Source organism: Erythrobacter donghaensis (assembly GCF_002155425.1).
Lineage (GTDB): Bacteria > Pseudomonadota > Alphaproteobacteria > Sphingomonadales > Sphingomonadaceae > Erythrobacter > Erythrobacter donghaensis.
Genome location: NZ_MUYG01000011.1, coordinates 342070 through 399154, shown reverse-complemented (window position 1 = coordinate 399154; position 57085 = coordinate 342070). Strand labels below are relative to the sequence as shown.

At 65.7% G+C, this 57085-nt stretch carries 52 protein-coding genes (2 of these 52 running past the window's edge); 32 read left to right on the top strand and 20 right to left on the bottom strand.

Annotated elements, in window-relative coordinates; translation table 11 throughout:
* The 12 genes from bchB to hemA form a co-directional block, all read left to right on the top strand.
* Positions 1–1533: the 3' portion of a ferredoxin:protochlorophyllide reductase (ATP-dependent) subunit B gene (gene bchB, locus BZF59_RS13470; RefSeq protein WP_086608763.1), read on the top strand. Its footprint begins 39 nt before the window's first position; the window shows 1533 of its 1572 coding nt (coding positions 40–1572); its start codon lies beyond the left edge, outside the window; the stop codon is at positions 1531–1533.
* A complete protein-coding gene (locus BZF59_RS13465) occupies positions 1523–5161 on the top strand; it encodes a magnesium chelatase subunit H (RefSeq protein ID WP_086608762.1) in 3639 nt (1212 codons plus the stop codon). Before bchB ends, BZF59_RS13465 begins: the two co-directional genes overlap by 11 nt.
* 17 nt (positions 5162–5178) lie before the next feature.
* Positions 5179–6075, top strand: a complete 897-nt coding sequence (gene bchL / locus BZF59_RS13460) for a ferredoxin:protochlorophyllide reductase (ATP-dependent) iron-sulfur ATP-binding protein (RefSeq protein ID WP_086608761.1) — start codon at positions 5179–5181, stop codon at positions 6073–6075.
* A complete protein-coding gene (bchM, locus tag BZF59_RS13455) occupies positions 6075–6779 on the top strand; it encodes a magnesium protoporphyrin IX methyltransferase (protein WP_086608760.1) in 705 nt (234 codons plus the stop codon). The genes bchL and bchM overlap by 1 nt, the downstream gene beginning before the upstream one ends.
* Positions 6776–8218, top strand: a complete 1443-nt coding sequence (locus BZF59_RS13450; protein WP_086608759.1) for a BCD family MFS transporter — start codon at positions 6776–6778, stop codon at positions 8216–8218. Before bchM ends, BZF59_RS13450 begins: the two co-directional genes overlap by 4 nt.
* 76 nt (positions 8219–8294) lie before the next feature.
* Positions 8295–9104 (top strand): photosynthetic reaction center subunit H, encoded by an 810-nt coding sequence (puhA, locus tag BZF59_RS13445; RefSeq protein ID WP_086608758.1) that lies wholly within the window; start codon positions 8295–8297, stop codon positions 9102–9104.
* Positions 9095–9889 carry a photosynthetic complex putative assembly protein PuhB gene (gene puhB / locus BZF59_RS13440; protein ID WP_086608757.1) on the top strand — a complete coding sequence of 265 codons (795 nt, stop codon included), beginning with the start codon at positions 9095–9097 and terminating at the stop codon, positions 9887–9889. Before puhA ends, puhB begins: the two co-directional genes overlap by 10 nt.
* Complete coding sequence (gene puhC, locus BZF59_RS13435; protein WP_086608756.1) at positions 9886–10374, top strand: photosynthetic complex assembly protein PuhC; 489 nt, start codon at positions 9886–9888, stop codon at positions 10372–10374. Before puhB ends, puhC begins: the two co-directional genes overlap by 4 nt.
* Entirely contained in the window at positions 10374–10676 is a 303-nt protein-coding gene (locus BZF59_RS13430) for a hypothetical protein (protein ID WP_086608755.1), read from the top strand. The genes puhC and BZF59_RS13430 overlap by 1 nt, the downstream gene beginning before the upstream one ends.
* Positions 10673–11734 carry a magnesium-protoporphyrin IX monomethyl ester (oxidative) cyclase gene (acsF, locus tag BZF59_RS13425; RefSeq protein WP_086608754.1) on the top strand — a complete coding sequence of 354 codons (1062 nt, stop codon included), beginning with the start codon at positions 10673–10675 and terminating at the stop codon, positions 11732–11734. The genes BZF59_RS13430 and acsF overlap by 4 nt, the downstream gene beginning before the upstream one ends.
* Positions 11728–12522, top strand: a complete 795-nt coding sequence (gene puhE, locus BZF59_RS13420) for a putative photosynthetic complex assembly protein PuhE (protein WP_086608753.1) — start codon at positions 11728–11730, stop codon at positions 12520–12522. The genes acsF and puhE overlap by 7 nt, the downstream gene beginning before the upstream one ends.
* A 28-nt stretch (positions 12523–12550) precedes the next feature.
* Positions 12551–13771, top strand: coding sequence for a 5-aminolevulinate synthase (gene hemA, locus BZF59_RS13415; protein WP_086608752.1), 1221 nt, complete (start codon positions 12551–12553; stop codon positions 13769–13771).
* Positions 13772–14271: 500 nt separating this feature from the next.
* Here the strand turns inward: hemA and BZF59_RS13410 are convergent, their stop codons facing one another.
* From BZF59_RS13410 to BZF59_RS13395, 4 genes are all read right to left on the bottom strand, one after another.
* Positions 14272–15210, bottom strand: a complete 939-nt coding sequence (locus tag BZF59_RS13410) for a TolB-like translocation protein (protein WP_086608751.1) — start codon at positions 15208–15210, stop codon at positions 14272–14274.
* Between the two features lie 597 nt (positions 15211–15807).
* Positions 15808–17880: a glycoside hydrolase family 97 protein gene (locus BZF59_RS13405; RefSeq protein WP_086608750.1), complete on the bottom strand. Its 2073-nt coding sequence runs from the start codon at positions 17878–17880 to the stop codon at positions 15808–15810.
* 29 nt (positions 17881–17909) lie between these two features.
* On the bottom strand, positions 17910–19274 hold the full coding sequence (locus BZF59_RS13400) for an alpha-amylase family glycosyl hydrolase (protein WP_086608749.1): 1365 nt from the start codon (positions 19272–19274) through the stop codon (positions 17910–17912).
* A complete protein-coding gene (locus BZF59_RS13395) occupies positions 19274–20854 on the bottom strand; it encodes an MFS transporter (RefSeq protein ID WP_086608748.1) in 1581 nt (526 codons plus the stop codon). Before BZF59_RS13395 ends, BZF59_RS13400 begins: the two co-directional genes overlap by 1 nt.
* A 277-nt stretch (positions 20855–21131) precedes the next feature.
* Between BZF59_RS13395 and BZF59_RS13390 the strand changes: the two genes are divergently transcribed.
* The 4 genes from BZF59_RS13390 to BZF59_RS13375 are packed head-to-tail and all read left to right on the top strand — an operon-like array spanning position 21132 to position 27192.
* Complete coding sequence (locus BZF59_RS13390) at positions 21132–22985, top strand: alpha-amylase family glycosyl hydrolase (protein WP_086608747.1); 1854 nt, start codon at positions 21132–21134, stop codon at positions 22983–22985.
* Positions 22985–24637: an alpha-amylase family glycosyl hydrolase gene (locus tag BZF59_RS13385; protein ID WP_086608746.1), complete on the top strand. Its 1653-nt coding sequence runs from the start codon at positions 22985–22987 to the stop codon at positions 24635–24637. The genes BZF59_RS13390 and BZF59_RS13385 overlap by 1 nt, the downstream gene beginning before the upstream one ends.
* 6 nt (positions 24638–24643) lie before the next feature.
* Positions 24644–25675 (top strand): LacI family DNA-binding transcriptional regulator, encoded by a 1032-nt coding sequence (locus BZF59_RS13380; RefSeq protein WP_086608745.1) that lies wholly within the window; start codon positions 24644–24646, stop codon positions 25673–25675.
* Positions 25672–27192 (top strand): tryptophan halogenase family protein, encoded by a 1521-nt coding sequence (locus BZF59_RS13375; RefSeq protein WP_086608744.1) that lies wholly within the window; start codon positions 25672–25674, stop codon positions 27190–27192. The genes BZF59_RS13380 and BZF59_RS13375 overlap by 4 nt, the downstream gene beginning before the upstream one ends.
* 212 nt (positions 27193–27404) lie before the next feature.
* Here BZF59_RS13375 and BZF59_RS13370 read toward each other — a convergent pair whose 3' ends face one another.
* A complete protein-coding gene (locus tag BZF59_RS13370; protein WP_245806157.1) occupies positions 27405–30215 on the bottom strand; it encodes a TonB-dependent receptor in 2811 nt (936 codons plus the stop codon).
* A 383-nt stretch (positions 30216–30598) separates the two neighbouring features.
* Between BZF59_RS13370 and BZF59_RS13365 the strand changes: the two genes are divergently transcribed.
* Together BZF59_RS13365 and BZF59_RS13360 are read left to right on the top strand one after the other, a co-directional pair.
* Positions 30599–31348, top strand: coding sequence for a DUF6445 family protein (locus BZF59_RS13365; protein ID WP_245806156.1), 750 nt, complete (start codon positions 30599–30601; stop codon positions 31346–31348).
* Positions 31349–31367: 19 nt separating this feature from the next.
* Positions 31368–32891: a tryptophan halogenase family protein gene (locus tag BZF59_RS13360; protein WP_086608743.1), complete on the top strand. Its 1524-nt coding sequence runs from the start codon at positions 31368–31370 to the stop codon at positions 32889–32891.
* Between the two features lie 84 nt (positions 32892–32975).
* Here the strand turns inward: BZF59_RS13360 and BZF59_RS13355 are convergent, their stop codons facing one another.
* Positions 32976–33473: a c-type cytochrome gene (locus BZF59_RS13355; protein ID WP_245806155.1), complete on the bottom strand. Its 498-nt coding sequence runs from the start codon at positions 33471–33473 to the stop codon at positions 32976–32978.
* 204 nt (positions 33474–33677) lie between these two features.
* Here BZF59_RS13355 and BZF59_RS13350 point away from each other — a divergent pair, with 204 nt between their 5' ends.
* Positions 33678–34484 carry a DUF1499 domain-containing protein gene (locus BZF59_RS13350; protein WP_245806154.1) on the top strand — a complete coding sequence of 269 codons (807 nt, stop codon included), beginning with the start codon at positions 33678–33680 and terminating at the stop codon, positions 34482–34484.
* Positions 34485–34488: 4 nt separating this feature from the next.
* Here the strand turns inward: BZF59_RS13350 and BZF59_RS13345 are convergent, their stop codons facing one another.
* The 4 genes from BZF59_RS13345 to BZF59_RS13330 form a co-directional block, all read right to left on the bottom strand.
* Positions 34489–35094 (bottom strand): CDP-alcohol phosphatidyltransferase family protein, encoded by a 606-nt coding sequence (locus tag BZF59_RS13345; protein WP_086608741.1) that lies wholly within the window; start codon positions 35092–35094, stop codon positions 34489–34491.
* A 121-nt stretch (positions 35095–35215) separates the two neighbouring features.
* A complete protein-coding gene (locus tag BZF59_RS13340) occupies positions 35216–36487 on the bottom strand; it encodes a NupC/NupG family nucleoside CNT transporter (protein WP_086608740.1) in 1272 nt (423 codons plus the stop codon).
* Complete coding sequence (locus BZF59_RS13335; protein ID WP_086608739.1) at positions 36487–38628, bottom strand: FAD-dependent oxidoreductase; 2142 nt, start codon at positions 38626–38628, stop codon at positions 36487–36489. Before BZF59_RS13335 ends, BZF59_RS13340 begins: the two co-directional genes overlap by 1 nt.
* A gap of 42 nt (positions 38629–38670) precedes the next feature.
* The gene (locus BZF59_RS13330; RefSeq protein ID WP_086608738.1) at positions 38671–39804 is read right to left on the bottom strand and encodes an FAD-dependent oxidoreductase; all 1134 of its coding nucleotides are present in this window, start codon (positions 39802–39804) and stop codon (positions 38671–38673) included.
* 264 nt (positions 39805–40068) lie between these two features.
* On the opposite strand from BZF59_RS13330, the gene BZF59_RS13325 reads away from it, so the two are divergent.
* The 7 genes from BZF59_RS13325 to BZF59_RS13295 all read left to right on the top strand — a co-directional run bounded on the left by BZF59_RS13325 (position 40069) and on the right by BZF59_RS13295 (position 47031).
* Positions 40069–41817, top strand: a complete 1749-nt coding sequence (locus BZF59_RS13325) for an ABC transporter transmembrane domain-containing protein (RefSeq protein WP_086608737.1) — start codon at positions 40069–40071, stop codon at positions 41815–41817.
* 2 nt (positions 41818–41819) lie between these two features.
* Entirely contained in the window at positions 41820–42863 is a 1044-nt protein-coding gene (locus BZF59_RS13320) for an HlyD family secretion protein (RefSeq protein ID WP_169712073.1), read from the top strand.
* A gap of 2 nt (positions 42864–42865) precedes the next feature.
* Positions 42866–44353, top strand: coding sequence for a TolC family protein (locus tag BZF59_RS13315; RefSeq protein ID WP_086608735.1), 1488 nt, complete (start codon positions 42866–42868; stop codon positions 44351–44353).
* 136 nt (positions 44354–44489) lie between these two features.
* Positions 44490–45275, top strand: a complete 786-nt coding sequence (locus BZF59_RS13310) for a hypothetical protein (protein ID WP_086608734.1) — start codon at positions 44490–44492, stop codon at positions 45273–45275.
* 13 nt (positions 45276–45288) lie between these two features.
* The gene (locus BZF59_RS13305; protein WP_143738175.1) at positions 45289–45909 is read left to right on the top strand and encodes a hypothetical protein; all 621 of its coding nucleotides are present in this window, start codon (positions 45289–45291) and stop codon (positions 45907–45909) included.
* A 35-nt stretch (positions 45910–45944) separates the two neighbouring features.
* Entirely contained in the window at positions 45945–46400 is a 456-nt protein-coding gene (locus BZF59_RS13300) for a hypothetical protein (protein ID WP_211277400.1), read from the top strand.
* Positions 46401–46608: 208 nt separating this feature from the next.
* Complete coding sequence (locus BZF59_RS13295; RefSeq protein ID WP_086608732.1) at positions 46609–47031, top strand: hypothetical protein; 423 nt, start codon at positions 46609–46611, stop codon at positions 47029–47031.
* 16 nt (positions 47032–47047) lie between these two features.
* Here the strand turns inward: BZF59_RS13295 and BZF59_RS13290 are convergent, their stop codons facing one another.
* From BZF59_RS13290 to rpsU, 9 genes are all read right to left on the bottom strand, one after another.
* Positions 47048–47506: a tRNA (cytidine(34)-2'-O)-methyltransferase gene (locus tag BZF59_RS13290; RefSeq protein WP_086608731.1), complete on the bottom strand. Its 459-nt coding sequence runs from the start codon at positions 47504–47506 to the stop codon at positions 47048–47050.
* Positions 47507–47515: 9 nt separating this feature from the next.
* Positions 47516–48073, bottom strand: coding sequence for a hypothetical protein (locus BZF59_RS13285; protein ID WP_143738174.1), 558 nt, complete (start codon positions 48071–48073; stop codon positions 47516–47518).
* Positions 48074–48157: 84 nt separating this feature from the next.
* Positions 48158–49654, bottom strand: coding sequence for an Asp-tRNA(Asn)/Glu-tRNA(Gln) amidotransferase subunit GatB (gatB, locus tag BZF59_RS13280; RefSeq protein ID WP_086608729.1), 1497 nt, complete (start codon positions 49652–49654; stop codon positions 48158–48160).
* Positions 49651–49809 (bottom strand): glutamyl-tRNA amidotransferase, encoded by a 159-nt coding sequence (locus BZF59_RS13275; protein ID WP_086608728.1) that lies wholly within the window; start codon positions 49807–49809, stop codon positions 49651–49653. Before BZF59_RS13275 ends, gatB begins: the two co-directional genes overlap by 4 nt.
* Complete coding sequence (locus BZF59_RS16260; protein ID WP_158094326.1) at positions 49806–49997, bottom strand: hypothetical protein; 192 nt, start codon at positions 49995–49997, stop codon at positions 49806–49808. The genes BZF59_RS13275 and BZF59_RS16260 overlap by 4 nt, the downstream gene beginning before the upstream one ends.
* Positions 49994–51475 carry an Asp-tRNA(Asn)/Glu-tRNA(Gln) amidotransferase subunit GatA gene (gene gatA, locus BZF59_RS13265; protein WP_086608726.1) on the bottom strand — a complete coding sequence of 494 codons (1482 nt, stop codon included), beginning with the start codon at positions 51473–51475 and terminating at the stop codon, positions 49994–49996. Before gatA ends, BZF59_RS16260 begins: the two co-directional genes overlap by 4 nt.
* 120 nt (positions 51476–51595) lie before the next feature.
* Positions 51596–51898 (bottom strand): Asp-tRNA(Asn)/Glu-tRNA(Gln) amidotransferase subunit GatC, encoded by a 303-nt coding sequence (gene gatC, locus BZF59_RS13260; RefSeq protein ID WP_086608725.1) that lies wholly within the window; start codon positions 51896–51898, stop codon positions 51596–51598.
* Positions 51899–51910: 12 nt separating this feature from the next.
* Entirely contained in the window at positions 51911–52516 is a 606-nt protein-coding gene (locus BZF59_RS13255) for an FKBP-type peptidyl-prolyl cis-trans isomerase (RefSeq protein WP_086609210.1), read from the bottom strand.
* Between the two features lie 137 nt (positions 52517–52653).
* A complete protein-coding gene (gene rpsU, locus BZF59_RS13250) occupies positions 52654–52860 on the bottom strand; it encodes a 30S ribosomal protein S21 (protein ID WP_017664771.1) in 207 nt (68 codons plus the stop codon).
* Between the two features lie 229 nt (positions 52861–53089).
* Here rpsU and crcB point away from each other — a divergent pair, with 229 nt between their 5' ends.
* The 6 genes from crcB to BZF59_RS13220 are packed head-to-tail and all read left to right on the top strand — an operon-like array spanning position 53090 to position 56906.
* The gene (crcB, locus tag BZF59_RS13245) at positions 53090–53503 is read left to right on the top strand and encodes a fluoride efflux transporter CrcB (protein ID WP_086608724.1); all 414 of its coding nucleotides are present in this window, start codon (positions 53090–53092) and stop codon (positions 53501–53503) included.
* On the top strand, positions 53500–54702 hold the full coding sequence (locus BZF59_RS13240) for an RluA family pseudouridine synthase (protein ID WP_086608723.1): 1203 nt from the start codon (positions 53500–53502) through the stop codon (positions 54700–54702). Before crcB ends, BZF59_RS13240 begins: the two co-directional genes overlap by 4 nt.
* A complete protein-coding gene (locus BZF59_RS13235; protein WP_086608722.1) occupies positions 54702–55301 on the top strand; it encodes an FMN-binding negative transcriptional regulator in 600 nt (199 codons plus the stop codon). Before BZF59_RS13240 ends, BZF59_RS13235 begins: the two co-directional genes overlap by 1 nt.
* Positions 55298–55957 carry an HAD-IA family hydrolase gene (locus BZF59_RS13230; RefSeq protein WP_086608721.1) on the top strand — a complete coding sequence of 220 codons (660 nt, stop codon included), beginning with the start codon at positions 55298–55300 and terminating at the stop codon, positions 55955–55957. The genes BZF59_RS13235 and BZF59_RS13230 overlap by 4 nt, the downstream gene beginning before the upstream one ends.
* Complete coding sequence (locus tag BZF59_RS13225) at positions 55954–56205, top strand: hypothetical protein (protein ID WP_086608720.1); 252 nt, start codon at positions 55954–55956, stop codon at positions 56203–56205. The genes BZF59_RS13230 and BZF59_RS13225 overlap by 4 nt, the downstream gene beginning before the upstream one ends.
* Positions 56205–56906 (top strand): ATP12 family chaperone protein, encoded by a 702-nt coding sequence (locus tag BZF59_RS13220; RefSeq protein WP_086609209.1) that lies wholly within the window; start codon positions 56205–56207, stop codon positions 56904–56906. Before BZF59_RS13225 ends, BZF59_RS13220 begins: the two co-directional genes overlap by 1 nt.
* A 1-nt stretch (position 56907) precedes the next feature.
* Here the strand turns inward: BZF59_RS13220 and BZF59_RS13215 are convergent, their stop codons facing one another.
* Positions 56908–57085 carry the 3' portion of an ABC-type transport auxiliary lipoprotein family protein gene (locus tag BZF59_RS13215; RefSeq protein WP_086608719.1) on the bottom strand. It continues 416 nt past the right edge of the window, so only the last 178 of its 594 coding nucleotides appear in the window; its start codon lies beyond the right edge, outside the window; the stop codon is at positions 56908–56910.

Below are 57085 nucleotides of genomic sequence, written 5' to 3'. Positions count from 1 at the left end.
GTCGGCGCGATGCGCGTGGCGACCGCGATGGAGAAGCTCCACTACGTGCTCCACGCGCCGCAGGGCGATACCTATGCGGACTTGCTGTTCACGATGATCGAGCGGCGCGGCAAGCGCCCGCCGGTCACCTACACCACCTTTGAAGCCCGCGATCTGGGCAAGGACACCGCGCAGATCTTTCAGGATGCGGCGCGCGAGGCGGTGACCCGCTTCAACCCGCAGGCGATCATCGTCGGCGCGTCCTGCACCGCAGAGCTTATTCAAGATGATCCGGCAGGGCTGTCCGAGGCGATGGGGCTGCCCTGCCCGGTCATACCGCTCGAACTGCCGAGCTACCAGCGCAAGGAAAACTGGGGCGCGTCGGAGACGTTCTACCAGATCGTGCGCCAGCTGGCCGACAAGTCGGTGGTGCGCGCACCCCGTGAAGGCCGCGCAGCCCGCGCCAATATCCTCGGCCCCACCGCGCTTGGCTTCCGCCACCGCGACGATCTGGTCGAGATCCGCAAGATCCTTGCCCTGCTCGGCGTCGAGGTCAATCTCGTCGCCCCACTGGGTGCCACCCCGCAGGACATCACGCAGATCGGCCAAGCCGATTTCAACATCGTCCTCTATCCCGAAATCGCAGATGAGGCCGCCCGCTGGCTCGAAAAGACTTTCGATCAGCCCGCTGTGCGGACCATCCCTATCGGCGTGGGAGCTACACGCTCTTTCATTGCCGACGTCGCCGAGCTGGCAGGTGCAGATCCCACGCCTGCCCTCGGCGACACCTCTTCCCGGATGCCCTGGTGGTCACGGTCGGTCGATTCGACCTACCTGACCTCCAAGCGCGTCTTCATCTTCGGTGACGCCACCCACGCCGTCGCCGCCGCCCGGATTGCGCGCGAGGAACTCGGCTTCGAGGTCTGCGGCCTCGGCTGCTACGCCCGCGAATTCGCCCGCGATGTCCGCGCCGAAGCCGCCCGCTGCGGGATCGAGGCGCTGATCACCGATGATCACCTCGCGGTCGAAGATGCCATCACTGCCGCCGCGCCCGAACTGGTGCTGGGCACGCAGATGGAACGCCACATCGCCAAGCGCTTGGGCATTCCCTGCGCGGTCATTTCTGCGCCGGTGCACGTGCAGGATTTCCCCGCGCGCCACTCGCCCCAGATGGGGTTCGAGGGTGCCAACGTGATCTTCGACACCTGGGTTCACCCGCTGGTGATGGGGCTGGAGGAACACCTCCTCACCATGTTCCGCGAGGATTTCGAATTCTCCGACGAGGCAGGCGCATCGCACCACGCGGCGCATTCCCCGCGCAAGGCGCAGGTCGATAGCGTCTCGGAAGCCCCCGTCGCGGACATCCCCGCACCCGTGCTGACCGACGAGCCCGGCAATCTCTGGACCGCCGAGGCCGAGCGCGAATTGAAGAAAATCCCCTTCTTCGTGCGCGGCAAGGCCCGTCGCAACACCGAGAATTTCGCCGCCGCCGAAGGCCGCCGCCAGATCGATCTCGAAACGCTCTATGACGCGAAGGCGCATTATGCACGGTAATGTCGCCTCGTCCTCCTCGGTTGACCCGCGCGCGCCCGTGAGGGTGGTGATCGTCACGCTCGACAATCACCTGAAGGGCGCGGTCGATCGGGCCGAGGAAGCGCTGGCGAAGGAAGGCATCGATCTCTCGCTCCACGCCGCGAGCGAATGGGGCAGCGAGAATGGCGAGCTGGAAACGGTAAAGGCCGCGATCGCCGAAGCCGACATCGTCATCGCGACGATGCTGTTCCTCGACGATCACATCCGCGCCATCCTCCCCAGCCTCGAAGCGCGGCGCGAGGAATGCGACGCGATGGTCTGCCTGATGAGCGCAGGCGAGGTGGTCAAGCTGACCAAGATGGGCGGCTACAGGATGGATGCGCCGGCCAAGGGGCCTCTCGCGCTGCTCAAGAAGCTGCGCGGCAAGCCGGGCAAACCGGGCGGCAATTCAGGCGCGGGGCAGATGAAGATGCTGCGCCGCCTGCCCAAGCTGCTGAAGTTCATCCCCGGCACCGCGCAGGATGTGCGCGCCTATTTCCTGACGCTGCAATATTGGCTCGCAGGCTCGGATGAGAACGTGGTCGCGATGGTGCGCGCGCTGATCGATCGCTATGCGGCGGGCGAGCGGATCTACCGCCGCGGCATCACCCGCGCCGAAGCCCCGCTCGAATATCCCGAAACCGGGGTCTATCACCCCGCCACGCAGCAGCGCATCTCCGAAAGCCTGCGTCTGCTGCCCAAAGCCGAAGGGCGCGAGGGCACGGTCGGGCTGATCCTGCTGCGCTCCTACCTGCTGGGCCGCGACTGCGCGCATTATGACGGTGCGATTGCCGCTTTCGAAGCCGCTGGCCTCAAGGTCGTGCCGGTCTTCGCCAGCGGGCTCGATGCGCGCCCTGCGATCGAGGCCTTCTTTATCGGCCCCGACGGCAAGCCGACGGTCGATGCGGTCGTCAACCTCACCGGCTTCAGCCTTGTCGGCGGCCCTGCCTATTCCGACGCGCAGGCCGCGCGCGAGGTGCTGGGCAAGCTCGATCTGCCCTACCTCGCCGCCCACGCGATCGAATTCCAGACCATCGAGGACTGGGCCCACCGCCCGCAGGGGCTGCTGCCGCTCGAATCCACCATGATGGTCGCCCTGCCCGAGCTTGACGGGTCGACCGTGCCGAGCGTGTTCGGCGGGCGTGCCGGACAGTCGGGCAAGGGATGCACCGGTTGCGATCGCAACTGCGCCCGCCCCACTTCGCACAAGGCGCGCCCGATGCAGGCCTGCCCGGAACGCGCCGAGGCGCTGGCCGCGCGCACCGTCAAACTGATCCAGCTGCGCAAGAGCGAGCGCGCCGCGCGCAAACTCGCCATCGTGGTGTTCAACTTCCCGCCCAATGCCGGGGCGACCGGCACCGCGGCCTTCATGGCGGTGCACGAATCGCTCTACGCTACGCTCCAGCGCCTCAACGCGGATGGCTACGATGTCGATGTGCCCGAAAGCCTCGATGCGATGCGTGACGCGCTGCTCAAGGGCAATGCCGAACGCTTCGGCACCGATGCCAATGTCGCCCACCGCATCCCGGCCGACGATCACGTCGCGCGCGAGCCGCATCTGGCCGAGATCGAAGCCGCATGGGGCCCGGCGCCGGGCAAGCAACTGGCCGATGGCGGGCATATCCTCATTCAGGGTGCGCATTTCGGCAATGTCTTCGTCGGCGTGCAGCCGGGCTTCGGCTATGAAGGCGATCCGATGCGGCTGCTGTTCGAAGGCACCTTCGCCCCGACCCACGCCTTCAGCGCCTTTTACCGCTACCTTCGCGAAGACTTTGGCGCGCACGCGATCCTGCATTTCGGCACGCACGGCGCGCTCGAATTCATGCCGGGCAAGCAGGCAGGCATGTCGGGCAAGTGCTGGCCCGATCGGCTGATCGGCCACACGCCCAATTTTTACCTCTACGCCGCCAACAACCCGTCGGAAGGGATGCTGGCCAAGCGCCGCTCGGGCGCGACGCTGATCAGCTATCTCACCCCGCCGCTGGCGCAGGCGGGGCTCTACAAGGGTCTCGCCGAGCTGAAGGCAAGTGTCGAACGCTGGCGCACCACCATCGACGATGCCGACCATGCGGAAGAACGCGCCGATCTGGCGCAACTCATCGCCGACCAGTGCGAAGCGCTCGACATCACCTATGCCGAGATCGGCGAACTTCCGGCGCGGCTCTACGAGATGGAGCAATCGCTGATCCCGCACGGGCTGCACATCTTCGGCCGCAACCCTTCGGGCGCGGAAGCCGAGGACATGCTCGATGCGATGATGGAAGCGGGCAGCCATGACGGCCCGACCCCGGACCGTGCGCGTCTTGCCGCGCTGCTCGATTCTTCCGATGAAATGGGTTCGCTGATCCACGCGCTTGATGGCGGCTATGTCGCACCGGCACCGGGCGGCGATGTGGTGGTCAACCCCGATGTGCTCCCGACCGGGCGCAACATCCACGGCTTCGACCCCTTCCTCATCCCCTCGTCCTTCGCCTGCCGGATGGGCAGCGAACAGGCCGAGCAGCTGATCGCGCGCCATGTGAACAGCGGAGAGCCCTTCCCCGAAAGCATCGCGATGGTGCTGTGGGGCACCGACAACATGAAGTCCGAAGGCGTCCAGATCGCGCAGGCGATGACGCTGATGGGCGCCCGCCCGCGCCGCGATAGCTATGGCCGCCTCGCGGGAGCCGAACTGATCCCGCTGGAAGAGCTGGGTCGCCCGCGCATCGACGTGGTGATGACGCTTTCCGGCATCTTCCGCGACCTGCTGCCGATGCAGACCCGGATGCTGGCCGAAGCCGCATTGCTCGCCAGCGGTGCCGACGAAACGGGCGAGGCCAACTTCATCCGCAAGCACACGCTAGCGCAGATGGAAAAGCACGGCTGCGATCTCGAAACCGCCGCTCTGCGCGTCTTCTCCAATGCCGAGGGCGCCTATGGTGCCAACGTCAACCAGATGATCGAAGGCGGCGTCTGGGCCGATCCGGATGAACTCGCCAACGCCTTCGAGATCAACAAGGGCTTTGCCTACGGTGTCTCGGGCAAGCCAGTGCAGCAGCGCGAATTGCTCCAGAGCGCGCTGGGCACGGTCGATTTCACCTATCAGAACCTTGAGAGCATCGAACTCGGCATCAATGATGTCGACCAGTATGTCGATGGGCTGGGCGGCGTGACCCGCTCGGTCAGCCGCGCCAAGGGGACCGAAACGCCGGTCTATATCCTTGATGCCACCCGCGGGAACACCAAGGTGCGCACGCTGGCCGAGCAGATCGATCTGGAAGCGCGCACCCGCACCTTGAACCCCAAGTGGTTCGAAGGGCTGCTGGAGCATGGCTACGAAGGCGTGCGCCAGATCGAGGGGCACGTGACCAGCACGCTGGGCTGGTCGGCCACCACCGGCCAGGTCGCCCCCTGGGTCTATCAGAAGATTTCCGAGACCTTCGTGCTCGACGCCGACATGCGGCGGCGGCTGTCGGCGCTCAACCCCAAAAGCTCCGCGCGGGTCGCGGGCCGCCTGCTCGAAGCCTGCGACCGCAACCTGTGGACGCCCGACGAGGCGACCCTAGCCGCCCTGCGCGAAGCCAATGACGAGCTGGAGGACCGCCTCGAAGGCGTGTTCCCGGCAGAATGACCAGAGGGATCTGAACTATGAACCTGCACAACCCCCGCTCCACCTTCTCGCCGCCCGATGGCGATGGCTCGGTGCAGGTCGCGCTCGACCCGGCCGACAAGATCAAGGGCGCCAAGGTCTTCGCGGTCTATGGCAAAGGCGGGATCGGCAAGTCGACCACCTCGTCGAACCTTTCGGCTGCCTTCTCCAAACTCGGCCACCGCGTGCTGCAGATCGGCTGCGATCCCAAGCATGACAGCACCTTCACCCTCACTAAGAAGCTGATGCCGACGGTGATCGACGTGCTCGAAACGGTCGAATTCCATGCCGAGGAACTGCGGCCCGAAGACTACATGTTCGAAGGCTATAACGGCGTGATGTGCGTCGAAGCGGGCGGACCCCCGGCGGGCACCGGCTGCGGCGGCTACGTCGTCGGGCAGACGGTCAAGCTGCTGAAGCAGCACCACCTGCTCGAAGAAACCGACGTCGTGATCTTCGACGTGCTGGGCGATGTGGTGTGCGGCGGCTTTGCCGCGCCGCTGCAGCATGCCGAACGCGCGCTGGTGGTCGCGGCCAATGATTTCGACTCCATCTTCGCGATGAACCGGATCGTCGCGGCGATCGCAGCCAAGTCCAAGAACTACGACGTGCGCCTTGCCGGGGTGGTCGCCAACCGCAGCAAGGACACCGACGAGATCGACCGCTTCTGCGACAAGGTCGGGATGCCCCGCCTCGCGCACTTCCGCGATGTCGACGCGATCCGCCGGTCGCGCCTCAAGAAGTGCACGCTGTTCGAAATGGGCGACGATCCCGAAGTGATCGCAGCGCAGGACGAATATCTGCGCCTCGCCGCGATGCTGTGGGCCGGGGTCGACCCATCGACCGCGCAGCCGATGAAGGATCGCGATATCTTCGACTTTCTGGGGTTCGAATAATGGCGACACGGCTCCCCAACGATTACGACACTCGCCGCGAGGCGCTGGCGACCTATTTCGACAGCACCGCGCGTCAGGCGTGGATCGATCTCACCTCGGATGCGAAAGTCAGCGGCATTCGCGCCACGGTGCGCGCCGGGCGCGATGCGATGCGCGCCACGTTGCTGGGCTGGCTGCCGACCGACCTCAGGCGCACGCAGGTGCTGGATGCGGGCTGCGGTACCGGATCGCTGGCGGTTGCGGCCGCCTGCCGGGGCGCGGAAGTAACCGGGATCGACGTGGCGGCGGGCCTTGTCGAAGTGGCGCGCGAACGCACGCCGTCTTTCATCGGCCACGGGCGGATCCACTGGCGTTCGGGCGACATGCTCGACCCTGAACTGGGCACCTTTGCCCATGTGGTGGCGATGGATTCGCTGATCCATTACCAGCCCGAAGACCTCGTCGACGCGCTCGGCCAGCTGGCGCAGCGCACCACGGGCAGCATCCTGTTCACCTTCGCCCCGCGCACGAAGTTGCTGAGCGCGATGCACGAAGTCGGCAAGTTCTTCCCCAAGTCCGACCGCAGCCCCGCCATCGTCCCCGTCGGCGAAGGCGAGCTGCGCGAACGCCTTGCCCGCCTCGGCGGCTGGAGCATCGGGCGCACCCAGCGCGTCAGCAGCGGGTTCTACACCTCGCAGGCGCTCGAACTGGTGCGGCACGGATGAACGCGCCCGTCCGCCCTCCCGCGCAACCGCGTCTGGCAGAGCTGGTGTTCCGGCTGCTGCCCTTTGCGGATGCCGCGAGCGCGGACCTGCCACTCCCCCGCCTGCTGCGCCTCGCGCTGTTTCAGGTGAGCGTGGGCATGGCGATGGTGCTGCTCAACGGCACCTTGAACCGCGTAATGGTGGTCGAGCTCGGCACGCCGACCTGGCTGGTCGCGCTGCTGATCGCGGTGCCGCTGCTGGCCGCCCCGTTCCGCGCGCTGATCGGCCACAAGTCGGACACCCACCGTTCAGTGCTGGGCTGGCGGCGCGTGCCCTATATCTGGTTCGGCACGATGATGCAGTTCGGTGGCCTCGCGATCATGCCCTTCGCGCTGCTGCTGCTGGACGTGCCCGACCGCTTCACGCTGGGCCTCTTCGCAGCGACCGCCGCCTTCCTGCTGACCGGCACCGGCTTTCACGTGACCCAGACCGCCGGCCTTGCACTGGCGACCGATCTTGCGCCCGAAGACAAGCGCCCGCGCGCCGTCGCGCTGCTGTATGTCATGCTGCTGGTCGGCATGATGTTCGCCGCTTTCGTGATCGGAGGGTTCCTTGCCGATTACACCGCCACCAAGCTGGTGCAGGTGATCCAGGGCTGCGCGGTGCTGACCGTGATTCTCAACGTCGCCGCGCTGTGGAAGCAGGAAGCGCGCAACCCCGCCGTCACCGCGCCGGATCGCGAGACGCCCGATTTCAGGCAGTTGTGGCAGGCCTTCATCAAGAGCGGCCGCAACGCCCGGCTGCTGACCGCTATCGGGATCGGCGCGGCGGGTTTTGCGATGCAGGATGCGCTGCTCGAACCCTATGGCGGCGAGATCCTTGGCCTGTCGGTCGGCGCGACCACCGGGCTCACCGGGGCATGGGCGCTGGGATCGCTGCTGGGCTTCATGCTCTCGGGCCGGGCGCTCGCACGGGGCTGGGATCCGCTGCGGCTGGCAGGCGCGGGGCTGGTGATCGGGATCAACGCTTTCCTGATCGTGCTGTTTGCCGGGCCATTTGCCTCGCCGGTGATGCTTTACATCGGCAGCCTCGGCATCGGGATCGGCCTCGGGCTGTTTTCGGTCGGCACGCTGATGGAGGCGATGAGCCTCGCCAAGAACGAAAGCGCAGGGCTGGCGCTGGGCGCGTGGGGTGCGGTGCAGGCGACCTGTGCCGGGCTCGGCATCGCGGTCGGCGGCCTGCTGCGCGACGGGGTGGCGCTGCTGCTGCAAAGCGATGCGCCCACCACCAGCATTGCCATGCGCGCGACCGGCTATGGCACTGTCTACATTCTCGAAATCGCGCTCTTGCTGATTGGCCTTGCCGCCATCGGTCCGCTGGTTGGCTACCAGCGCCGGATGGCCAGCGACGCCGACGAAGCTCCCGCCAAGCCCTTCGGCCTGATGGAGTTTCCGACATGATTACCTGTGCCCGCCTGTCCCGTCACTGTCTTCCGGCTTTCGCCTCTGCCGGCCTGTTCCATGAGAGGAATGTGAAATGAACGCTGCCTATATCGTCGGCTCCTTTGATGCTGCCGAACTCGCTTTCCTGTTGTTTTTCGGCTTCTTCGTCGCGCTGGTCTTCTACCTCAACCGGGAAAGCCGGCGTGAAGGCTATCCGCTTGAGGAAGAGGAAACCGGCAAGGTCCTCCCCGGCAGCCTGTTCGATGGCGACAAGAAGAGCTTCCAGCTGCCCAATGGCCGCGGCACCTATGTCCCCGAAGACGTCGAGCGCGACGACATCAACGTCCCCGGCGTGCAGGCCTTCAAGGCTGCCGGTGCCCCCTGGGTGCCGACCGGCGATGCGATGAAGGACGGGATGGGCCCGGCCGCTTTCGCCAACCGCGCCAAGTATCCCGATGTCACCTTCGATGGCCGCCCGCGCATCGTGCCGATCGCCGACAGCCACGAGCTGATCGTCTCCCCGCAGGATCCGCAGCTGATCGGCTGGCCGGTGGTTGGTGCCGACGGCGCCAATGCGGGCAAGGTCACCGACATCTGGGTCGATCAGGCCGAACACCTGATCCGCTATCTGGAAGTCGAGACCAACTCGGGCAAGAAGGTGCTCGCCCCGATGGCAGTGGCCGTGGTCCACGGCAACAGCCTGCTGGGCAAGGTGCTGCCGACCACCAATCACGACGAGCCCAAGTTCGTCGAGATCGACGCGATCACCGCCGCCCAGTTCGAGGATGTCCCCGCGCTGGAAACCGCAGGCATCATCACCCGCTACGAAGAAGACCGCATCCAGGCCTATTTCGGCGGCGGCTACATGTATGCGACACCTGAAAGGTCGGAAGCATGGATCTGAAGGAACAGGCCGGCAGCGTGACAGAGCCCATGGCAGCGGCGGCAACGCCGCTGCCGGCAGGGCCCGGTCATGAAGGGCTCGATCACGCCGCGCTCGAGGAAGATGGCCCCAAGGCCTTCGGCGATCGCATGGGCACACCCGCACCTGACGAAAAGGTGCTGTGGAAGGGCCGCCCGGCGCTCGGCCTGCTGGCGCGCACGGCGTTCCACACCCGCACGCTCGGTTTCTACATGGCTGCGCTCGCGCTGATCGCGCTGATGAGCGGCAACACCAATGCTGCGATCGTGGCCGCCGTGCTGGGCACCGCGCTGATTGCGCTGCTTTATGTGCTGGCCTGGGCGAGCGCCCGCAGCACGCTCTACATTCTCACCGACACGCGCCTGATCATGCGCATCGGCATGGCGATCGAAACGCGGATCAACATTCCGCTGAAGCAGGTGACCTCGGCCGATCTGCGCCTCCATGGCAAGACCGGATATGGCGACATCGCCTTCGACCTCGCCGGCGACCGGTTGCTGGGCGTCGCCCTGCTGTGGCCGCATGTGCGCCCCTGGCGGTATGCGCGGCCCCAGCCGATGCTGCGCGCCCTGCCCGATGCCGCCGCCCTTGCCCATCTGATCGCCGCCACCCGCGCGCAGCACGGTGCAATCGCGCGGAATTTGACCGAGATCAAGGAAGCCGCCGCCGCCACCGGCCATATCGGAACCCAGCCCGCGGCCCCGACCGGCCGCCTCGCCCCGGCCCTGCGCCGCAGCGACAACGGATTTGAGGGAGCACCGGCATGATCGTTCGCGAATATGAGAAGGACGAAATCACCGTCCACAAGGTGCCGCTCGCGCTGATGGGCGGGGTCATCGCGATCTCGGTCGCGCTGACAGCCTCGGTCACGCTCGGCTTCCTGCCCAAGCAGGCCGTGCCCACCGAAGCGCGCGCCGCTGCCGGAGTGGCCCCGGCGCAGCAGCGCACGCTCCGCTTCTTCGACGAACCGGACGGCACCGTCCGGGTCGAGGACGGCGCCACCGCCGAGGTGCTCGCCCGCTATGGTCAGGGCGAAGGCGGCTTCGTGCGCGCCAGCGTGCGCAGCCTCGTCCACCAGCGCCGCATCCGCGACATCGGGGCCGAAGTGCCCTTTACCCTCACCCGCTGGGACACCGGCGCGCTCACGCTGGCCGACCCGGCCACTGGGGTGAACATCGAAATCAGCGGCTTCGGGCCGGAAAACCGCGCGATCTATGCCACGCTGCTGCCCGAAGCGGAGGCCGCCCGCTGATGGCACTGGCATTCTTCTCGACCGAGTCCTTCGAGACCCCCTGCACGATCACGGTCGAGCAGAGCTCGGAACATTTCCACGCCCATGTCGAACTGACCGATGAGGTCGCGATCGAGCCGGGCGACAAGGTGCGCGTGCATGGTGCGCCGATCTCGATCCCCTTCGGCACCCGCGAGGTGTTCGAACGCCGCGCCACTGTCACCCGTGCCAGCCCGCTGGCCCGCTCGCTGACCCGCATCGCTGCCTATTTCGACCTCAGCGAACTCTACGAAGTCAGCTTCAACGCCGGGAGGATCAAATGAACGCCTACAAGCCGATGACCAGCGAAGAAGCGATGGCAATCGCGACGCAGGACACGATGCTGACCCCGCGTTTCTACACCACCGATTACGACGCGCTGGACGCGATCGACGTCAGCCTGGTGCGCGCCGAATGGGACCAGCTGATCGCCGACATGGTAGGCGATCCCAACAAGCTGCATTTCAAGCATTCGGACCGCTTCAAGGGCGTGATCGAGGGGCTGGAACCGAGCCTGCGCAAGGAATTCACCGATTTCCTTGTGAGCTCGATGACGAGCGAATTCTCGGGCTGCGTGCTCTATGCCGAAATCGCCCGGCGCACCAAGAACCCGGACGTGAAGCAGCTCTTCCGCCTGCTCGCCCGCGACGAAAGCCGCCACGCCGGCTTCATCAACGAAAGCCTGAAGGATGCCGGGATCGGCGTCGACTTGGGCTATCTGACGAAGACCAAGAAATACACCTATTTCAAGCCGAAGTTCATCTTCTACGCGGTCTATCTGAGCGAGAAGATCGGCTACGCGCGCTACATCACGATCTTCCGCCATCTGGCGAGGAACCCGCAATACAAGTTCCACCCGATCTTCGACTGGTTCGAGGAGTGGTGCAATGACGAGTTCCGCCACGGCGAGGCCTTTGCCATGTTGCTGCGCGCCGACCCCAAGCTGCTGCAAGGCGCCAACAAGCTGTGGGTGCGGTTCTTCCTGCTGTCGGTCTACGCCACGATGTATGTGCGCGATCACAACCGCCCGGTGTTCCACGCCGCGCTCGGCGTCGATCCGACCGAGTATGACTACAAGGTCTTCGAGATCACCAACCAGATCGCCCGGCAGGTCTTCCCGGTCGAGCTCGACATCGACAGCCCCGCCTTCCGCCGCCAGATGGAAAAGCTGCGCCTCGCTGCGGAACGCATTGAGGATGGCAAGGCGCGCGGCGGGATCGGCGGGCTTCTGAGCCGCGCCTCGGGCATGGCTGGCGCAGGCCTCGCTTTCGCGCGGATGTATTTCCAGCGGCCCAAGCCCAACGCTCTGCCGCAATCGATCCGGCTGCAGCCCGCATGGTAAGCTGGAGCGGCCATATTGTGCCGTTCATCGTGACGGTGGCGATCTGGTTTGTCGCGACCGGGCTGATTGCCTGGGCCGACAACCGTGAGCGCACCACCTTTTCGCGCAGCCTGATCGTCGGCAGCGTAGCCGGGATCGCCGGGCTGATCGTGATCCTCGCCGCTTCGCTTTCGACCGAAGTCTGGGCGGTTTACCTCGGCTTTGTCGGCGCGCTGATGGTGTGGGGCTGGCACGAGCTGAGCTTCCTCACCGGCGCTTCGGCAGGCCCGCGCCGCGGGCTGGCCGATCCGGGGCTGACCGGGGTCGCGCGCTTCCGCCAGGCGGCGGCGACCGTGATGCATCACGAAGTGGCGCTGGCGGTAACAGCGCTGCTGCTGATCTCGCTGTCGTGGGACGTGCCCAACCAGATCGGGGCGACGGTGTTCGTGCTGATGTTTGCGATGCGGCTGATCTCCAAGATCAACCTCTTCGTGGGCGTGCCCAATTCCTCCTCGGAAATGCTCCCGGAGCAGTTGGCCTATCTGAAGTCCTATTTCGGCCCCAGCCGCGTGACCCGGCTGCTGATCATGTCGATCGCGGTGCTGACCGGGGTCACCATCTGGTTCGCCGCGCTGGCACTCGCCGCGCCGGTGGGCAGCGCCGAAATGGTGGGCGCGAGCCTCCTGACCACGCTCGCCCTGCTGGGCGTGCTCGAACACCTGTTTCTTGCCCTCCCCTTCCGTGACGGGATGCTGTGGGGCTGGGCCTATCCGCAGCGCAAGGCTGCGATGACAATCGAACGAGACTGACATGACGATGACGACAGAGGGAATGCGCATGGACTTCGAAGCCTTTTTCGCCGGCGAACTGGATGTTGTGCGCGCCGATGGCCGTTACCGCGTGTTCACCGACATCAAGCGCCACCGCGGCCGCTTCCCCCACGCCACCCGCTTCGTCGCTGACGAAACGCAGGCGGTGACGGTGTGGTGCTCGAACGACTATCTCGGCATGGGTCAGCACCCGGCGGTGCTCGAAGCGATGCACGAATGCCTCGACGAATGCGGCGCGGGCGCGGGCGGCACGCGCAATATCTCGGGCACCAACCACTACCATGTCGAGCTTGAAGCCGAACTGGCCGATCTGCACGGCAAGGAAGCCGCGCTGCTGTTCACCTCCGGGTATGTTTCGAACTGGGCGGGGCTCGGCACACTTGCGTCGAAAATCCCGGGCTGCGTCGTGTTCTCCGACGCGCTCAACCACGCCTCGATGATCGAAGGCATCCGCCACAGCCGCGCGCCCTACAAGATCTGGCACCACAATGATGCGGAGCATCTCGACGAGCTGCTCGGCATGTATGGCCCCGAAGTGCCCAAGCTGGTCGCCTTCGAAAGCGTCTATTCGATGGACGGCGACATTGCCCCCATCGCTGCAATCCTCGACGTCTGCGAAAAGCACGGCGCGATGAGCTATATCGATGAAGTCCACGCGGTCGGCCTCTACGGCCCGCGCGGCGGAGGGATTGCCGAACGCGAAGGACTGATGGACCGCATCACCGTGATCGAAGGCACGCTGGGCAAGGCTTACGGCGTGATGGGCGGCTATATCGCCGCGTCCGCCAACCTCGTCGATTTCGTGCGCAGCTTTGCCAGCGGCTTCATCTTCTCGACCGCCCTGCCCCCCGCCATCGCGGCGGGCGCAGCGGCGAGCATCCGCCACCTCAAGAACAGCAGCGCCGAGCGCGAGCTGCAGCAGAAGCGCGTCGCGCAGGTGCGCCGCGCGCTCGACATCATGGGCATCCCGCACCTCGACAACCCGAGCCACATCATCCCGGTGATGGTTGGGGATGCCAAGAAGTGCAAGATGATCAGCGACTGGCTGATGGACAACCACGGCATCTATGTGCAGCCGATCAATTACCCGACCGTGCCCGTGGGCACCGAGCGGCTGCGCGTCACGCCCTCGCCGGTGCACACCGATGGCGACATCGACCGGCTGATCAAGGCATTGAGCGAGATCTGGTCGCACTGCGAACTCGCCCGGATGGAACAGGCCGCGTAAGAGCGCATTTGCTTTCACAGAATTGACGCTTCTCCCTTGGACGGGAGTGAGGGCGAGCGCCTTGGGGGAGGCGTTCGCTCTCTTTGCGTGTTGGGTAAAGAGAGCGGCAGCTTTCGGGATTGGGAGAGGTGCGTCGGAATGACGAGAACTGGATAGGTAGCTGTCTGACCGCTTCCGGGTGACTGAACGCGTTAGCTGCCGTTGATCACAGCCGAGTAATGCGCCGCCTCTCGACCCAGATCCAGTCGTGGGCGGCGGCCAAATTGAACGTCCGATTCCGCCCCAAGCCGCCGTCCCGCTTTCGCAGTTTCCTCAACCGCGCACATGATCGCAACTGGGTGGGGCAATGAATGACAAGTTACGGCGTTCACCGGCGAAAAGTGCAAATTTGCCGGGAGAGCGGGATCCAGATCGCAAAGGTTACCGCGACACGTCGCGGGCCTCAAGAATACCAGACCTAATCCGCCATTGGAATGCCGCGCCGAACGGGAATCCGGTGCTTATCGTTGGTAATCTGACAGATCGAAAGACGCGCTCCACACTTGGAGAACACCTGCCTCTCGCCCTGCATATGGGCGATCCGAGGTAAAGACGATTTGGGTCTTGTCAGGCGTCAGCCGCGCGCCGAATTCGGCATAGGGCGAATTGATCCGTGCGCCTGCATTTTGTGGTTCGCTCCAGCCGTCTGCCGTCATGAAAGAAATGAAGATGTCGGCTCCACCTTCGCCGCCGCGATTGGGGTAGCTCAGCAGCATGACGCGTTCTTCTGCATCGACCCACACGCCATCATCCCGGTCGCTGGTATTGATTGGCGCAGGCAGGGGCACGGCGGTTTCGAACCGGCCGTCCTGACCGGGACGGGCCACGTAGTTATCGCGCTCACCAATCCCGTCGGGCCGCTCCGTCATGAAATATAATGTTCCCGCGCGTGTCAGCGATGGCAGCGTTTCGTTGTGCATGAAGCGCAGCTTTTTGAGCGATCCTGCCCGCGGGCGATTGATATCGCCGCTTGCCAGCGGAACGGGAACGGCATCAGGATCGGTCAGATCGAGCGCATAGAGATCGAAGTTCTCATATATATCCAGATCGGCAAATTCATCCCGCTTGGCCGACCACGAAAACAGCAGTGTTTTGCCATCGGGAGAAACTGTGGGCCAATCGACCCGTCCCTCACGCGGCAAAGGCACATCTTCCGGCGTGGTCCAGCCAGTGACGGTGCGCCGCGCGCGTTTCAGACGCTGCGGGCATTCCCAGATCGGCGTGCAGTCCGATTGTGCAAAGTAAATCGTCTGCCCGTCAGGAGAAAATCCGGGGCTCAGCGTTACCTTGCCGTCCTGCTCCAGTTGTTCAGGGGCAAACCGCTGCGGCTCGTCTTCTGCCGCGCAGGCAGAGGATGGGGCGCCGACCAGGAGCGCAAACAGGATTGCGGATCTGAACATGACAGGCCCTTTTTCAAAAGCGGTGAGAGAATGCCAAACGAAACCGATGTTTCCTTCGCGTCAGGATCAAGCGGCGAGAACGGCAACGGGTCCTGCGCACTGGCGGTGCCGCTGGCGGCAAGGATAGCGATTGTGATCACAGCGGCGAAGGGAGTTTTCATGGTCCAGCACCCTCTATCGGTAGCGGGATCGGATTGTTGCCGACGGAACAGTTACGGATCGTTCCGGCGGACGGTTGCCATCGACGCGAACTTTCTTGCTCACATCGCATCGGGCGGATTGACAGACGGCCGCTTGTGACGACGAAATGCAAGCGACAGAACGACCAGGGCGGGGTCGATAGCCGAACGGCAGGTTTTGGCCCGCAGCCAGCGATTGCTGACATTTCCTACACACCTGTCAGCGGCTACCATCACCCCCGCTCTTTCCCATCGCTATCAGGGTGGTCACACGACCGCCACCGGCCAGACAAGCCCCCGCTCCCGTGTCCGTCCGCTTATCGGAATTGGATACAGGTATTTGAAACAATGCAGAAATTCGCGAACACACAAAGCGGACACGGTGTCCGCTTTGTAACGCTTAAGGGCGCGGCGTGCGTCACCCCACCGGGATGAACCGCACCGCAAATCCGCCGCCGGGCGCCATCCGCACGGCGAACAAATCGCCGCCGGTCACGACCTTCTCCTCGATCACCATCGCATAGGGGTTGGTCTTCCAGTCAGCATCCGGCCCGTCGCGGTAGATCTGGGCGCGGTATTTCTTGCCCTTTTCAAGGAAGCTCAGCGGCAGCGACAGGTCGCGCGCCTCCTCGTCGCTCACCGCGCCGAGGAACCATTCCTTCGACTTGCGCCCCTGCCGCGCGATCGCGACATAATCGCCGATCTCTCCGGCGAGCGCGATCGACTCCTCCCAGTCGGTCTCGACATCCTTGATGAACTGAAAGGCATCGGGGCGCGCTTCGTAATTCTCGGGCAGGTCGGCGGCCATCTGGATCGGCGAATAGAGCACCACGTAGAGCGCCAGCTGCTTGGCCAGCGTCGTCTCCGGCCGGTTCGACGGGTCGCCGCGCTGCATGTTTTCACGCAAGGGCGGGCGCTCGTTGGGTTTGAGGTCGAAGATGCCGGGGGTGAAGTCCATCGGGCCGGAGAGCATCCGGGTGAAGGCCAGCATCGCCTCGTGCTCGGGCGGGTTGGGGGGCGTGCCCCAGGCGTTGTATTCCATCCCCCGCGCGCCTTCACGGGCGATCCAGTTGGGGTAGGTGCGGCGGAGGCCCGTGTCCTTGACCGGCTCATGCGCATTGATCGAAATCTGCCGCTTGGCGGCCTCCTGCACGACCTTGAGATGGTGGCGCACCATGAACTGGCTGTCGTGCCATTCGTAATGGCGGACACCGTTCTCGTCGATACGCACCGCGTCGCCCGCGTCGGCGACATAGCCGGTCTTGACCTGCCGCACGCCGACCTTCTGCATCAGGTCCATCGCCGCGCCGAGCTGGTTTTCATAGTTGGTGATATTGGCCGAGGTTTCGTGGTGGCCGATGATCCGAACGCCCTTGGACAGGGCATAACGGCCCAGTTCCTCGATATCGTAATCGGGCATGGCTTTTGTGAAGTCGAACAGGTCGCCGTTGTTGTACCAGTCGCCGTCCCAGCCGATGTTCCAGCCTTCCACCAGCACGCCCGCAAAGCCGTGCTTGGCGGCGAAGTCGATGTAGCGCTTGGTCTCTTCGGTGGTCGCGCCGTGGATCTGGTCACGGCCCCAGCTGCGGTCGCGGATATGCATCGCCCACCAGATGCCGACATATTTGCCCGGCTCCACCCAGGAGACATCGCCCAGCTTGTTGGGTTCGTTGAGGTTGAGGATGATGTCGGAATTGATCAGGCCCACGGCATCGGGCGCGACCTGAATGGTGCGCCAGGGGGAGGTGAAGCCTGCCCTGGTCTTGACCTTGGGCCCGCCGCTCCAGCCGCGCAACTTGGATTCGAAATTGCCCGGGCGCAGCTGGTCGAGCGACATGGCGGCGTAATCGACGAGCGCGGCTTCGTGGATGCTGAAATAGATGCCGTCGGCATTCTTGAAGGTTGCGGGCGTGTGCGCATCGTCAACCTTGCCAGCGGGCGCGGTGCGGGTGAGGTATTCGTAGCGGTTGAACTCGTCGGAGGGGGTGTACCACATGGTGGTCTGCTCGCCGACGCCGAACTGGGTGAGCTCCTCGGTGAGGTTGAGGTCGCCCTGCAAGGCGGCCTGTTCGGGCACCTCGTAGCGGAAGCTGACGCCGGTGTCGAAGGCGCGGAAGCGGACGGTCATCTGCCGGTCGGGGCCATCGGCGGGCTTGAAAGTGACCGCGAGTTCGTTGTGCTGGTCGCGCACCACGCGGCGCTCGCCCCAGGGCTGCTCCCAGTTGGTGTCCTGCGAGGCGGTTGCCGATCCGGCGATGGCGAGACCGCGCTCGAAGCCGTGGTGCTCTGCGAACAGCATCCCGAGTTTCGAGAGGGCGATGACCTGCTTGCCCTCGTAGCTGACAGCGTAGGTCGCCTGCCCGCCATCGTCGCTGACGGTGACGGTTATCTTCCCGTCGGGCGAGGCCAGCGTCAGGCTTTCGGCATGGGCCGGAGCGGCGGCCCAGGCGATGGCGGCCAGCGCGATCAGCGGTTTCCAGTGTGTCGTCATGCGTCCTCTCCTGCGCCCGTTCGGACGCCTCACTTGGTCTGTTTGAAAATCCGGAAGCCCCACGGCGCGAGGTCAAGCGTCTCGCCTCCGGTGAAGGCCGCGCTCTCGCCGCTCAGCGCGTCGGCATAGGTGCCGCTGTGGCGGGCGTGTTCGAAACTGATGCTCTGCGCGCGCGGGCTGAGGTTGAAGACCGCGAAGACCCGCTCGCCCGCATCGCCGCGGGTGAAGGCGAAGACATCGGCGGTGGCGCTGGTGGGCACTTCCACCATGGCTGCGCCGAAGCGGCCATTGTGGAGCGCGCGCGCCTCGGTCTTGAGAGCGATCAGCTTTTCGAACAGGGCCGCGTGCCGGCCCTGCCGCCAGACGATCGGATCACGCTCGAAGAACTCAAGCTGGCGGTCGTTGTCGGCTTCCTGCCCGTTGTAGATCAGCGGCAGGCCGCTGCCAACGAAGCTGAGCGCGATCGCCGCCTCGTAAGCATCGCCGTAGATCTCGCTCGCCACCCCGTCCCACGAGTTCTGGTCGTGGTTCTCGGTATAGACCATCCGCATCGCGGCATGCGGCCAGGTTTCGGACTGCCCGGCATAGTAGCCGCGCATCGCTCCTGCACCACTGCCGTCCTTGACGAGGCGCTGCATCGCCTCCTTCCAGCCCCAGCCATAGGTCGCATCGAAGGCGCGGTGGTGGAGATCGCGCTGCTCCCATTCGGCGAGCAGGAAGACAGGCTTCACCGCATCGAGCTGCCCGCGGGCGGTCTCCCAGAAATCGGTCGGGACATAGCCCGCGACATCGCAGCGGAACCCGTCGATGCCGAATTCGCGCACCCAGTAGACGAGGCTCTCGGTCATGTAGAGCCTGAGGCCGGGTTGCGAATAGTCGAAATCGGCAACGTCGGACCAGTCGGTCCCCGCTGGGCTCATCAGCGCGCCTTCGGGTGTGCGGGTGTACCACTCGGGATGGCTCACGGTCAGCGGGTTGTCGTAGGCCGAATGGTTGGCGACCCAGTCGAGGATCACCTTCAGCCCCAACCGGTGCGCTTCATCGACGAAGGCGCGGAAGTCGGCTTCGGTGCCAAATTCGGGATTGACCGCGCGGTAATCGCGCACGGCGTAGGGGCTGCCGAGCGTGCCCTTGCGGTTCGCCTCGCCGATCGGGTGGATCGGCATCAGCCAGATGATGTCGACACCCATCGTGGCAAGGCGCGGCAGCTGTGACTGCGCGGCAGCGAAGGTGCCCTCGGCGGTGAACTGCCGGGTATTGAGCTGGTAGATCACCGCATCCGCCGTCCACGGCGCATTGGCAACCTCGACCATGTCGCGCGGGGTGTAATCCGGTTGAGCGAACGCCGGTGTGGCCGCAAGCGCGCCCGCCAGAAGAGCAATCGCCAGCCGCATCACGCCTCTCCCGCCCGCAGCACCGGGGCGCCCTTCGCCTCGCCATCCTTCACCAGCAGAGTCGCCGCCGCCGCCAGCACCATGCTGACCGCGCCGATCACGAAGGCATAGATCGCCGCGCCGCCGAACAGGTTGGTGACGAAGAACCCCAGCAGCGTCGCCGCCAGCAATTGCGGCACGACGATGAAGATGTTGAACACCCCCATGTAAATGCCCATCTTTTCCGCAGGGACGCAGCCAGCGAGGATCGCATAGGGCAGCGCCACGATCGAGGCCCAAGCGATGCCCATGCCGATCTGCGGAATCCACAAGAGCGCCGGATCGCGCACCAGCAGCATCGCGGCAAAGCCCGCCGCGCCCAGCATCAGGTTGATCGCGTGCAGGCGGCAGCGGTCGATCTTGGCGGCGATCATGACGAAGCCCAGCGCGGCGGCGGCGGCAAGGCCGTTGCGCACCGATCCCATCAGGCTCCACCAGTCCGCCCCGTCCTGATAGGCGGCGCTGGCCGCATCGCTCGCGCCGAAGTGGAACGCGGTCACCCCCGGTGTGCCGTAAATCCACAGCGCGAACATCGCGAACCAGCTGAAGAACTGAACGACCGCCAGCTGGCGCATGGTCTTGGGCATGGCGAAGAGATCGCTGACGACCTCCATGAAGCCGCTCCCGTTCCGACCTTGCTGGCGAAATGACGCCGCGACCAGCTGGATCACGCCGAACCCGGCGATCAGCGCGGCGAGCACGTAAAGCTCCTGCGCGACCTCGATTTCTCCGAGGAAGGCCGGACGCCCCTCTCCCCGCGCCAGCGCGACCAGCGCGGCGACGATGGCTCCGGCGATGATCCATATCACGCCGCCACTGGCGAACTGCGCGGCGGAGCGGAGCACCGGCACATGGCCCGCGCCCACCGCGCGCCCGCTCGCCGCTTCGAACCGAGCGAGATCCTCGGGCGAGTATTCCTTGGTGCTGAACACCGTCCAGCATACCGCCGCCAGCAGCGCCGCCCCGCCGATATAGAAGGCCCAGCGCACGGTTTCGGGGATCTGCCCCTCGGGCGCGACATTGCTGAGGCCCAGCCAGTTGGTCATCACCCACGGCAGCGCGCCCGCCACCACCGCGCCGGTCCCGATGAAGAAGCTCTGCATCGCATAGCCCTTCGTCCGCTGGGAATCGGGCAGATTGTCGCCGACGAAGGCGCGGAACGGCTCCATGGTGATGTTGAGCGAGGCGTCCATGATCCACAGCATCCCCGCCGCGACCCACAACGCGGGGGCATTGGGCATCACGAACAGCGCAAGGCTTGCCAGTAGCGCGCCGACTAGGAAATAGGGGCGGCGGCGGCCGAGCCGCGGGCTCCAGGTCTTGTCCGAGAGGTGGCCGATGATCGGCTGGACGATCAGCCCCGTCATCGGCGCGGCGATCCACAGGATCGCGAGGCTGCCGACATCGGCGCCCAATGTCTGGAAAATGCGGCTGACATTGCCGTTCTGCAGCTCGAATCCGATCTGGATTCCGAGGAACCCGAAGCTCATGTTCCAGATCTGGCCGGCGCTCAACGCTGGCTTGTGGCCGCTGTGGCTCATTGTCGCTATCATCCCTCTCCCGGCCCGGCACAATATCCCGGATCGACCGTCCGAAGCTAGATTGCGCGCTGCCACCGCACAGTCTGGACGGCTTGCAAAATTTTGCAAGAAACTTTCCGAAAATCGCCGGAAAAATTGTATGACAGCGTGATTGATCTGCCGTTTCTCTAATGTTTTGCGTCTATTGCTCTTGCATTTTAGCCTCGCACCGGCGTTTCACAAAGATTTGCAAAATCCCTTCCAAGGTGTCACAAACATAGCCGGAGGGAGTAGGGTCATGACGCGAATCTTCGTGAGCCTTGCGGCTGCGCTATGCGCCGGCACCGCATTGGCAGGGGGGCCGGTGGCCGCCGAGGCAGGGGCAGCGCCCGCGCCGTCAGCCGCACCGATTGCAGAGCGCCAGCTCGAGGACGAGATCATCTATTTCGTTCTGCCCGACCGATTCGCCAATGGCGACACCGCCAATGATCGCGGCGGACTGAAGGGCGGGCCGTTCCAGCACGGCTTCGATCCCACCCACAAGGGCTTCTATCACGGCGGCGACCTAAAGGGGCTGACGGCGAAGCTCGACTACATTCAGGGCATGGGCGTCACCGCGATCTGGTTCGCGCCGATCTTCAAGAACAAGCCGGTGCAGGGCCGTCCGGGCGAGGAAAGCGCGGGCTATCACGGCTATTGGGTGACCGATTTCACGCAGGTCGACCCGCATTTCGGCACCAATGCCGAATTCAAGGCCTTCGTCGATGCCGCTCATGCGCGCGGGATGAAGGTCTATATGGACATCATCACCAACCACACCGCCGACGTGATCGACTATGCCGAAGGGCTGGCAAACGGCTACCGCTATCGCAGCAAGGGCGAATACCCCTTCTCGACGCGCGGCGGTGTCGACGGCGCGCGGATCAACGAAGGGTTCGCAGGCGACGACAACCCCGATCCCGCCAACTGGGCTAGGCTGACCGACCCGACCTTCGCCTATACCCCGACGGTCTCCGAGGCCGAGAAGAACGTGAAGGTGCCCGCGTGGCTCAATGACACCGCGCTCTATCACAACCGCGGCAATTCGCACTGGATCGGCGAAAGCTCGGTCTATGGCGATTTCTCGGGGCTCGACGATCTCGCGACCGAAAACCCGCGCGTCGTTGCCGGGATGATCGACATCTTCGGCCAGTGGATCGACGATTACGGCATCGACGGCTTTCGCATCGACACCGCCAAGCACGTGAACCCCGAGTTCTGGCAGGCCTTCGTCCCCGCCATGCTGACCCGCGCCGAGGCCAAGGGGATCGACCACTTCCACATCTTTGGCGAGATCGCCTTTGAGGAACCCACCGCGACGCTCGCCGCGCAGGTGATGGCCGAGAGCAAGCTGCCCTATGCGCTCGACATGGGCTTCGCCAAGGCGGCGCAGATGGTCGCGAGCGGCAAGTCGCCGCCGCGGCTGATGGCGGAATTCCTTCAGCAGGACGCGATCTATCCCGGCGGCGCGAGCACCGCGCTGGGCCTGCCGACCTTCCTCGGCAACCACGACTTCGGCCGCTTTTCGATGTTCGTGCGCGAAATGAGCGGATCGGACGACCCCGCCACGCTGCTCGCCCGCGTCAGGCTGGGGCACGCGATGATGTTCCTGCTGCGCGGTGTGCCGACGGTCTATTACGGGGACGAGCAGGGCTTCATTTCCGACGGCAACGACCAGCTGGCGCGCGAGGATATGTTCGCAAGCAAGGTGGCGGTCTACAACGACAATCGCCTTGTCGGCACCACCGCCACGACCGCGCAGAGCAATTTCGACACCGCCCACCCGCTCTACCGGCTGATCGGCGAGCTTGCCGCCGCGCGCACCGCCAGCCCGGCGCTGCGCCGGGGCCTCAGCACCGTGCGCGCCTTCGAGGAAGCCGCCCCCGGCCTGCTCGCGGTCGAGCGCCACGATCCCGAAACCGGACAACGCGTGCTGGCGGTGTTCAACACCGGCGAAAAGCCCCTTACGCAGGCCGTCGAGGTCAGTTACCGGGCGCGGGGCATCGCCCCGCTCACCGGCCCCTGCCCCGCCAGCCTTGCCGCGCCGGGCGCGATCACGATCACTCTGCCCGCCTTCGGCTTTGCCGCCTGCCTTCTGGAGACCGACGACTAATGGCAACCGCTCTTGCCGACACGGCCGTTGCCACCGACGCCCCGCTGGCGTGGTGGCGCGGCGCGGTCATCTACCAGATCTATCCGCGTTCTTTCCGCGACACCAATGGCGACGGGATAGGCGACCTTGCGGGCATTGCCGAGAGGCTCGACTACATCGCCGACCTCGGCGTGGACGGCATCTGGATCAGCCCCTTCTTCACCTCGCCGATGAAGGATTTCGGCTATGATGTGGCCGATTATTGCGGGATCGACCCCAGCTTCGGCAGTTTCGCCGACTTCGACCGGATCATTCAGCGGGCCCACACGCTCGGCCTCAAGGTCATCATCGATCAGGTCTATTCGCACACGTCTGACGAGCACGCGTGGTTCCGCGAAAGCCGCGCGGATCGGACCAACCCCAAGGCCGACTGGTATGTCTGGGCCGATCCCAAGCCCGATGGCTCGCCGCCATCGAACTGGCAGTCGGTCTTCGGCGGCTCGGCGTGGCAGTGGGACGGGCCGAGGAAGCAGTATTACCTGCACAACTTCCTGACCTCGCAGCCCGACCTCAACGTCCACAATATCGAGGTGCAGGATGCGCTGCTCAATGTCGCGCGGTTCTGGCTGGGGCGCGGTGTGGACGGCTTCCGGCTCGATGCACTGAACTTCTCGATGCATGATCCCGAACTGCGCGACAATCCGCCGTCGGGCACGCCGATGGCGCTGGTGACGCGCCCGTTCGACATGCAGGTGAAGCAGTACAACCAGTCGCACCCCGACATCACCGGCTTTCTCGAGCGCATCCGTGCCACGATCGACGAGTTTCCGGGCCGCTTCACTGTCGCCGAAGTCGGCGGGCCTGAGCCGCTGGCCGAGATGAAGGCCTTTACCGAGGGCGGCAAGCGGCTCGACAGCGCCTACAACTTCGATTTCCTCTACGCCCCGCGCCTCACCGCGCCGCTGGTGCGCGCGAGCCTGTCGCAGTGGAGCGGTGAACCCGGCGAAGGCTGGCCGAGCTGGGCATTCTCGAACCACGATGCCCCGCGCGCGATCACCCGCTGGACGCTGGATGGCGACATGGGCCGCATGGCGCGCCTCAATCTGCTGCTGCTGCTGGCCTTGCGCGGCAATCCGATCATCTATCAGGGCGAGGAGCTGGGCCTGCCGCAAGGCCATGTCGCCTTCGAGGATCTGCAAGACCCCGAAGCCATCGCCAACTGGCCGCACACGCTGGGCCGCGATGGCGCGCGCACCCCGATGCCCTGGGCGGCGAACGCTCCGCAGGCGGGCTTCTCGACCGCCAACCGCACCTGGCTGAAGCTCGATCCGGCGCATAGCGGCTTTGCGGTCGATGCGCAGGCCGCCGACCCGGCCTCGACCCTCGGCTATGCGCGCGCGCTGCTGAGCGCGCGGCGGACGCACCCGGCGCTGGTGCATGGCGATATCGAATTGCTCGACAGCCCCGAGGACATTCTCGCCTTCCGCCGCCACACGGAAGGCGGCAGCGTGCTGTGCGTCTTCAACCTGGGTGAGACCCCACTGCGCTGGAGCCCGCCCGCAGGCGGCGGGGTCGCGCAGCTGATCGCGACCGAAAACCATGTGGGCAGCGGCGCGATTCCCGAAGACCTCAGGCCCGGCAGCGGCTATTGGGCAAAGATCGCATCCAGCTGAGGACGAATGGCCGACAACCCTACCCTTGCCGCCCGGCGCAGCGCCACGCTCGAGGATATCGCGCGCGAGGCGGGGGTGTCGATCTCGACCGTCAGCCGCGCACTGAACGATAGCCCCTCGGTCAAGCGGCGCACCAAGCAGCAGATCTGGCAGATCGCCCGCGCGCATGATTACGAGTTCCGCGCCTCGATGCCGAGCGGCCCGATCGGTGCGGACGCCACGCTCGCGGTGGTCGTCCCCGCCCCGCAGGCGCGCGACAGCCGGGTTTCCGACCCCTTCTTCCTCGAGCTGCTGGCCGGGATCGCCGAAGCCGCGCGCGAGCGGAACGCCGACCTTATCATCAGCCACCTTAGCCCGCGCGCCGGGGGCGATCTCGACTACGCGATGAGCACCAGCCGCGCGACGGGGGTGATCTTCATCGGCCAGTCCTCACTCCACCACGAGTTCAACGCGCTCGCCGCACGCGACAACCGCTTCGTGGTGTGGGGGGCGGAGTTTCCGGATGCGCAATATTGCGTGATCGGATCGGACAACCTCGCAGGCGGCCGCCGGGCCACGGCCCACCTCGCGCGGCTCGGGCGGCGGCGCATCCTGTTCCTTGGCGACACCGAAGCGCCCGAGGCCGAACAGCGCTTTCGCGGCTACCGGCAGGCGCTCGATCAGGCCGGGATCGCCTTCGATGACGAGCTGATCGTGCCCGCCCATTTCGAGGTCCATTCGGGCGAGGCCGCCGTGCGCAGCGCGATTGCGCGGGGCTTGCGCTTTGACGCGGTGTTCGCCGCCAGCGACCTTATCGCGATCGGCGCGATCCGGGCGCTGACCCGTTCGGGGATGCAGGTGCCGGAGGATGTCTCGGTGGTCGGATACGACAACATCCCCGCCGCGCGGCTCGTCACGCCGCAGCTCACCACGATCGATCAGGACGCCAATCTGGCGGGCCGGATGTTGGTGTCCAAGCTGATCGACAAGGGCGATGGCCCGGCGATCTCCCAGCGGCTCGAGACCAGCCTGCTGATCCGCGAAAGCTGCGGCGGATGACCAGCGCGCCTGCCCCGCTGAAGTCCATCGTCATCGTCGGTGGCGGCTCGGCCGGGTGGATGACGGCGGCGGCGCTCTCGCACGCGGTGGGCGGGGCCTGCGCGATCACGCTGATCGAGAGCGAGGCGATCGGCACGGTCGGGGTGGGAGAAGCGACCATCCCGCCCATCCGCAATTTCAACCAGCGGCTCGGCATCGACGAGGCGACCTTTGTGCGCGAGACTCAAGGGAGCTACAAGCTCGGGATCGAATTCGTCGACTGGGGTAGGCTCGGCCACAGCTACTTCCACCCCTTCGGCCAGCATGGCGCCGAGTTCGACCAAGTGCCCTTCTACCACCACTGGATGCGCGAGCATCTGGCGGGGCGCGTCGAGGGCCCGATCGACGACTTCGCGATGTGCTGGGCGATGGCGAAGGCGGGCAAGTTCGCCCACCCTTCGCCCGACCGGCGGATGATCCAGTCGACCTTCGACTATGCCTACCACTTCGACGCGGGGCTCTACGCCGCCTACCTCAGGCGCTTCGCCGAGGCGCGAGGCGTGACGCGGATCGAGGGCAAGGTCGTCGATGTTGCCCTGCGCGGTGAGGACGGGTTCATCGAAGCCGTGACGCTCGACAGCGGGACGCGGATCGAGGGCGAGCTCTTCATCGACTGCTCGGGCTTCCGCGGCCTCTTGATCGAGGAAGCGCTCCAAGCAGGATACGACAACTGGCAGCATTGGCTCCCCTGCGACCGGGCCGTGGCCGTGCCTTGCGAGAAGGGCGACTTCACCCCATACACCCGCTCCACCGCGCGCGAAGCCGGGTGGCAGTGGCGCATCCCGCTCCAGCACCGCACCGGCAACGGCTATGTCCATTGCAGCGAGTTCATCTCCGAGGACGAGGCCGCCGCGACCCTCCTTTCCAATCTGGACGGCAAGGCCCTCGCCGACCCGCGCCCGCTGCGTTTCGTCACCGGCAAACGGCGCGAGTTCTGGAAGCGCAATTGCGTCGCCATCGGGCTTTCCGCCGGGTTCATGGAGCCGCTGGAATCGACCAGCCTCCACCTCATCCAATATGCGATCCTCAGGCTCATCGCGCTGCTGCCGGACAGCACCATGTCGCCGCTGCTGGTGCGAGAATACAACGCCCAGACCGCGCGCGAATACGAGCTGATCCGCGACTTCCTGATCCTGCACTACAAGGCGAGCGAGCGGGACGATTCCGAGCTGTGGCGCTACACCGCCGCCATGCCGATCCCGGACAGCCTGCAATACAAGATCGACCATTTCCGCGCCCACGGAACGCTGGTGGCCGAGCCGCAGGAGCTGTTCGCCAACCCCAGCTGGATCGCGGTCTATCTCGGTCAGGGTATTGTGCCGGAGCGCGCGCCCGCGCTCGCCCATATGCGCGAGGGCGTTCCTGTGGCCGAGCGCATGGCGCAAATCCGCGAAGCGATGGGCGAGGCGGTCGCCGCCATGCCGAGCCACGGCGATTTCATCGCCCGCCACTGCGCCGCCCCGCCGCTCGCGGGCTGATTATCGCCTGCTAAGACAGGCGCAATGTTTCACGTGAAACATTTCGTGAACATCTGCGCACCACGCACCGGCAACGGGTGCACAATGATCTGACAACGCTCTTGCCCGGCCCGCGCGATGCTCTTGCCCGGCCTGCACCGAAAACCGAAAGGGCCCGCCGTTCCCGGCGAGCCCTTCCTGCAACCCTCAATGCGACCCAAGGGCTCTATCCGTCAGAATGCCTTGCGCAGCGTGAACTGGAAGGTGCGCCCGTAAAGTTCGTGACGGCTCGGGAAGAACCCGATGGTTTCCGTGTTCGCAGCGTTGCGCAGCGCATTCTCGGTCACGAAGGGCTCGTCGGTAAGGTTGAACACTTCGGCGAGGATCTGCACCCCGTTGAGGAAGCTGCCTTCCTTTTCGAAAGTGTAGCCGATCTGCGCGTCGAGGATGGTTTCGCTCTGCGCCTGCGCCCCTTCGAGCCCGCCCGAGAAGTTCGGCACTTCCGAGAGGAAGGCACCGCGGTGACGTGCGGCGAGCTTGGCGCGGAAACCGCTCTTTTCGTAGAAGATGTCGCCCGACCAGGTGAGATCCGAATAGCCCGGGATCGCGATCGGCTGAGTGCCCGGAGGGGTGATCTCGGCATCCGAATAGGTGATCGAGTAGAACCCGCCGAAGCCATCCAGCGCATTGCTGAAGTCGCCGAAGTTCAGACGCACCGTGCCTTCGATCCCGGTGATCTTGCCGTCCGAGAAGTTGACCGGGCCGTTGAAGTTGCCGAGCGCCACTTCGGGGTTGGTCTGCAGAATCCCACCCGCACCTGAATTGACGATCTGCTGGCTGAGATCGAAGGTCTCGTTGAGATTGACCACCCAGTCAGACAGATCCTTGTGGAACGCGGCAACGATGATCGCTGTGCCGGGCGAGAAATACTTCTCGAAGGAGATGTCGTAAGACGTCGACCGGTAAGGCTGCAGGAACGGATTGCCCCCGCCGAGATTGAAGCAGACGTTCGACGGCGGATCGAAGGTACCGGGCAGCACCCTGTCAACCAACTGGTCGCCGTTGGTGTCCTGACAGACATTGTTGTTGACCGTCAGGTTCTGGTTCGCCGCCAGCTGATCGAGCCGCGCGCGGGTGATCGTCTGCGCGAAGGCGACGCGGATGAAGGTATCCGGCATCATCTCGAAGCTGAGGTTCATGCTCGGCAGCCAGTTGTCGTAGCTGAAGCTGACGTCGTTGATCGCGCCGCCGGTCAGCGTACCGGTCGAGGACTGCTTGGTGTCGACATAGCGCAGGCCGATGTTGCCGCGCACCGGCACCGAGCCGATGTCGCCATCGATATTGGCCTGGATGTAGAAGTTGTGGATCTTCTCCTCGACCAGCCATTCGGTGTCGTCGGTCGCGGCCTGCTGCACATAGGTGCCGTCGGTCAGCAGCGAGGACGGATCATAGGCGAGGATATCGAGCCCGATGCCCTTGGAATTGCTCTGGCCGATGATGGTGTCGCCGGGGATCGGGGCTCTGTTTCCGCCCGGGCCGTTGGTGAAGCCGCGGCCCGCGCGCAGGAAGATGCCGTTGTTGTCGAAATCCTTCGAGCGATCGGTGTAGAGCCAGCCGGCGACGATCCGGTCGATGAAGCCGCCGTCGAACTCCCAATAGGTTTCGGCGCGCAGCTGATGCAGCTCGTCATTGGTTTCCGGCACGCGCAGGAAGCCGACCTGGCCCCAGCCGCCCGGATCGATCAGCAGCAGGTTGCCCGGATCGGTGTAATCGAGCTGGCTGTCGATGGTGTACTGGCCGTCAGGCGCGAAATTGAAGGTCAGGCGGTCGGCAGGGCCGGTGCCGTTGGGCCCCGTTCCAGCGTAGGATTCGTAATCCACATCGTCGCGGTTCAGCGTCGAATAGCCATAATCCACCACGAAGCCGAGGTTGTCGGTCGCCTTCCACTCCATGTTGCCGCCGATCGCGAAGATCTCCGATTCGGCGCCTTCGGTGTCGGTGCGCAGGATCGGATAGACGTTCGAATAGGTCGCACTTTCCGCGAAGGGGCCCGATCCGGTGACGTTGTCGACCTGCGCGCCGCCGTCGAAGCTCCACGATGCAATCGGGGTTTCGGTGCCGCGGAAGATGCCGCTGTCGTCGGTCTTGGTATAGAACGTGTCGAGAGTCAGCGAGAAGCTGTCGCTCGGCTCGAACTGCAGGCTGCCGGCGACCGAGGTGCGCTTGAACTCGCGGCTTTGCGAGCCCTGACGCGGATTGTCGCGCGGGAAGATCACGCCGCCAGCGGTGCGGGCAACCTGGCCGTTGTTGGTCTTCAGCTCGCGCTGGATGATCTGGGTCGGGATCGACTGCGTGGTCGCACCCAGCGACCAGCCGATGGTGCCATCGGCGTTCTGATCGATGTAGCTGGCAAAGAAGCGATAGCCGTCCGCGCCGAAATCGGGGTTGAGCGAGCCCTGATCGTTGATCGTGTAGGTGCCCGACACGGTGATCTGGCGCTTGTTCGAATCGAGCGGCTTGACGGTGCGAAGGTCGACCGCGCCGGCGATGCCGATGGCGGCAAGCTGGGCGTCGCCGGTCTTGTAGACAATGCCGGTGCCGATGAGTTCGGACGGGAACTGGTCGAATTCGATCCCGCGGTTGTTACCCGCCGAGACCACTTCGCGGCCATTGAGCAGCGCGAGGCTGAAGTCCGGGCCGAGGCCGCGGATCGAGACCTGCTGCGAACGACCGCGCACGCGCTGGGCGGTGACGCCGGGCAGACGCGCGAGCGTATCGGCGATCGAGAGGTCGGGCAGCAGGCCGAGGTCTTCAGCGGTGATCACTTCGACGATCGAGGTCGCGTTGCGCTTGGCATCGAGCGAGGACTGGATCGACTGGCGGATGCCGGTGACGATGATGGCGTTTTCGGTCTCTTCTTCGGCGACCGTATCCGGCTCTTCGGCGTCCTGCGCCATGACCGGCGCGCCCGTCACCGCCAGCGCCATAAAGGTTGCGGCCCCGCACAGCAGGCGCGCGCTCACATTGATCCCGTTCTTTTTCATCAGAAGTCCCCTCCCGCAAGCGCTGTTGACCATGCGCTTTTGCAGTTTTTTTCATAGCGGATTGCGAGCGGCGCGTAAATCGCCAATTCACAGAACTGCCATGTCATCGTTTGCAGAGCATCTACGCATTCTCTTTCAATTGGTTAGATTGATACCTCGTGAGGCAATCGGGGCCGCCAGACCGATCTTCCAGCGCAATTGTTGCCCGATTGACACAGTTTTCCGCGCCGCTGCCTCATGCCGCACTGCAACATCGAGGCGCGAGCGGCATTGCGGATCACGGGACATCTTCCGCAGCCTCAGACTTGGTCAATTCTCCAGATATTCCAGTATTTTATCCATCTGCCTTGGAGTGTTCACCGGGATTTGATAGGCTCCGGCGCATGACGATCAGCCCCATCTCGCGCCCCGTCGCGCCCGCGCAGGACTGGGGCATTGCGCTCGCAAATCCGCGGGTCGATCATTTTTCATCAGCCAATCATAGGCTTGTGACCATCGACGGGATGCTCGAATCTCCCGAAGCGGTGATTTCGCAGGCCTGTTTGCAAAATTTTGCAAAAATCACGCCGCAATATCCGGGGGTGCGCGCCGCGCTCGATCCGGCGGTCTGTGCGGCGTGGCTGACCAAGCTTGCGCCGCTGCTCGATCAATGGTTCGGCCCCTATGGCCGGGCGTGGGAGATGCAGGCGTGGTATTCGCTCGTCACCACCCCGCCCGCAGAACTCGCCCCGATCCAGCGCCTGCCGCATGTCGATGGCACCGATCCCACCCAGGTCGCGATGATGCTCTACCTCCACCCCGGCGGGCCCGATGCCAGACAAGCGGGTGGGACGGCCTTCTTCCGCCACCGCTCGACCGGGCTGGAGGCGCTGACCCAGACAGATTTCCCGCGCTACGCCGCCGCCTTGCAGGCCGATGTCGCGCGCACCGGCCTGCCGCCGGCCGCCTACACCACCGACGGTACTCCGCATTTCGAGCGCACCCATGTGGTGCCCGGCACCTTCAACAGCGCGGTGTTCTACCGCGGCAATATCCTCCACAGCGGGGTCATCGACAACGCAGCCCCCCTCAGCGCCGATCCGCGCGCGGGGCGGCTGACGATCAACGCCTTCTTCCGCCCGGCGGCGGGGTGAGGCGTCAGGGGAACGGAAAATGGACAGGCCTGAGGTGACACGATTGGTGATTGTGGGCGGCGGGACCGCGGGGTGGATCACCGCTGCGGCCTTCGCCCGGCTGCTGGGCGAGCGGCTGACGATCGAGCTGGTCGAAAGCGAGGCGATCGGCACGGTTGGCGTGGGCGAGGCGACGATTCCGCAGATCATCCGCCTCAACACGATCCTCGGCATCGACGAGCACGAATTCCTGCGCGCCACATCGGGCACCTTCAAGCTCGGGATCGAATTCGTCGACTGGGGGAGCAAGGGCAGCCGCTATCTCCACACCTTCGGCGAGACCGGGATGACGGTCGGCAATGTCGCCTTCCACCACCACTGGCGCCGCAGCGCCGGGGCGGCGGGCGATCCCAAGGGATTGTGGAACTGGTCGCTGCACCAGATGGCGGCCGATCAGGCGCGCTTCGGCAAGCTCGACCGGGTCGGCAACACCGCGATGGCGGGGCTTGCCTATGCCTATCACTTCGACGCCAGCCGCTATGCCCTGTTCCTGCGCGCCTATTCCGAAGCGCGCGGTGTGACGCGCACCGAAGGTATCGTCCAGAGCGTTCAGCGCGACGGCGAGAGCGGCGATATCCGCGCAATCACCCTCCAGAACGGCACCACGGTTGCGGGCGATTTCTTCATCGACTGCACCGGCTTCCGCTCGCTGCTCCTCGGCGAGGAGTTGGGCGTGGGCTATCAGGACTGGTCGCGGTGGCTTCCCTGCGACCGCGCGCTGGCGGTGCCCTCCGAACGCCTGCCGGTGCTGGTGCCCTATACCCGCGCCACCGCCAAGGATGCGGGCTGGCAATGGCGCATCCCCTTGCAGCACCGCACCGGCAACGGCCACGTCTATTCAAGCGGATTCACCAGTGACGATGCCGCCGCTGACACCCTGCTGGCGGGCCTCGATACCCGCGCGCTGGGCGATCCGCGCCCGATCCGCTTCACCACCGGGCGGCGCGAGGCCTTCTGGGCGCACAATTGCGCGGCGATCGGGCTGTCGAGCGGGTTTCTCGAGCCGCTCGAATCGACCTCGATCCACCTGATCCAGTCACATGTCAGCCGTCTGATCCAGCTCTTCCCGCGCGCCGGAGACCCTTCGGCGATGCGCGAGGAATACAACCGCCGCTGCGCTGCCGAGTTCGCGCAGATACGCGATTTCCTGATCCTGCACTATCACCAGACGACCCGCGAGGACACCGAGTTCTGGCGCTATTGCAAGCACATGGCGGTGCCCGACAGCCTCACCCACAAGCTTGCGCTGTTCGGCGCTTCGGGCCGCGTGGGCCGCGACGTCGACGACCTGTTCCGCGAGGCGAGCTGGGTGCAGGTGATGCTGGGTCAGGGGATCATGCCCGCCGATTACGACCCGATGGCCGACCGGATGAGCGAGGACCAGCTGGCCGAATTCCTCGCCAACCTGCGCACGCTGATGAGCCGCGCGGTAGCGGGCCTGCCGAGCCACGAGCAATATCTCGCCCGCCACTGCCCGGTCGACGCGGCGCTGTTGGCGGCCTGAGGCTCACCTCATCGACCGCATGGAAAAGGGCGGCGCAGGCCAAAACCTGCGCCGCCCGATTTTCATGCCCGAAAGGGCGACGAATTACTTCTTGGTGCTGGCGAGATAGGCCACCAGATTCGCACGATCCTGCGCATCCTTGATGCCCGGGAAGGCCATCTTGGTGCCCGGCATGAACGCCTTGGGATCTTCGAGGTATTCGAACAGGACTTCCTCGGTCCAGGTCACGCCGCTGCCCTTGTTGGCATCCGAGTAGGAATAGCCGGCAACCGAACCGGCCGGACGGCCGACCACGTTGTAGAGCGACGGGCCGACGCGGTTCACGCCTTCGTCGAGCACGTGGCACGAACGGCACAGCGCGAAGGTCTTTTCGCCCGCAGCGACATCGGTGGTGAAGCTGGCATATTCAAGCTTGGCACCATCGGCAGCCGCAGCAGCCGGGGTCTCGGTCATCGCCGGCGTAGCAGCCGCCGTATCGGTGGCAGCCGGAGCCGCCGTATCGTCAGCCTGCTTGCCGCCGCAAGCCGAAAGAGTAGCGAGCGCCGCCAGCGCGGCCGCGCCCATCAGGAAATTACGCTTCATAGTCGTTTGTCCTCTGAACAACTTGTTCCTCCCGCATCCCAGCGGGCCATAACCCAGATTATCGGGCATGGAAAGCGGGACTTCACGCTGCGGCAAGACCCTCTCCCCAGATACCGTATGAGCCTAACGCGCGAGGTGGAAAAGGGTTTCCTGCCGATTGCCGTAAAGATTGCCATGCAGGCGGGCGGCGCTATGCTTTGCGCCATGATGAAAAACCTTCCCAAGCATACCAAACTCGTCCTCGGCCTGCTGGCCTTCCTGCCGGTCTATTTCGCGGTCTCCGCGCTCGGCACCAAGCTGGGCGTCTGGGGGTGGCAGTTCGGCCTGATGACGCTGACCTTTTTCGGCGGAATGATCGTGCTGGGGGTGACTGCGCTTGTTGCGCTGGTCTCGCTGGTGCTGGCCGCGCGGATGACCCCGCGCCACAACGGGCTGATCTCGGTGGCGATCCTTGGCCTGCTTGTGCCCGGCGCGGCGCTGGTGATGTTCCTCAACGCCGGGAGCAAGGCCGAGGCCAATCCGATCCATGATGTCGCGACCGACACCGCCAATCCGCCCGCCTTCTCGGCGGCGACGATGGCCGCACGTGACGAGGCCGGAGCCAACCCGCTGAGCGATTATCAGGTGCCGCTGCGTGAGCTTGATCTCTACAAGAACAAGCCGCCCGAACTGGCGATCAAGTCGCACGCGCAGATCATCACCGATCGCTATGCGACGCTGGCCCCGTTGCCGCTCGCCGGGGCGAGCCAAACCGATGCGATTGCCGCGGTCGCCGCGGCGATGGGCAACATGGGCTTCAAGGACATTCGCCCCGATCCGGCCACGGGCACCGTGGAAGGCGTGGCGGAAAGCTTCTGGTTCGGCTTCAAGGACGATGTCGTCGCCCGGATCGACGAGAACGAGATCAACTTCCGCTCGGTCAGCCGGGTCGGGGTAAGCGATCTCGGCGCCAATGCCGCGCGGATCGCCGAATTGCGCGATCGGGTTGCCCGCCAGATCGGGCAGCGTTAATACGTCAGTCGCGGAACGCTGCCGCTGCCATCGCGCTGCGCTGGAACACGGTCAGCACGCACAGAGCCGCATAGGCATAGGCGATGACCGGGAACCACGCCGGAGCAAGGCACATCGCGATAAACACCGCGATGGTCTCGGCCCCTTCGGCGAGGCCGGTGGAATAGAAGAAGCTTTTGCGCCCGTGTGCGGTGGTTTCGGCCCCGCGCTTGGCGGCGATCACTGCAAAGGCGAGGAAGCTGACACCCGTCAGCACGAAGCTCGCCACCAGCACCAGTGCGGGCAGCTGGTTGGCCGGGGCGAGGATGCCGAAGCCCACCGGCACGCTGACATAGAAGGCGAAATCGGCGACAATATCGAAATAGCCGCCCAGATCGCTCGGCCCCCGCGCTCGTGCGACCGCGCCATCGAGCCCGTCGAGCAGCCGGTTGGCGACGATCAGCGCGAGCCCCCAGCCGATGTGGCCGAAGGCGATCGCAGCGGCTCCGGCAAGGCCCAGCGCGAGGCCGGTGAAAGTCAGCGCGTTGGCGGTGACACCGACCCGCGCGAGCCAAGCGCCCGCACGGTTAAGCGGCGGGTCGATCATTGGGCGCAGTTTGGCGTCGAACACTATAGCTCTCCCCGTCCCGGGCTTGACCCGGGACCCAGCTTCCTTTTGCGACAAGCTTGGGGCGGAAGAACAGCGGGACCCCGGGTCAAGACCGGGGTGGGGGTGACGGGATGGGTCACCTTCACCACGTCACCAGCCCGATCCACGCAGCCGTCATCGCGCTGGCGAGATTGCCCGCGACCCAGCTCTTCATCCCCAGCCCCGCCGCCTCGGCGCGGCGTTCGGGGCAGAGCGTGCCGATGGTCGACACCAGCAGGCCCACGCTGGCGAGGTTCGCCACGCCGCAAAGCGCATAGGTGACGATCAGCAGGCTCCGCGGACCGAAGGTGCCTGCGGGCAATGCGGCGAGCTCGAGATAGGCGACATATTCGTTCAGCACCGCCTTGGTGCCCATCAATCCGCCCGCGGCCTGCGCCTCCCCCCAGGGCACGCCGAGCAGCCACATGAAGGGCGCAAGGCCCCAGCCCAGCATCCGCTTCAGCGTCAGCGGCGAGCCGTCGATCAGCGGCAACGCGGCCAGCATCCCGTCGACCAGCGCGACCAGCGCGAAAACCACGATAATCACCGCGATCACCGCGAGGAACAGCTGCATCCCGTCCATCGTGCCCTTGACGATGGCATCGATGCTGCCTTCGTAGCGCAGGCCCGGATCCTCCTTATCGACTTCAGTCGCGGTGTCATCGGCCCCGGCGGGCACCATCAGCCGCGCGATCAGCAGCGCGGCGGGGAGCGAGATCAGCGAGGCGGCGATCATGTGGCCGACCGCATCGGGCACGGTCGCCTTGAGGGTGGTGGCATAGAGCACGAGGATCGCCCCCGAGATCGTCGCCATGGTCAACGCCATGATCTGGAACAGCTCGCTGCGAGAGACGCGGGCGAACCACGCGCGGGTGACCAGCGGCGCCTCGACCACGCCGAGGAACACGCTCGCCCCGCCGGACAGCCCCACCACGCCCGAAACGCCGAGGCTGCGGCGCAGCAGGAAGCCGAGCCCGTTGACCGCCCAGCGCAGCACGCCCCAATGCCACAGCAGCGCCGACAGCGCCGAAAAGACGATCACCAGCGGCAGGATCTGGAAGGCGATGACGAGCGGCGGCTGTGCGCCCTCCTTAAGCGCAAAGGGCAGCTCCGCCCCGCCGAGATAGCCGAACATATAGGCCGATCCCTTGAGCGTCGCCGCCTCGATCGCGCTCACCGCGTTGTTGACGAGGCCGACCGCGGCCCACACCGCCGGCACCCGCAGGATCACCACCGCCAGCAGCCCCTGCACCGCCAATGCGCCCAATATCCAGCGCCAGCCGGGGTGGGCGCAGCGGTTCTCGCTGATCGCCCATGCGATGCCCACCAGCACCGCGATGCCGAGGATGCCGCGCAGCTGATCGAACAGCTCCATCAGCCGCGCATCCAGTCGTGATAGCGCTCGACCCAGCGCAGCAGGCCCTCGGGCTTGTGCGCCTTCTTCCAGTTGCCTGCGGCAAACTTGTTGGCCTCGACCATCGTCGGGTAGGCGTGGATCGTGCCGAGGATCTTGTTGAGGCCGAGGCCGTGCTTCATCGCCAGCACATATTCGGCGATGAGTTCGCCCGCGTGGGCACCGACGATGGTGACGCCCAAAACCTTGTCCTTGCCACCTGCCGGGGTGAGGATTTTCACAAAACCCTTGGTCTCGCTCTCGGCAATCGCGCGGTCGAGATCGTCGAGTTCGTAGCGGGTGACTTCGACATCGATGCCCTGCTCCGCCGCCTCGCGCTCATTGATCCCGACACGCGCAACCTCGGGGTCGAGGAAGGTGACGGCGGGGATCACGCGGTAATCCGCCTTGAACTTGCGGAACATCCCGAACAGCGCGTTGACGCTGGCGTACCACGCCTGATGGCTGGCGGTGTGGGTGAACTGGAACGGCCCGGCCACATCACCCGCGGCAAAGATGTTCGGGAATTTGGTTGCGAGGTATTCGTCGGTCACCACGGTCTTGTCGGTGTCGACGCCGATATCCTCCAGCCCGAAGCCTTTGAGCCGCGCCTTGCGGCCCACCGCGACCAGCAGCGTGTCGAAAGGCACCGGCACCTCCGCTCCGCCGCTTTCCGCGATTAGCGTGCGGCCCTCGATGCGGACAGCCTTGTGGCCGGTGAGAACCCGCACCCCGTCCGCCTCCAGCACCGCCTGCGCCAGAGCGGCGACATCGCCATCCTCGCGCCCGAGCACTTGATCGCCCATCTCGATCTGCGTCACCTGCGAGCCAAGCCGCGCCAGCGCCTGCGACAGCTCGCAGCCGATCGGCCCGCCGCCCAGCACCGCCACGCGCGCAGGGCTTGCGTCCATCTGGGCGAAGGCATCCCACATGGTCTCGCTGGTGAGATAGCCGCTGGCCTCGATCCCCGGGATCGGCGGCACCACTGGCTCGGCCCCGCTGGCGATCACTATGCTGCGGGTAGTGAGCCGCTTGGTGCCGCCGTCATTCATCGCGATTTCGACCGTCCAGGGGTCGATGATCTTGGCGAAACCCTTCACCACATCGACGCCGAGGCCCTCGTAGCGCTCCACGCTATCGTGCGGCTCGATGGTCTTGATCGCGTCCATCACGCGGGCGATCACCGCCTTGAAGGGCACCTGCGGATCGGCGGGGGTCAGCCCATACTTGTCCGCCCCGCGCATCATCGCCGCGACCTTGGCGCTCTTGATCAGCGCCTTGCTCGGCACACAGCCAGTGTTGAGGCAGTCGCCGCCCATGTCCTTCGCCTCGACCAGCGTCACCTTGGCTTTCACCGTCGCCCCGATCAGCGCCGAAACCAGCCCCGCCGAACCGGCCCCGATCACCACCAGATTGCGGTCGAAGGCCTTGGGCTTGGTGAACCCGGCATAGACCCGGCGGCGCTTCACGAAACCAATCACCAGCTTGGCGAGCCACGGCGCGATGCCCAGCAGCACGAAGCTCCCCAGCACCCCGGGTGAGGCGATGCCCGACAGGCTCTCGATCCGCGCCAGCTGCGTGCCGGCGTTCACATAGACCGCCGTGCCCAGCAGCATCCCCAGCTGGCTCACCCAGACATAGGTCCAGATGCGGATGCGGGTGAGGCCCATCACCAGATTGACCACGAAGAAGGGGAAGGCCGGGATCATCCGCAAGGAGAACAGGTAAAACGCCCCGTCCCGCTCGACCCCGGCGTTGATCGCCTTCAGCCGCTCGCCGAAGCGTGCCTCGATCGTGTCGCGCAGCACGTAGCGTGAGGAGAGGAAGGCGAGCGTCGCCCCCAGCGTCGAGGCAAAGGAGACGAGGATCGTGCCCGTCACCACCCCGAACAATGCGCCCGCCGCCAGCGTCATGATCGCCGCGCCGGGGAGCGAGGCTGCCGTCACTGCGACATAGATCGCGAAGAACCCGGCCAGCACAGCGACGGGGTTTTCGGCATAGAACGCCTCCCACTGCGCCACGCCCGCCTTGATCCCGGCGAGCGTGAGATATTGCCCGAGGTCGAAGACGAAATAGGCGGCGATGACGGCGGCGAGCGCGGCCAGAATGGCGAGTTTCTTCACGTTTTCTCCTGCCCCCCGCTTTCGCCTTGGGGCCTGCGGGGGTTACGCCTGATCCGTAAGGCGGGCGTATTGCGCAATCCAGCGCTTGTCGATGCGGTGTTTGAGCGCGAGCACCCAGCGGCCCTCGGCGCTGAGCCGTCCGTAGCTGGCAATCGCGCGTCCGTCGCCGGTGTTCATCAGGTAGAGGTTATTCCAGCGCGGATGATAGGTTCGGCGCGGCGGCTTTCCCGCGAGGCCCTCGCGCAGATTGGCCGCCAGCACCGGCCCGGCGAATACGGCATGCACGCCCGAATGCGCCAGCGCCCGGTCGGCGCGCGCGGCGACGTCTCCGGCGGCGAAGATGTGGGGGTGCGAGAGCGAACGCTGGTGGGCATCGACCAGCGCAAAGCCCGCATCGTTCACCGCCAGCCCGCTGGCGCGCACCCAGTCGGGCGCGGCGCTGCCGAGTGCTGCGACGATCAGTTCGGCCGGTTCGAGCGAGGTCTCGCCCGCCCGGATCGCTCCGCGCGCGATCTGTGCGTCGTCAAGGTGGAGCGTAATCCCCTGCCGCATCAGCGCGGTGGCGGCGCGGTTTCGCACGCCTTCGGAAAATCCGGGGAGCAATCCCCCGCCGCCTGTCACCAGTGCGACCTCGGGCCGGGTCTCGGCAACGGCGAGGTTGCGCAGGGCAAAGGCCAGCTCCACGCCGCCTGCCCCGCCGCCTGCCACCACCAAGCGGCGCGGATGGCGCCAGCGCGCGATCCGTTCGACGAAGCCCTCGATCGGGCGGATGTCGAGGATGCGCGGGTCGTCCCCCAGCATCGCCGCTGCCCGTCCCACCCCGCCGGTATCGAGCGAGGCGAGATCGAAGGCGATTCCCGCGCCGCTCTCGGTGGTGACGGTGCGCGCCTCAGGATCGAGCGCCACGCAGCGTCCCTGCACCCACTCCACCCCGGCGCGCGCCGCGAGGGCGGCGAGGTCCACGCGCCCCTCATCCCTGTCATGCTGCCCAGCCAGCCAGCCCGGCACCATGCCCGAATAGCGCAGATGCCGATGCGGGGTGAGCAGCAGCATGCGCGTGGCAGGCGGAGCGCCGCGCCGAGCCCAGTCGGCCAGCACCGCGACATGGGCATGACCGCCGCCGACCAGCAGCAGCGTCTTCGCCTCTCTTCTCTCGCTCGCGCTGCCCTGTGCCATCGTCGCTTCATCGCGCGTGGTTCAGCTAACCGCAAGCTTTGGGCAGTAACGGGGCGGCAACACGACAATGCTTCGCAATAGCTTCTTGAAGCTTCATATCTACAGGAAGTTGCAGGAAAATCACCGCGCCGGAACCGCAAGCGCGCTGAATGATTGATCGCTTGCAGCGCAGCAATGTTGCAATAGATGCACACAGGCTCCAACCCCCGTATCGCGTGGGGACTGGGTGCATCGCTACTCGGGTTGCGCAACGGAAAGGCTGCCATGGCAGGTGAAGGCCAAAGTATCGGCAAACAGATTTCGCTGTCGAAGTTCTTCAGGATATTTTTCGACATCCTGAGGCCGGAGTCGAATTTCTACTGGCTTGCGGCCGTCTATGGCGTGGGCATCAGCCTGCTGTCGCTGGCGACCCCGATCTCGGTGCAGATGCTGATCAACACCATCGCCAACACCGCGCTCACCGCGCCGCTGGTGATGCTGTCGCTGGCGCTGTTCGGCCTGCTGACCATCTCCAGCCTGCTTTATGCCCTGCGCGTGCACCTGATGGAGCTGTTCGCGCGGCGGTTTTACGCGCGCATGGTGGCGGAGATTTCACTGATCGCGGTCTATGCCCAGAACCCCTTCTTCAACGATGCCAAGAAGGGCTCGCTCTTCAACCGCTATTTCGACGTGGTCTATGTCCAGACCGCGATCCCGATCCTGTTCATCGGCGGCTTCACCACGCTGTTGCAGATCGCGGTCGGGTTTGTGCTGGTCAGCCTCTATCACCCCTATTTCCTCGCCTTTACGCTGGTGACGATCGCGCTCATCTGGGTGGTGTGGCTGACCTGGGGGGCGCGCGCGCTGCGCACCGGGATCGATGTCAGCCACGCCAAACACGCCACCGCCAGCTGGCTCGACACGCTGGGCGGATCGAACGGGTTCTTCAAATCGCAGCGCCGGATCGACTACGCGCTCGACAAGACCGACGATTACACCCGCGTCTACATCAACGACCGCAAGACCCACTTCCGCCATCTGTTCTCACAGACCATCGCCTTCCTGCTGATGTATGCCGCCGCGAGTGCGGCGCTGCTGGGGCTGGGTGGCTGGCTGGTGATCCAGAACGAGCTGACCCTCGGCCAGCTGGTCGCGGCCGAGCTGGTGCTGTCGGCGGCGTTTGTGGGCGTGGCGCAACTTGGCAGCTATCTGGGCTATTTCTACGACCTCTTCGCCGCGGTCGAGGAAATCTCGCAGTTCTACGATGTCGAGCAGGAGCAGCCCAAGGGCGCCGATCCCTTCGACGGGCCCGATCACACCATCGCGATGCAGGGCGTGCGTGGCACGGCGCGGCACGAACAGGCGCAGTTCGATCTCACCATCCCGAGCGGGTCGATCATCATGGCGGCAGCCAGCCACCACGGGGTGCAGCGGCTGTTCACCAACCTGCTCAAGCTCCACGTCCTGCCCGAAGGCGGGTTCGCGACGCTGGGCGGTGTCGACATGAAGGCGATCGAGGCGCATCACCTGCGCAAGAACGTCCACGTGCTCGACCGGCCGAGCACGGTGGAAATGACGATCCGCGAATATCTCGCCCTGTCCTGCCCCGACACCGCGCAGCAGCGGATGATCGGTGCGCTGGAAACGGTGGGGCTGGCGCGGACCATTTCCACGCTCGAAAAGGGTCTCGACACCCCGCTCGCGGCGACCGGCTATCCGCTTTCGGCGGTCGAGTTGCAGCAATTGAAGCTCGCCAACGCGCTGCTGGAACGCCCGCGCATTCTGGTGCTCAGCCGGTTGTTCGACCTGATCGATCCCGAACCCATCGCCCGCGCCGTCAACGAACTGCGCGCGCAGGCCTATACGACGGTGATCTACTTCTCCAACCGCCGCATCGATCTCGGCTTCGACCGCTTTCTCTACCTTGAAGCGCACCAGCAGCGCTTCTTCGGCAGCTTCGAGGAATTCTGCGCCGCCATGAACCGCACGCCCGCCGCCTATATCGGCGCGCCCATCGCTGACGGGGAGGCCTGATCATGGCGACCATCAAGGAGGATATGGCCCACTTCACCACCCTCGCGTCGATCAAGACGCCGCGGGTGATGCGGGCGGTGTTTTTCATCTTGCTGGCGGCGATCATCATCACGATCGCTTTCCTCATCTACGTGCCCTGGGTGCAGACGACCTCGGGCCGCGGGGTGGTGACGACGCTCAGCCCGAATGAGCGCAAGCAGGACATCAACGCGCTGGTGCCGGGCCGGATCGAGGAATGGTTCGTGCGCGATGGCAGCACGGTGAAAAAGGGCGATCCGATCGTCCGCATCGCCGACATCGATCCCAACCTGCTCCAGCGTTTGCAGGCCGAACGCGGCCAGATGGAGCTGCAATTGCAGGCCGCGCAATCGGCGCTCGCCACCGCTCGCATCGACGAGCGCCGCAGCCGCGAATTGTTCGAGGCGGGGCTCGCCGCGCGGCGCGATTATGAGCTGGCGCAGATCAAGGTCGCCGAAATGGAGGGGCAGGTTGCCGCGGCCCAGGCCGACCTCAACCGCGCCGATGTGAACATCGCGCGCCAGTCCGAACAGATCGTGCGCGCCCCGCGCGATGGCTTCATCCAGAGCCTCAATGCCGGCGATGCGGCGACCTATATCAACGCGGGCGACGTGCTCGCGACCTTCGTGCCCGAAGGGGCCGAGCGGGTGATCGAGATCTTCATCGACGGGCGCGATGTCGCGCTGGTGCGGCCGGGCGATCCGGCGCGTATCCAGTTCGAAGGCTGGCCCGCGGTGCAGTTTTCGGGCTGGCCCTCGGTCGCGGTCGGCACCTTCGGGGGCCGCGTGATCTCGGTCGACCAGTCGGCGCAGGTCAATGGCCGGTTCCGGGTGCTGATCGCCGAGGAAAAGATGGACGGCTACAGCTGGCCCGAAGAACGCTATGTCCGCTTCGGCGCGGCGGTGCAGGCCTGGGTGCTGCTGGAGACCGTGCCGGTCGGCTACGAAATCTGGCGTCAGCTCAACAATTTCCCGCCTGAACTTCCCGCTGCCACCAGCAGCGGTTCGGGCACGGGATCGGCGAACTGATCATGCCGCGAAGTCTTGCCTTGCTGAAGCTGGGCGCGCTCCTGGCGAGCGGAGCTGCGCTGGCGCTCGCCCCGCTTCCGGCGGCGGCGCAGGACATCGCGCCGGTTGGCGAGCCGCTTGATGCCGCGCTCAAAACCGGCCCGCTGCTGCCCGAGGAAGTGCTGCGCTCCTCGGCGCTGACTTTCCCTTCGATCCTCGAAGCTTTCGAACGCGAAGCCGCCGCCCGCGCCGACCAGCTGGGGGCCGACGGGGCTTTCGATCTGATGCTCAAGGGCGAATATTACGACCGCCTGACGGGCTTCTACTCCGGCGGCTTCGGCAAGGCCGAGGCCCGCCAGCCCCTGCGGCCCTATGGCGCGGAGGTGTTCGGCTCCTACCGCGTCTCCAGCGGCGATTTTCCGACCTACGAGAATTACAACTACACCAACGCGCTGGGCGAGGTGAAGGTCGGCGCGCTGTTCTCGCTGCTGCGCAACCGCGACATCGACAGCCGCCGCTTCGCAATCGAGGACACCCGTCTCGCCGCCAGTCAGGCGCAGCTGGATGTGCTGCTGGTGCAATTGAACGTCCAGCACGAGGCACTGCGTGCCTATTGGCGCTGGGTTGCTGCGGGCGAGGAAATCCGGGTGTTCGAGGAACTGCTCGAAATCGCCGAGGCGCGCCAGATCGGCCTCACCCGCGAGGTCAACGAAGGCGCCCGCGCGCGCATCGCGCTGACCGAAAACGAACAGAACCTGCTGCGCCGCCGCTCGCTGCTGGAAGAGGCCAAGCGCAACTTCATCACCGCGTCCAACTCGCTCGGCTTCTATATCCGCGGGTCGGACAGGCAGATGATCGTCCCGACGCGCGAGATGCTGCCCGATCTGTCGCGGATGCGGGAAATTTCCCCGGCTGAGAAACTGGCCGCGCTGCCGCTGGGCGAAGTGATCCAGTCGCGGCCCGAGCTCCAGACGTTCAGGCTCGCGCTCGAACGCGCCACCAACAAGGTCGCGCTGCGGCAGAACGACCTGCAACCCTCGCTCAATGCCTCGGTCGAATTGTCGCGCGATTTCGGCCAGATCGGCCCCGGCGGGCCGGGCTTCGATTCTACTGACACGGTTGTGGGCCTGACCTTCAGCGTCCCGCTCCAGCGGCGCACCGCGCGCGGCGCGCTGCAACGGGCCGAGGCCGAGCTGCGCGAGACCGAGCTGCGCCAGCGCCGCATCGCCGACCAGATCACCACCGAAGTCGGCAACATCCTCGCCAACCTCAGCGCCGCGCTCCGCCTGTCCGACCTTGCCGATGCCGAGGTCAAGCAGGCCAACGCCATGGTGCAGGCCGAACGCACCCGGTTCCGGCTCGGCGCGGGCGAATTCTTCCTCGTCAACGCGCGCGAGGAGACCGCCGCCAACGCCCAGATCAGCGCGATCCGCGCCGAGCTCGCCGGGCGGCTCGCCGAGGCGAGCTACAACGCGGCGACGATGAACCTGGATGCGCTCGGGCTGGAATAGGTCGAGACGCTCGCCTGCTGTCCATACGGGAAGAGACATTCGACTTGCCGAAGGGTCAATTCCATGTTTTCCTGCATCATCGACGAGCAATTGAATCGAAGATCAGATAAACAAGAATTCCTTGGGGGAGGAAATCATGGCGAACACGCAAAATAGAATGATTGCGTCAGTTGCGTTAGCTGCCTTCGTTGCAACGCCCGTTCTGGCCGAAAAGGCGAGCCAACTCATCGATATCAACGGGTCACTGGGACGCGATGCCGAACCCGCTCTGGAAGCCCGCGGTTTTGCTCACGTCTCCACCCACAAGAACGATCAGGGCTATGTCTATAGTTACTGGTGGGACGAGGCCGATGACGATTGCGTGCAGGTTGAAGTGTTCAACGGCCGTGTCGAAACGATCCAGGATGCGACCGATCAGGATTGCGGCCATCACAAGGGCGAAGGCGGCAAGGTCGCGCTTGCCGTCGGCGGCGCGGCGCTGCTCGGCGCTTTGCTGACCCACAAGAAGCATCACCATGGTGATGACGGCCACAGCGAAGACGCTGCCGCAGAGGCGCAATTCGACCGCGGCTACACCGACGGGTTGCACAACGCGGCCTATCACAACTACGATCGCTCGGACGATTATTCGCGCGGCTACTCTGCCGGGGTGAGCGAGCGCGAAGGCAACCTTGCCTATCACCAGCGCCGCGGCGGCTATACGCCGGTGGTCAACGTCTCCGACCTCAAGGGCGCACGGGCAGCGGGCGGCATGGAAGAATTCGACCGGCGCGGATTCACGCAGGTCGACAACTTCACCAGCGGCAATGATCGCTATTCGATCCAGTGGCGCTCGTCCTCCAACCAGTGCGTGCAGGTGCTGATTTCCGACGGAAGATTCTACGACATCAAGGACATCGGCCATCATCCCAAGTGCCGCTGATCGGGGGACCAAGATGAATCGACAGCACATGATCGCCGGGGCTTTGGCCCTGGCGCTCGCTGCCTGTGGCGGCGAGACCTCGGGCACAAGCGAGGCAACGGCGCCATCCGATGCAGCGGACGTTGCCGTCATCCCTGAAAGCCTTGCCCCGTTTGGTGACGGTTACCCCAATCCGGGCGACCCGTGCCGACGTCTGGGGGAGAGCGCGGCCACCGCGAATTACCTCGATGACAGCGCGATCCTCGTCGGCTGCCCCAGCGAGGCTGCGGCCGAGGCCCTCGGCGGCGATATCGTCGACAATGTCGAGGGCGTGCGGCTGGTATCGGTGTCGACCGGCGATGCCAACGCCGGAATGGGCGAGAACGGCCCGGCTCCGGCCGAAACCGCCAAGGCGAAACCTGCCACAGGGACGATCGCGATCCGCGGTGCGAACAGCCTCGAAACCCGCTGCGCATCCCGCGTGGCGCGGGAAACCGGCGCGGCAGTGATCGGCACCAACCGGATCGAGGAATCCGAGGCTGCGGTGGAAATCTACCTCAATGTCGACGGTGCGGCGGCGCCCTGGAAGTGCCTCGCCAACCGCGACGGTTCGATCAGCGAAGTTTCCTTTACCGGAAGCGAGGGCAGCCTGTGACGGGCCGCCCGCTGATTGCGCAAGGAGCCGAGATGATGACGAAAGCACTCTGGACGGGCATGGCCTGTCTCGCCCTGACGGCGTGCGGCGGCAAGGAAGCCGCTGCGCCCGAGCCCGCCGCCACTGAAGCGGCCGTCGCTGCCGATGCCACCCCGGCTGACACCGGGGACGCCAAGGTCGCCGGGACCAAATACAACGCCACCACCATGCTGCCCTGCGGCTTTGACAACGCCGCGCCGACGCAGACCTGCGATGCAGGCGTGGTGCGCGACTGGGGCGAAAAGGGCTCGCACCTCGTCGAGGTCAAATCACCCGACGGGTTCACCCGCGCGATCTTTTTCAACGGGACCGAGCCCTTCGGCGCAGACAGTGCCGAGGCCGACGGGTCGGCGGGGTGGGATTTCAAGACCTCGCGCGATGGCGACATGGTCACGGTCACCTTCGGCCCGGAGACCTACGTGATTGCCGATGCGCTGATCACGGGTGGGTGAGGCCTCCACCGGATCGGACAACGAACATGCCGGATGATCATTCCGGAAGGGGAAGGGTTTGATGGCATTGCTCAAGACAGACGGACGCTCCGCTTCTCCTGGATCGCGGAGCGCCGTCCGCGCATTGGCTTTGGCCTGCGCACTGGCGCTTTCCAGCGGGACAGCGTCAGCCCGGAAGGAAGCGCCTCCTCCCCAGTCCGACTGGGACATGATCGCTTTCGAGATGAAGAGCTGGGGGATCACGCAATCGCGCTGGCAATATTCCCGCGAATATGGCAGGGTGTGGATCGCCTTTGCCGCCAAGCCCGATGCGCCGCAGCCGACGCAGACACTGAGCTTCCACACGCTCGAGCCCGATAACAAGCGCTATGCAGCGCTGGCGCAACTGGTCAGCCAGGTGCCCGTGCCCGCACCGGATCCGGCGACCTGCAAAAACATGATGACCGATCAGCCCTATGGCACGATCCGCATGACCCGCGGCGCGACCACCACCGAGATCGCCTGGAACGCGGGCTGCCAGGACAAGGACTATCTCGCCCTTCTCGGCACGCTGCGGGAAGCCGATGCGCTGGTGGCGGCGTGGGGCAAAGCGGCTCCGGTCAACCGCACCGAGGATCAACCGGCCCGATAGGCCCGCGCAGCCCGGTTCAAAGCTTCCCCCGCAGCGCCTGATACGCCGCCGCCGACACGGTGTTGGCAAGGTTGAGCGAGCGGATCACGTCCGAGCGCATCGGAAGGTGGAACAGGCGATCCGGGTGGCGGTCGATGATCGGCTTCGGGATGCCCTTGGTCTCCTGCCCGAACACGAGGAAGGCGTCGTCCGGATAGGCGGGCTCGTAGAAGCTGCGGCTGCCGAATTCCTCGAACAGGAACAGCTGGTCGGCGCGCGGCGTGCGGGCTTCCAGGAAGGCGTCCCAGCTGGCATATTCGGTGAGCCTGACATGCGGCCAGTAATCGAGGCCCGAGCGCTTGACCCGCTTGTCGGTAATCTCGAAGCCCAATGGGTGGATCAGGATCAACTCCATATCCAGCGCCACACAGGTGCGCCCCACTGCGCCGGTGTTGCCGGGGATTTCGGGCTGGATGAGGACGATGGCGAGGGACACGTTAGTCCGTTAACGGCGGCCCCGGCACTTGTCAGCAAATGCCTCACGCATGGATTGCGGCGGACCGGGGATGTCGCGTGTCTGGTCGGCAAAACTCAGGGTGATGGGCTGCCCCTGCCGAATACCTCGCAGCAAACGATCGCGCGCTCGCCCCTTGATGGTAAAGGTCATCAGCGTCGCACCATCTTTCAATGGCTCAAGCGTCGCAGCTCCCGACCCGCTGGTTTCGTCGATAGTCAACGCGACGTCCGGCTGCGGCCATTGCTGGCGCGGCGTAAACTGCACTGTCGCAACTTCTAACTTCACAAGATCAAGCATTCGCACGGCCTGAACATCGCTATTTCCGACCTCGCGACGGTCGCACTTTATGGTAATCTGCGCAGGCCCTGTCCCACCAGTGTAGGTGATGGAAAACAGTTCTTCGCCAGTCGAAAAGAACCAGCCATCCTCGTCGAACTTGATGCCATCATCGGTGTATCCAGGCGGATATCTGCGCCCGACGTCATCGCATGCAGCTAGGTTCAGCGCCGCTGCGCCCACAAGAAAAACCCCAAGAATTCTGGTCATTGTGCGTCCCACCAGCCTTCGACGAGGCGAGGCGTAGCAAGCGCATCGCCGGGTCGCAACCTAGCGCTACGACCCGCCGCAGGCCTACCCCAGCTTGCCCTTGAGCAACTGGTTCACAAGCTGCGGGTTGGCCTTGCCCTGCATCGCCTTCATCGCCTGGCCGACGAAGAAGCCGAATAGCGCTTCCTTGCCGGCGCGGTATTGTTCGACCTTGTCGGCATTGGCGGCAATGATCGCGTCGACTGCGGCTTCGATGGCGCCGGTGTCGCTGACCTGCTTCAGCCCCTCGGCCTCGGCGATTTCCTCGGGCTCGCGGCCGGTCTTGAGGACGATCTCGAAGATCTCCTTGGCCTGACCGCCGCTGATCTCGCCCTTGTCGGCCATCGCGAGAATGCTCGCCTGCGCGGAGGCAGTGGCGTTGGCGGGGTCGGCTTCATCTCCCAAGGCCTTCAAGACCCCCGGCGCGACCGAGAGCGACCAGTTGGCGACCTGCGTCGCGACCTTGGCCTCTTCCTTGCCGGTGGCCTTGGCGGTCTCGGCCAGCAGTGTTTCGAACCGGGCGAAGGTCTCGACCTCGGCGGTCAACTCGCGCGCGTTGTAGGGGGTGAGGCCGAGCGCCTCGACGTAACGCTTGCGCTTGGCATCGGGCAGTTCGGGTAGCGAGGCGCGGCATTCGGCGAGGAAATCCTCTTCCAGCACCAGCGGCAGCAGATCGGGATCGGGGAAGTAGCGATAATCGTGCGCGTCTTCCTTGCTGCGCATGGTGCGCGTGGTGCCGGTGCCGGGGTCGAACAGGCGCGTTTCCTGCACGATGCTCCCGCCTGCTTCCAGCACATCGACCTGCCGCATCGCCTCATGCTCGATGGCCTGCATGACGAAGCGTACGGAGTTCACGTTCTTGGTCTCGGTCCGGGTGCCGAAGGGCTCGCCCGCCTTGCGCACGCTGACGTTGACGTCGGCGCGCATCGAGCCTTCTTCCATGTTGCCATCGCACGAACCGACATAGCGCAGGATCGCGCGCAGCTTGCGCAAGTAAGCCCCCGCCTCGGCAGGCGAGCGCATATCGGGCTTGGAGACGATCTCCATCAGCGCCACGCCGCTGCGGTTAAGGTCGACATAGGACATGGTCGGGTGCTGATCGTGCATCAGCTTGCCCGCGTCCTGTTCGACATGGATGCGCTCGATCCCGATGACCTTGTCTTCGGGAATGCCGGCCTTCTCGTCCGCCTCGATCAGCAGCGAGCCTTCGCCCACGATCGGGTGGTAGAGCTGGCTGATCTGGTAGCCCTGCGGCAGATCGGCGTAGAAATAGTTCTTGCGGTCGAACCGCGACCACGCGTTGATCTGCGCCTCGATCGCCATGCCGGTGCGCACCGCCTGACGGATGCACTCGCGGTTGGGCACGGGCAGCATCCCCGGCATCGCGGCATCGACGAGACTGACCTGCGAGTTCGGCTCAGCGCCAAACGCGGTCGCCGCGCCCGAGAACAGCTTGGAGTTCGAGGTGACCTGCGCGTGGACTTCAAGGCCGATCACGACCTCCCATTCGCCCGTGGCACCCTGGATGCGGTAGTTGCTCATTTCACTTCCTCGTCCTCGATCACCTTGCCATCCGGCCCGAAGCGCATTTCGCCGTGATCGACGTTCTTTCTAACCCAGTTGGCGACCATGAAGGTCAGCGGCACCGCCAGCATGATGCCGATACCGGCGATCCACAGCGGCGTATCGGCGATCATGGTTTCTTGTCCCACTTGGAGCCGTGCTTCTTGTGCCACTCCTCGTAAGTCCGCCGCCGCTTCCGCTCCGCGTCCTTATCGAACGTTCCCGTGGAGGGGGGCGTCACCGCGCCGCCCAAAATGCCGATCAGTTCAAGCAGCGACCCAAGCCACCAAAACCCTTTAAGGATCGCGCGGCCCAATTTCACCACCACTTCTCCGGCTTGGCGGTGAAGCCCGCGCGCTGCTGGATGGCGAGACCGGCGTTGAGCACGCCCTGCTCGTCGAAGGGCCGTCCGACCAGCTGGAGGCCGAGCGGCAGGCCATCCGCGTTGATCGTAGCGGGGACGCTCATCGCGGGGAGGCCTGCGAGGCTGGCGGGGACCGCGAAGACGTCGTTGAGATACATCGTCAGCGGGTCTTCGTTCATCGAACCCAGCGGGAAGCTCGCCGTCGGCGTGGTCGGCGCGAGGATCACGTCGCACTCGGCGAAAGCACGCTCGAAATCGCGAGCGACCAGTGCGCGGACCTTCTGGGCCTGCGTGTAGTATGCGTCGTAGAAGCCGGCCGAGAGCACATAGGTGCCGATCAGGATGCGGCGCTTGACCTCGTCACCGAACCCGGCGGCGCGGGTGGCGGCGTACATGTCTTGCAGGCCGACACCGTCGGGCAGATCGCGCAGGCCGTAGCGTACGCCGTCATAGCGCGCGAGGTTCGACGAGGCTTCGGCGGGCGCGACGATGTAGTAGGCCGGCAGCGCGTATTTGGTGTGCGGCAGCGAGACGTCGACGATCTCGGCGCCCGCGTCCTTCAGCCATGCCTTGCCCTGCTCCCACGAATCGAGGATCGCCTGATCGGTGCCCTCCATCCGGTATTCGCGCGGGATGCCGACCTTCTTGCCGCGCAGGTCGGAGTTCAATGCCGCTTCCCAGTCGGGCACGTCCATCTGGAGCGAGGTCGAATCCTTCGGGTCGAACCCCGCCATCGCGCCGAGCATGATCGCGCAATCCTCGACAGAACGCGCCATCGGCCCGGCCTGATCGAGGCTCGAGGCGAAAGCGACGATGCCCCAGCGCGAGCAGCGGCCATAGGTCGGCTTGATCCCGCAGATGCCGGTGAAGGCGGCAGGCTGGCGGATCGAGCCGCCGGTGTCGGTGCCGGTCGCGGCAGGCGCAATGCGCGCGGCGACGGCAGACGAGGAACCGCCCGAGGAGCCGCCGGGGCTCATCGGCTGGTTCGACCCGGCCTTGCGCCACGGCGAGGACACGTTGCCGAAATAGGACGTCTCGTTCGACGAGCCCATCGCGAACTGGTCGAGATTGAGCTTCCCCAGCATCCCCGCGCCTGCATCCCACAGCTTCTGGCTGACGGTGCTTTCGTAGCGCGGCGTGAAGCCTTCCAGAATATGCGAAGCGGCAGTCGTCTGGACGCCGTGGGTGGCGAACAGGTCCTTCATCCCGATCGGCACGCCCGCCATCTTGCCCAGCGGCTCGCCGGAAGCGCGCGCGGCATCGACCTTGTCGGCGGCGGCGAGCGCGTGATCGGGGGTGGTGACGATGAAGGCGTTCAGCGCCGCAGCCTGAGCCACGGCGGCGTTGAAGCTCTCCGCCACTTCGCGCGCGGTGAAGTCGCCCTTCGCCACGCCGTCGCGGATGTCCTTTACGCCGAGTTGAGTCAGGTCAGTCATTGTTTCCAACCGTTCGCCCTGAGCCTGTCGAAGGGCCGTCCTTCTTGAGGTACAGGATCAGAAAAGAAAATACGGGGCTTCGACAAGCTCAGCCCGAACGGGAGAGGGGAACCCCTCCCCCTATTCGATCACCTTCGGCACGCCGAAGAACCCATGCTCGGCCGCAGGCGCATTGGCGAGGACATCGCCCTGCCGCCCGCCGCCGGTCAGCGGATCGGCGTCGATCACGTCGTCGCGCAGGCGCAGCGTATTGGGGATCACCGCCGCCATCGGCTCGATCCCCGTGACATCGACCTCGCCCAACTGCTCGACCCATTGGAGGATGCCGTTCAATTCCGGCACCATCCGTTCGAGCGCGGCGTCATCCATGCGGATGCGCGCGAGGCTGGCGATCTTGGCGACGGTTGCCTTGTCGACCGACATAGCGCGCGCCCCTTACTGGCCCGGAACCATCTGCGGCTGGCCACCCGGCCCACCAGGGCCACCGGGGCCGCCAGCGCCCATCTCGCCCATCTGCTGCTGCATGGTCTGCTGCATGATCTGGATGTTCCGCTCCACCGCCGCACGGCTCATGATGCCGACCACCTCGATCTCGAATTCGAGATCGGCATTGGGCGGGATCGCCGAGCCCGGCTGCGGGTTCGCGCCATAGGCCAGATCGGCGGGGATGAAGACCTTGTACTTGCCGCCCTTCTGCGCCTGCTGGAGCGCCTGATAGAAGCCCGGAATGGTCGCGCCTTCCTCAAGCAGGAAGGGGGTGCCATCGGGGAACAGGCCCTTGATCGGGAAGGGGCTGTCCTGCGCGTTTTCGAACTCGGTGCCGTCGGCGGCGAGCGTGCCCCGGTATTTGACGAAAACGACCTCGCCCGGCTGGGCGGTCGGGCCGGTGCCGGCCTGGAGCACATCAATGCTCAGCCCGCGCGGCACGGCGGCCCAGGCGAGGCCAGCGCCAACCAGCACGGCGAGGACAACCCCGATCCACAGCTTGGTGAGCGAGCCCTTGGCCACAGGCTTGATCGGAACGCGGGTAATCTCGGTCATTGGTACGGTCCTGTTGAGCGGCACCTTCACGCCGCCGGATGACGACAAAAGGGCGCGGGAATAAGCCGCGCCCTGATGGCTGATCGCAAAAGGTGTTTCAAGCGGTTCCGTCGCCGGAGGCGCGCCTGACGACGGGATTATTTGCTCCCGTCGCGCTCCATCCGCTTGCGCTCCATCTTGCGGGCGCGGCGCACGGCAGCGGCCTTTTCGCGGGCACGCTTTTCCGAGGGCTTTTCGTAGTGGCGACGCAGCTTCATCTCGCGATAAACGCCTTCGCGCTGCAGCTTCTTCTTGAGCGCGCGCAGGGCCTGATCGACATTGTTATCGCGAACCATGATTTGCATAAACGACGACTACCTCATTCTCGAAACGCCAGAGCCTTGCATGATTCTGCGCAAGGATACGCGGTGAATTTCAATGAAAAGCGGGCGATTCCCAAGGGGAGCCGCCCTCCAAGCCGTGGCCGATAGTCCAACAGCGCCCGAAAGGCAAGCCATCGCAGCGTATTCGCCGCATCGCGCCGCGCGCCCAGCACCGCTAGCCTTGCGGCCCGCGCCTCGCTATGGGCGGGCGATGGCCGGTGAAATCTCCCCTCTTGTAGCAAGCCTCAACGTCGCCGTCGGCGGCGGTGTGGGCGCGGTGCTGCGCTATCATGTCGGCCCCCTGGCCCATCGTCTGATGGGATCGGGCGGCGCCTTTCCGTGGGGAACGCTCGCGGTCAATGTCATCGGCAGCGCGCTGATGGGCGTGCTGCTCGGCTGGCTGGCGCGCGGCACCATGGGGGAAAGCTCGGGCGAATCGCTGCGGCTGCTGGTGGGTGTTGGGCTGCTCGGCGGCTTCACCACCTTCAGCGCCTTCAGCGCGGAGCTGGTGACGATGATGCACCGCGGCCAGCTGGGGCTGGCGGGGGCCTATGTCGCGGCCTCGCTGGTGGCGGGTGTGGCGGCGCTTTATTTCGGCCTTGTCGCCGCGCAGAGCCTGTCATGACCGAGAGCCCTTCCGATAGCGTCCGCCAGTTCACCGTGGCCGAGGATGACGACAGCATCCGGCTCGACCGCTGGTTCAAGCGCAACCTGCCGCAGGTCGGCTTTGCCACCGTGTCGCGCTGGGCGCGCACCGGGCAGATCCGCGTGGACGGCAAGCGCGCCAAGCCCGAGGATCGCCTCGCCGCCGGGCAAGTGCTGCGCGTGCCGCCGGGCGGTGACGAGCCAGCGCGCGAACCCGCCAAGCCCAAGGCGCGTGCGCTCAGCCCCGAACAGATCGCCGAGGCGAAGGAGATGGTGATCCGCGAGACGCCGAGCGCAATCGTGCTCAACAAGCCCCCCGGCCTCGCCACCCAAGGGGGGAGCAAGACCACCAAGCACGTCGATGGCCTGCTCGATGCGTTTGTCGAGAACGAGCGCACGCCGCGCCCGCGGCTCGTCCACCGGCTCGACAAGGACACTTCGGGCGTGCTGCTGATCGCCCGCACGCCGGGGAGCGCCGCGAGCTTCTCCAAACGCTTCGCCAGCCGCTCGGCGCGCAAGGTCTATTGGGCGCTGGTGGTCGGCAAGCCCGCCCTGTCCGAAGGCGTGATCGACGCGCCCCTCGCCAAGCAGCCGGGCACCGGCGGCGAGAAGATGCATATCGACGAGGAAAACGGCGCCGCGGCCAAGACCCGTTACCGCGTGGTCGACAGCGCAGGCCAGCGCGCCGCGTGGGTCGAACTGGAGCCGCTCACCGGCCGCACGCACCAGCTGCGCGTCCACATGGCGGCGATCGGCCACCCGATCGTGGGCGACGGCAAGTATGGCGGGCCGGACGCTTTCCTGACGGGCGCGGTCAGCCGCAAGATGCACCTGCACGCCCGCCGCTTGATCATCACCGAGCCCAAGGCCGGAGAAGGCTCCGGCGGCAAGCTCGACGTCACCGCCGAACTCCCCCCGCACTTCGCCGCGAGCATGGAGGTACTGGGCTTCGACCCGGCGCTCTCCGATGCCTCCCCCTTGCGCGAGGAAACGCCCGAGAAGAGCGCGGAAGAAAAGAAGCAGGCCGCCCGCCGCCACTTCAAGCAGGCGCGCAAGGAAGAACGCAGCCCCCGGCGCGCGCGGGGAGCGGCTGCGGCCAAACCCAAGGCAAAGGGCAAGCCCAAGGTCAAACCGCCCGCCAAGGGAGCGGGTCGCAAGCCCGGGAAGCCGACGCGCTGATGCACCCCAACCCGCTCTTCCGCACCGACGACGATGCGCTGATGGAATCGCTGATTGACCGGGTCGGCTTCGGCACCATCTTCGCGCAAACACCTGATGGCCCGCGGGTGGCGCACACCCCGCTGCTCTCCACCGGTGCCGGTGCGGTGCGGTTCCACCTGTCGCGCGGCAATGCCCTCACCCGCCACCTCGACGGCACAACCGCGCTGGTGGTGGTGAACGGGCCCGAGGGCTACGTCTCGCCCCGCTGGTACGACCAGCGCGATGCGGTGCCGACCTGGGATTACGTTTCGCTCGAGCTGGAAGGCCGGGTGCGGCGGCTGTCCAACGATGCGCTTGAGGAATTCCTGCATACGGCCATTGCCAAGCACGAAGGCAAGCTGGGCGGCGAGCCTTGGCGGGCGGAGGAATCCTCCGAAGGCACGTGGAGCGGGCTGTTTCGCGGCATCGTCGGCTTCGAGCTCGAAGTGCTGGCGCGGCGCCCGACCTTCAAGCTCTCGCAGAAGAAGTCCCCGCCCGAGCGTGCCCGCATCGCCGAGGGACTCGATGCCGCCGGTAACACCGCGCTCGCCCGGATGATCCGCGAGGCTGCGGCATGAAGCTGGCCGTGTTCGATTGTGACGGCACGCTGGTCGACGGGCAGGCCGATGTCTGCTGGGCGATGGCGCGCGCCTTCACCCGCGCAGGGCTGCCCGCCCCCACGGATCACGCCGTGCGCCGGATCGTCGGCCTCAGCCTGCCTGCCGCGGTGCGCGCGCTCGCCCCTTCGCTCTCGGACGAACAGAACCACGCCGTCACCGAGTTCTACCGCTCCAGCTTCCGCGCGCGGCGCGAGGAGGGGCTGCTCGACGAGCCGCTATACGAGGGCATCGCCGAGCTGCTGCGCGCCCTGCACGCAGGCGGCTGGCAGCTCGCAGTCGCCACCGGCAAGTCCGACCGGGGCCTTGCCGCCTGCCTCGCCAGCCACGGCATCGCCGACCTGTTCGTCTCGCTCCAAACCGCCGACCGCCACCCTTCCAAGCCACACCCCGCCATGCTCGAAGCCGCGCTGTTCGAGGCCGGGGCGAGCGCAAAGCAGGCGGTGATGATCGGCGACACCGGCTTCGACATGGCGATGGCGCGCAGCATCGGCGTTGCCGCGATCGGGGTCGAATGGGGCTATCACCAGCCTGCCGAACTGATCGCCAGCGGTGCGGCCCGCGTGGTCGCCACCGCCGCAGACCTCGCCGCCGCGCTCGAGGAGACCCTGCCATGAGCCGTTCCCCGCGCGATGTCGCCGAGGCGCAGGCCAAGCAACGCTTCATCGTCATCACCGCAATGCGCTTTACCGGGGTCGGGCTGGTGATGCTGGGCTTTGCGATCGTGAAGGGCGTGATCGACCTGCCCTACTGGGTGGGCGTGGTCCTCGCCGTGATGGGCTTCTTCGATGTCTTCGCCATGCCCGTGTTTCTCGCAAGGCGTTGGAAGGCGGCCGATGCCGCGCGGGAGCGAGGCCGCCGATGATCCGCCGCTTTTACAAGGACGTGACGCTCGCCGAGACCGGCGGCGGCTGGCAGGTCATGCTCGATGCGCGCGGGGTGAAGACCGTGGGCGGAGCGCCGCAAATCGCGCCGACCCGTGCGCTGGGCGAGGCGCTGGCGGCGGAGTGGGCGCGGCAGGGCGAGAAGATCGACCCCGCCAGCCTCCCGTTGCGCGACATGTCTGACTACGCGATCGACATCGTCGCACCCGAACCGGCGGGCGTCGCCGAGGGGCTGGTGTCCTATGCCGAGACTGATACGCTGTGTTACCGCGCCGACCCCGACGAGCCGCTCCACGCGCGCCAGCTGGCCGAATGGGAGCCGCTTCTCAACGCCTTCGAAGCCGCACAGGGCATCACCCTGACGCGGGTCAGCGGCGTGCTCCACCGCCCCCAGCCGCCCGAGAGCCTCGCCGTGATGCGGGCGCGCCTCGCCGTGCTGCCGCCCTTCGTGCTGACCGGGGTCGAGGCCATGACAAAGCTCGCCGCCTCGCTCGTCACCGCGCTCGCCGCTCTGGATGCCGCGCACGAGGACGAGCCGCGCGCGCTGTGGCAGGCGGTGTGTCTGGAAGAGGAGTGGCAGGCCGAGCTATGGGGCCGCGACGCAGAGGCCGAGGAACGCCGTCAACGGCGCGAAGCCGATTTCCTGCGCGCCTGTGCTTTCGCCCGGCTGGCCAGGGGTTAGCCTAACCCCCCGCGACCCAGTCGGCGACTTCGGCCGCGACCTGGTTCGACGCCGCATTCAGCGCCGCGCCCACCGCGCGCGCTTCGGCCGGGACGCCGGTTTCGCGCGCTTCGAAGCGGCGGGTGGTGACTGCGCCCTCGCGGTCGATCCGCACTGCATCGAACCGCACCACCGCCGCC

Bases quoted from the DNA above. Each gene is read 5' to 3' on its own strand.
- hemA (WP_086608752.1), top strand. From the start codon at position 12,551: ATGGACTTCGAAGCCTTTTTCGCCGGCGAACTGGATGTTGTGCGCGCC.
- BZF59_RS13360 (WP_086608743.1), top strand. From the start codon at position 31,368: ATGGACAGGCCTGAGGTGACACGATTGGTGATTGTGGGCGGCGGGACC.
- BZF59_RS13395 (WP_086608748.1), bottom strand. From the start codon at position 20,854: ATGAGCCACAGCGGCCACAAGCCAGCGTTGAGCGCCGGCCAGATCTGG.
- bchM (WP_086608760.1), top strand. From the start codon at position 6,075: ATGGCGACACGGCTCCCCAACGATTACGACACTCGCCGCGAGGCGCTG.
- puhB (WP_086608757.1), top strand. From the start codon at position 9,095: ATGGATCTGAAGGAACAGGCCGGCAGCGTGACAGAGCCCATGGCAGCG.
- BZF59_RS13365 (WP_245806156.1), top strand. From the start codon at position 30,599: ATGACGATCAGCCCCATCTCGCGCCCCGTCGCGCCCGCGCAGGACTGG.
- BZF59_RS13400 (WP_086608749.1), bottom strand. From the start codon at position 19,274: ATGCGGCTGGCGATTGCTCTTCTGGCGGGCGCGCTTGCGGCCACACCG.
- BZF59_RS13315 (WP_086608735.1), top strand. From the start codon at position 42,866: ATGCCGCGAAGTCTTGCCTTGCTGAAGCTGGGCGCGCTCCTGGCGAGC.
- BZF59_RS13325 (WP_086608737.1), top strand. From the start codon at position 40,069: ATGGCAGGTGAAGGCCAAAGTATCGGCAAACAGATTTCGCTGTCGAAG.
- BZF59_RS13465 (WP_086608762.1), top strand. From the start codon at position 1,523: ATGCACGGTAATGTCGCCTCGTCCTCCTCGGTTGACCCGCGCGCGCCC.
- BZF59_RS13450 (WP_086608759.1), top strand. From the start codon at position 6,776: ATGAACGCGCCCGTCCGCCCTCCCGCGCAACCGCGTCTGGCAGAGCTG.
- BZF59_RS13275 (WP_086608728.1), bottom strand. From the start codon at position 49,809: ATGATCGCCGATACGCCGCTGTGGATCGCCGGTATCGGCATCATGCTG.
- BZF59_RS13370 (WP_245806157.1), bottom strand. From the start codon at position 30,215: ATGAAAAAGAACGGGATCAATGTGAGCGCGCGCCTGCTGTGCGGGGCC.
- BZF59_RS13295 (WP_086608732.1), top strand. From the start codon at position 46,609: ATGATCGCTTTCGAGATGAAGAGCTGGGGGATCACGCAATCGCGCTGG.
- BZF59_RS13410 (WP_086608751.1), bottom strand. From the start codon at position 15,210: ATGTTCAGATCCGCAATCCTGTTTGCGCTCCTGGTCGGCGCCCCATCC.
- BZF59_RS13340 (WP_086608740.1), bottom strand. From the start codon at position 36,487: ATGGAGCTGTTCGATCAGCTGCGCGGCATCCTCGGCATCGCGGTGCTG.
- gatA (WP_086608726.1), bottom strand. From the start codon at position 51,475: ATGACTGACCTGACTCAACTCGGCGTAAAGGACATCCGCGACGGCGTG.
- gatB (WP_086608729.1), bottom strand. From the start codon at position 49,654: ATGAGCAACTACCGCATCCAGGGTGCCACGGGCGAATGGGAGGTCGTG.
- BZF59_RS13310 (WP_086608734.1), top strand. From the start codon at position 44,490: ATGGCGAACACGCAAAATAGAATGATTGCGTCAGTTGCGTTAGCTGCC.
- puhA (WP_086608758.1), top strand. From the start codon at position 8,295: ATGAACGCTGCCTATATCGTCGGCTCCTTTGATGCTGCCGAACTCGCT.
- bchL (WP_086608761.1), top strand. From the start codon at position 5,179: ATGAACCTGCACAACCCCCGCTCCACCTTCTCGCCGCCCGATGGCGAT.
- BZF59_RS13430 (WP_086608755.1), top strand. From the start codon at position 10,374: ATGGCACTGGCATTCTTCTCGACCGAGTCCTTCGAGACCCCCTGCACG.
- BZF59_RS13355 (WP_245806155.1), bottom strand. From the start codon at position 33,473: ATGAAGCGTAATTTCCTGATGGGCGCGGCCGCGCTGGCGGCGCTCGCT.
- BZF59_RS13235 (WP_086608722.1), top strand. From the start codon at position 54,702: ATGCACCCCAACCCGCTCTTCCGCACCGACGACGATGCGCTGATGGAA.
- BZF59_RS13285 (WP_143738174.1), bottom strand. From the start codon at position 48,073: ATGACCAGAATTCTTGGGGTTTTTCTTGTGGGCGCAGCGGCGCTGAAC.
- BZF59_RS13350 (WP_245806154.1), top strand. From the start codon at position 33,678: ATGATGAAAAACCTTCCCAAGCATACCAAACTCGTCCTCGGCCTGCTG.
- BZF59_RS13240 (WP_086608723.1), top strand. From the start codon at position 53,500: ATGACCGAGAGCCCTTCCGATAGCGTCCGCCAGTTCACCGTGGCCGAG.
- BZF59_RS13330 (WP_086608738.1), bottom strand. From the start codon at position 39,804: ATGGCACAGGGCAGCGCGAGCGAGAGAAGAGAGGCGAAGACGCTGCTG.
- BZF59_RS13225 (WP_086608720.1), top strand. From the start codon at position 55,954: ATGAGCCGTTCCCCGCGCGATGTCGCCGAGGCGCAGGCCAAGCAACGC.
- BZF59_RS13390 (WP_086608747.1), top strand. From the start codon at position 21,132: ATGACGCGAATCTTCGTGAGCCTTGCGGCTGCGCTATGCGCCGGCACC.
- gatC (WP_086608725.1), bottom strand. From the start codon at position 51,898: ATGTCGGTCGACAAGGCAACCGTCGCCAAGATCGCCAGCCTCGCGCGC.
- BZF59_RS13385 (WP_086608746.1), top strand. From the start codon at position 22,985: ATGGCAACCGCTCTTGCCGACACGGCCGTTGCCACCGACGCCCCGCTG.
- BZF59_RS13305 (WP_143738175.1), top strand. From the start codon at position 45,289: ATGAATCGACAGCACATGATCGCCGGGGCTTTGGCCCTGGCGCTCGCT.
- BZF59_RS13230 (WP_086608721.1), top strand. From the start codon at position 55,298: ATGAAGCTGGCCGTGTTCGATTGTGACGGCACGCTGGTCGACGGGCAG.
- BZF59_RS13255 (WP_086609210.1), bottom strand. From the start codon at position 52,516: ATGACCGAGATTACCCGCGTTCCGATCAAGCCTGTGGCCAAGGGCTCG.
- puhE (WP_086608753.1), top strand. From the start codon at position 11,728: ATGGTAAGCTGGAGCGGCCATATTGTGCCGTTCATCGTGACGGTGGCG.
- BZF59_RS13380 (WP_086608745.1), top strand. From the start codon at position 24,644: ATGGCCGACAACCCTACCCTTGCCGCCCGGCGCAGCGCCACGCTCGAG.
- BZF59_RS13320 (WP_169712073.1), top strand. From the start codon at position 41,820: ATGGCGACCATCAAGGAGGATATGGCCCACTTCACCACCCTCGCGTCG.
- rpsU (WP_017664771.1), bottom strand. From the start codon at position 52,860: ATGCAAATCATGGTTCGCGATAACAATGTCGATCAGGCCCTGCGCGCG.
- BZF59_RS13300 (WP_211277400.1), top strand. From the start codon at position 45,945: ATGACGAAAGCACTCTGGACGGGCATGGCCTGTCTCGCCCTGACGGCG.
- crcB (WP_086608724.1), top strand. From the start codon at position 53,090: ATGGCCGGTGAAATCTCCCCTCTTGTAGCAAGCCTCAACGTCGCCGTC.
- puhC (WP_086608756.1), top strand. From the start codon at position 9,886: ATGATCGTTCGCGAATATGAGAAGGACGAAATCACCGTCCACAAGGTG.
- BZF59_RS13405 (WP_086608750.1), bottom strand. From the start codon at position 17,880: ATGACGACACACTGGAAACCGCTGATCGCGCTGGCCGCCATCGCCTGG.
- acsF (WP_086608754.1), top strand. From the start codon at position 10,673: ATGAACGCCTACAAGCCGATGACCAGCGAAGAAGCGATGGCAATCGCG.
- BZF59_RS13375 (WP_086608744.1), top strand. From the start codon at position 25,672: ATGACCAGCGCGCCTGCCCCGCTGAAGTCCATCGTCATCGTCGGTGGC.